We start from the raw sequence: 54,512 nt of genomic DNA on the forward strand, positions 1-54,512 counted from the left end.
ATCCGGGCGACTGGTTGCGGTAATCAGGCTGGTTTCGAATTCCGCAATACGAGCTGATAGGGAATTCGGATCATCCGGAGTCCCCAACGCGTTTTCGTAATTGATCAGAAAGTTTGTCCGATCACTTGCGTTGTTGAACGCGGACTCGGCGAGACCGCGGTCACCCAAAAGGGCCGGATTGACGTTCCGGGTAATGCCATCGATGCTGACACCGCCAATTTGCGCGGATGACAGCGCAACAGAGCGCACGCCATAGCCGGGCGTCATCGCATTCGCGATGTTGGCCGAAATTGTCTGAGAATTGCGTCCAGCAGCACGCAATCCAGTCATCGCATTTGATAGCGCTGAGGAAATCGTCATATCAGGCCCTCTTTTTTCTGTTCACTGCAAACGGGTCAGGATCAACGCTTGATGTTTGTTGTTTCCTGCAACATTTCATCCACGGTCTGGATGACCTTTGCATTGGAGGAGTACGCCCGCTGCGTCTTGATCATATCGGTCAATTCACCCGCCACATCCGTTGTGGATTCTTCGCGGGCGAAGGACACGATGTCACCGGTCGGTCCATCGCCAGCATCCCACAGGAAAAACGACCCACTTTGCCGGGATGGCAGATATGTCTGGCTGTCAAAGGCCTGCAGCCCGTTTGGATTGGCCACATTGATCAGGGGAACCTGGTAAATCGTCCGAATTTCACCCGTATCGAAGCTCGCGCGCACAAACCCATTTGCGTCGACGTCCAGACCAACGAAGTTACCGATGGCGGAGCCGTCCTTCGTTACCGAAACCGGCGCGAAGTTATAGGAAAGCTGCGACAACCCTTCGGTGTCGCCAATTGTACCAATGTCGATGTCGATGGGACCCGCAGCAACCGTCACCGATATCTGACCTGTCGCCGCGTCATAGGCCGGGCTGGGTCCGACAGGAGCCGTCATGGCAATCGGGGTCACGGTCGCAAGCGTCCCGCCACCCGTGCGCGCGTCAGTGAAGGTCAAGGTATATCGCCCGATCTGGTCACCGCCTTGAGCGGAATCCGTCATGGTCATCGTCCACTCATTTGTGGCAGGGTCACCTGCCAGGGCCGGAGCTGTCGGCTCGAAAGATATATTGATGCTTTGCGAAGTGCCGAGATTGTCAAAGTACTCAACAGAAAGCTGTTCCGTCAGCGCTGCAGCGCCAAACTCGGTCTCCGTTGCAGGCAGGTTTACACCCAGGCTCATCGACAGTGTTGGATTGCCCGCCAACTGGCTGGTGTTGATACGCACCGGCTCCAAACCATCTGCCGTATCACGCGGATAGTTTGGGATCGATCCATCCGCCGCTGCGGGCCATCCCATTAGCACAAGGCCGGATTGCGATGTCAGATATCCTTCAGCATCTGTTCGGAAGGAGCCTGTCGTCGTCAAAAACATCGGCGCATCCGCACCCGCAGTCTGCACCTGCGCTGACTGCGCGACCGGCAGCATCCCCGCCCCTCGAACCGCGAGATCGGTTGAATTCGATGTCGAAATAAGCGTCCCACGCTGATCGATCAACCGCTGCGTACTGGCGCGCACACCACCGGCAACATAGGAGCCGCCGCCCGGGGACAACACCATGGATTCAAAATCCGTTTCCACTCGCTTGTAGCCATATGTTGAGGAGTTCGCGATGTTGTCCGAAATGGACGCCAAACGCTGAGCATTTGTTTGTAGTCCTGCAACACCTGCATTCAGCGAAGATGAAATTGACATGGGCACGCCTTTCTGAAGTGATAATCCATTGACCACTCAGATAGACGCCCGGGCTTAACACCGCGCTAACATATAAAATGCGCCCTATTTAGGCCATAATTTAGCGCAGAAACACAATTTCAACTCTGTCGTTTCGTGTGGCCATCGGATTTCTGTGCACCGGCTCCCGGTCCGCATGGCCGGTGACCCTGTGCATCCGCGCGGCACTCAATCCACCGGATTGCAGCATCATTCGGGTCCGTGACGCACGCGCAAATGAATTGTCCCACACTGGATTTTCCGCCAAAACGATGGGTCCCGCACGCACGTGCCCGCCGATTGCCACATCATTCGTGACACTCTGACCAACACTCGCCACAAGATCGACCAGCGATTCCATCAAGGGCGTTGGCTGATCTGTGCCTTCAACAAACAATGGCACCCCATCCAGAGCAAAGAGCTCGATCACCAGGCCTTCGTCGGTAATGCGGGTCACCACATGTTTCAGCGCGTTCTCCATGACGGCACTCTCGCCACCACGGGCGGTGAGCTCCGCAACAACGGCTTCCAGCTCGCCATCGGACCGGTTGCGCTCGCCACCCTCCTCGCTCACACCGGATTCGCCCGACGCCTTATCTTTGCGTGTCGCATGCTGTGTCGATGCGCCCAGCCCGTTTTGTGGCAAGGTTTCTTCCGAAAAAATACTGTCGCCCCCAAACGAGCCGTCACCGCCCCCCGAAATACGGTTGATCGGAATGGTCGGCGAAAAGTAATCGGCCAACCCCTGACGTTGTTGCTCGGTCGTTGCGTTCAACAGCCACATCATCATGAAAAAAGCCATCATCGCAGTCACGAAGTCCGCATAAGCGACCTTCCAGGCGCCACCATGGTGACCCCCCGCGATAATCTTTTTTCTCTTGATGATGATCGGTGCCAGATTGCTCTGCGCGCCCATATCGTCACCACTCTCATATTCACCCGAAGACAGGGATACCTCAGGATGTCTTTCCACACCCTTAACGGATGGATTGTTTCCTTGCGTCGGATCACAAGTTGCGCGCAGATACGGGACAAGGGGGCGTGGATGCCGATCACTGACAGCAGCTATTCCTGGATCAGGCTGGTCCTGACACTGGTGATCGCGATGATCGTCAATGTCGGCATGTGGGCGATCATTGTCATCATGCCCGCGGTAGAGGCCGAGTTCGGCGCAGGCCGTGCCGAGGCTTCGATGCCCTATACATTGACAATGATCGGCTTTGCGGTCGGTAATTTCGTGATCGGCAAGGCGGTGGATCGTTTTGGCGTCACGGTCTCCCTGATCGGGGCCGCATTGGGTGTCGCCCTTGGGTTTGGCCTGGCGACGCTCAGCCAATCCATCGCCGTCCTGTCGCTGGCCCAATTACTGGTGGGCTTTGCGTCAGCGGTCGGGTTTGGCCCGCTGATCGCGGATATTTCTCATTGGTTCGTGCGGCGCCGGGGCATTGCAGTCGCTCTTGTCGCCAGTGGCAACTATCTGTCGGGCGCAATCTGGCCGATGGTCCTGGCCGGCATGCTCGAAGCGGCGGGCTGGCGCGCCGTGTATCTATTCATGGCCGTTGTGACCCTCGCAAGCGTGATCCCCCTGTCATTTGCCCTCCGCAGACGCCTGCCCACAGATGTGCAGGTCGCGGCACAAGCACAATCCATGAAAAACGCGCTGTCATCAGGGCTTTCGCCGCGGGCCTTGCAATATCTGCTGGGCCTTGCCGGAATCGGATGCTGCGTGGCGATGTCGATGCCCCAGGTGCATATCGTGTCCTATTGCGTCGATCTTGGCTACGGGCCCGCCGTCGGGGCAGAGATGCTGGCGCTGATGCTTCTGGGCGGTGTCGGTTCGCGCATCGTATCGGGGCTGGTCGCGGACAAGCTTGGCGGCGTAAAAACCCTGCTGATCGGCTCCGCCCTGCAATGTCTGGCGCTGTTTTTATACCTGCCGTCCGGCGGATTGGTGTCGCTCTACATCGTCAGCCTGATCTTTGGTCTCAGCCAGGGCGGCATTGTGCCCAGCTACGCCTTGATCGTGCGTGAATACATGCCCGCGCGGGAAGCCGGCGCACGGGTGGGTTTCGTGATGATGGCGACAATTCTTGGTATGGCGCTGGGCGGCTGGATGTCTGGCTGGATCTACGACATCAGCGGATCCTACCAACTGGCCTTCATCAACGGCATCCTGTGGAACGGTCTCAACATTGCGATCATGGTTTGGCTATTGATCCGTAGCAGACCGCGCACGCCCTCTGCGGTGCCTGCCTGATCTTAGGAAGCGCTGCGCGCCCGCGCCAGCATGATCTGCTTCTGGCGCTCGCGGAACCGGGCCTTATCCGCGTCCGAGGTTTCATGCACACACTGATGGCAACTGACGCCGGGCTCGTATTCCGGGCGTTTCACGTCTTCGGGCAGAATCGGGCGTCGGCATCCGTGGCAAAGCGCATGCGGCCCTTCGCGCAGCCCGTGTTCGACACTGACCCGATTGTCAAAGACAAAACAGGACCCGTTCCATCTGGTCTCCTCCTCCGGCACCTCTTCGAGGTACTTCAGAATGCCGCCCTTGAGGTGGTAGACCTCATCAACCCCCTGTCCCAACAGGTAATTGGTTGATTTTTCACACCGAATGCCGCCGGTGCAGAACATCGCGATTTTCTTGTTGTGAAAGCGCTCCTTGTTCGCCTCCCACCACGCCGGAAAACCGCCAAAGCTCTCTGTTTTGGGGTCGATGGCACCGTCAAAGGTACCAATCGCCACTTCATAGTCGTTGCGCGTATCGATCACCGCGACATCCGGCGCCGAGATCAGCGCGTTCCAATCCTGCGGATCGACGTAATGCCCGACGCGGGCGCGCGGGTCGACGTCCGGCTGCCCCATGGTCACGATTTCGCGTTTGAGGCGGACCTTCATCTTGCCAAATGGCGCGTGATCGCTGGTTGCCTCTTTCCATTCCAGATCACTGCACCCGGGCAAGGCGCGCAGATGCGCGAGAACCGCATCAATGCCCTGACGCGATCCAGCAATGGTGCCATTCACACCCTCTTTTGCCAGCAACAACGTACCCTGCACGCCGTGGGTATTGCAGAGCGCCAGCAGATCGGGCCGGAGAGCATCCGGATCGTCAAAACGGGTGAAGTGATAGAGGGCAGCGATGGTGTACATGGGCGGTCAGATATGACGCGCCTGCGCCGCTGGCAAGAGCGTATGTGAGCCGCCCATCTCGCGCGCCATATGCAGATGCCATTGACGCACCCCGCGACGCACCTTACCCACAAGAGGACCAATGGAGGGATGCGCATGACGCAGGCTCTGATCGTGATTGATCTGCAAACGGATTTCTGCCCCGGCGGGGCGCTGGCCGTGCCCGAGGGCGATGCCATCGTTGCCCCGATCAACGCCCTGATCGCGGAGGCGGAGGCGGTGATCCTGACGCAGGACTGGCATCCTGCCGGGCATTCCTCTTTCGCGTCCTCGCATGACGGCAAGGCGCCCTACGACATGATAGACATGCCCTATGGCCCGCAGGTGCTCTGGCCCGACCATTGCATTCAGGGCAGCCTTGGCGCACAATTCCATCCAGAGCTGCATGTGGACCGGGCGGATCTGATCATTCGCAAAGGCTACAATCCGCAGATCGACAGCTACTCCGCATTCTTCGAAAACGATCATACTACTCCGACCGGCCTTGAGGGGTATTTGCGCACCCGCGGCATCGATGAATTGCTCATGGTGGGGCTGGCGCTGGACTTCTGCGTGAATTTTTCCGCTGTTGACGCGGCAAAGCTGGGCTTCAAAGTGCGCGTGCGCGAAGACCTGTGCCGCGCCATCGATCTGAACGGATCGCTGGAGGCGGCCCGCACGGGCATGCAGGACGCTGGCGTGACACTGGAGGCCAACCATGGTTGATATCGCCACCCGCGTCTGGAACCACAAATGGAAGATCGATCCGATCGTCCGGTCGCTGATCGATACGGATTTCTACAAGCTGCTGATGTGCCAGTCGGTGTTTCGCAACAAACCGGGCACGCGCGTCACCTTCAGCCTGATCAACCGCTCCAAACATGTGCCGCTGGCCGAATTGATTGACGAGGGCGAGTTGCGCGAGCAGCTGGATCACATCCGGTCCCTCTCCCTGTCGCGCGGGGAAAGCACTTGGCTGCGCGGCAATACGTTTTACGGCAAGCGCCAGATGTTCCGCCCGGATTTCATGGAATGGTTCGAAAACCTGCGCCTGCCGCCCTATCACCTGGAACGCAAAGGCGACCAATACGAGCTGACGTTCGAAGGCACCTGGCCCGAGGTCATGTTGTGGGAAATCCCTGCGCTCGCGGTCTTGATGGAATTGCGGGGCCGCGCCGTTCTGGACCAGATGGGCAAGTTCGAACTGCAGGTGCTTTATGCCCGCGCAATGACCCGCGTCTGGGAAAAGATCGAAGCGATGCGCGACATTCCTGACCTGTCGATTGCCGATTTCGGCACACGCCGGCGGCACAGCTACCTCTGGCAAGATTGGTGCGTGCAGGCGATGCAGGAAGGCCTGGGCTCTGCGTTCACCGGCACCTCAAACTGCAAGATCGCGATGAACCGCGAGCTGGAGGCCATCGGAACCAATGCGCATGAGCTGCCGATGGTCTATGCCGCGCTGGCCAAAACCGACGCGGAACTGGCGCAGGCCCCTTATGACGTGCTGTCCGACTGGCATGATGAGCATGAGGGCAATCTGCGGATCATTCTGCCCGATACCTTCGGCACCAAGGGGTTTCTGGACAATGCGCCGGATTGGCTGGCCGGATGGACCGGCATTCGAGTGGATAGCGGTGATCCCGCGACCGCGGCAGAAACCGCCATCGCTTGGTGGAAAGCGCGGGGCGAAGATCCCGCCACCAAGCGGATCATTTTCAGCGATGGGCTGGACGTGGACAAAATACGGTCTCTGCACACTAAGTTTTCAGGCCGGGTGAATGTCTCCTTTGGCTGGGGGACGTTGCTGACCAATGATTTCAGAAACCTGGTGCCCGAAGACCGGCTCGCCCCGTTTTCGCTGGTCTGCAAGGCCGTTGAAGCCAATGGGGTGCCTACAGTGAAGCTGTCGGACAACCCCAACAAAGCAATGGGTCCTGTCACCGAGATTGAACGCTACAAGCGCGTCTTCCATGTGGGCGAGCAGGCAGCACAAGAGGTGATTGTCTGAACAGCACACATGCGCCCAACCCCCTTAGTCATGGGGTGGCGAAGCCGAGCACGCGGCGCGTCATCTATGTGGACACCGACGCGCTGGCGCACCGGGTCAGATCATCAGCCTTGCGGGTAACTTGTTTGCGCGGATAGACGTTTTCGGCCCCTTTGGGCAGCAACAAATGCATCACATCATTCCGCCGCCGAATACCGACACCTGATTTCTTGGCCACCCTGTAGAGGTTGATCAGAACGGTGGGTTTTGACCAACCGGTCTCGGATTCGATTTGATCTGATGTCGAACCCTGCCCCAAAGCATCGATCAGATAGGCCGCAACCGTGCCCTCTTCGGGCAACATCACATCGGCTCTGTGGCGTGCCGGGCGTACAAGAATGCGATCGGAATTGCGATGCGACAGGGCGGTAATGCGCCCGGATCGTGCGAGTTGTAATGTCATAGAAAACTTCCCCCATCAGAACAGGTGATCAAAAAGAGAATTGGACTGGCACCGAAATGAACTGCCGCCAAAACAACCGAGGGGACGGCCAATATGCCGCACTCTTTCACGCACCGCCTAAAACTGCGGTGCCGCAGTGAATTTTTGAGGTACATTTACCAACTCCCCAAGCATTGCCCCACCCAGATCGTCGAAAACGGTTGGACCTCGCCGCCAGTACCTTGGCGCCAACCTCACCCAATTTACGCCACAGTTTTGCTCGAATTCAATGAATCCCTGCATCCGTCGACCATATGGAAACACTGCACGCAAACCGGTGCGATTGGGTGTTTGACCAACCCCAATTTTCGCGTTCCCGCATCGATTGAAAGTTGAATTAAAGTATTAAAAACAGCCGTTAACGGTGACTTTCCCGCTCCCCGAGAAGAATTCCATCTGCAATTGAAACCGGTCTGAAAAATCCGAATCGCCGGCGAAAACCAGGTTGTTTCGCGGCGTCCTGACAGGTCGATCTGTCGTGAATTGTGACCAGATTGTGGCATTTGCCACCTCCAACCCTTTGGGTGAGCGGCCTGCAAGCCCACAGTATTTCGGATAGAGGGACGGAGCCTACGCGGTGTGCGCATGAACCGCCACTCGAATGCCACAACCCGCGTTCGTTTTCGAAATTACGCGCGTTTTGTGACGATTTTTGTCGGTTTCGCTTGAGAACAGGCGCAAACTAAACCAGTTATTGGGGAACTTTTCAGACCAAAAGATCAGGAGTTCGCGTGTCCCTCTTCCTAATCGTTGCTTTGCCGTTCTTTGGCGCATTGTTACCTGGTCTGATGAACTCCGCGGGCCGTCAGGCCTGCGCGGGGGTCACTTTCACGGTATCGCTGGCGGCTTTCATCGGGCTCCTGACGAACCTGCCCGCCGTCATCGCGGGCGATCTGGTCACGGCGCGCGTGGATTGGATACCCGCGCTGGGTCTTAACTTCACGCTGATGCTGGATGGTCTGGGGTTCTTCTTTGCGCTGCTCATCCTGGGCATCGGATTGCTGATCATCGCCTATGCGCGCTCCTACCTCTCGCGCGACGACAATATGGGCGAGTTTTTCACCTATCTGCTGCTCTTTCAGGGCGCGATGGTCGGGATCGTGCTGAGCGACAACATCCTGCTTTTGCTGGTTTTTTGGGAACTGACCTCGCTCTCCTCTTTCCTGCTGATCGGCTACTGGAAACACCTGCCGGAAGGACGGCAGGGCGCGCGCATGGCGCTGACCGTGACCGGTATGGGCGGTCTGGCGATGATCGGTGGCATGCTGATCCTGGGCCAGATCGTGGGCAGCTATGACCTCAGCGTCATCCTGCAGAACCGCGATCTTATCCAGGCATCGCCGCTCTACCTGCCTGCGCTGCTGCTGATCCTGCTGGGCTGCTTTACCAAATCCGCCCAGTTTCCGTTCCATTTCTGGCTGCCGCACGCGATGGCCGCCCCCACGCCGGTTTCCGCCTACCTGCACTCCGCGACCATGGTGAAAGCCGGTATCTTCCTGATGTCGCGCATGTGGCCGGTGCTGTCGGGCACGCCGGAATGGTTTGTGATCGTGACCACCGCCGGGCTGATCACCATGGTGCTGGGCGCGATCATCGCGCTCTTCAAACATGATCTCAAAGCGCTGCTCGCCTTTTCCACCGTCAGCCATCTCGGTCTCATCACCATGCTCTTGGGCACCGGCACCGCCTTTGGGGCAATGGCCGCGATGTTCCACATCCTCAACCACGCTACTTTCAAGGCCGCGCTCTTCATGTCCGCCGGGATCGTCGATCACGAAACCCACACCCGGGACATTCGCCGTCTGGGCGGGCTGCGCCACCTGATGCCGATTACCTTCACAATCGCCAGTATCGCGGCCCTGTCGATGGCGGGGATCCCCCCGCTCAATGGGTTCCTGTCAAAAGAGATGATGCTGGAAGAAGCCAACCATACTGTTCTCTTCAACTCCCATTGGTTTGTGCCCGGTCTGGCGGTATTCGGGTCGATCTTTTCCGCGGCCTACTGCTTCCGTCTGATCGGACATACCTTCCTGGGCAAGGTGCGGGACGACTACCCGGCCAAGCCGCATGATCCCGGCGCAGGCATGTGGCTGCCGCCGGCAATTCTGGTGGTGCTGGTCATCACCATCGGCGTCGCACCCTTCCTGGCGGAACCCTTCGTGAAACTCGTCACCGCCTCGGTGCTCGGTGATACCGCAGAGGTGCCAAAAGCCTACTTCAAGATCTGGCACGGGCTGGTACCGGCCCTCTACATGTCGATCATTGCCACGGTCGGTGGTCTGATTTTGCTCGCGATCTATCGTCCCGCGCTGCGCCTCTGGGACGGCACACCACGGCCCGAAGCAAAGGTGATCTTCGAGGGCCTCGTCGAAGCCATCGTGCGCGTGGCCAAAGGCTTCATCCACGGGATGCACAACGGTGCCTTTTCCCGCTACGGCGCGATCATGATGATGACGGTGATTATCGCCGGATATTACGCCTGGACAACCGGAACGGTCGGCACTGCGACACGGACAATGCAGCCGGTGACCCCGGTGGTTGTCGCCGGGTGGATCATGCTGGTCGCCGCAACCATCGGCATGGTGTTCCTGCACCGCAACCGCCTGATGTCGCTGATCCTGATCGGGATCGCGGGCCTGATGGTCTCCATCGGATTTGTCTTCTTCAGCGCGCCGGATCTGGCCATGACGCAGATCACCGTCGAAGTGGTCACCATCATCCTGCTGCTGCTGGCGCTGAACTTCCTGCCCAACCAGACGCCGATTGAAAGCACGGTCATGCGCCGGTTTCGCGACAGCGCCGTTGCCCTTGCGGGCGGTCTGGCAACAACCGTCATGGCCTATCATTTCCTGATGCGCGACGCGATCACGGCGCCGATTTCGGAATTCCACCTCGCCAACTCCTACAAGGGCGGCGGCGGCACCAATGTGGTGAACGTGATCCTTGTCGACTTCCGGGGCTTTGACACCTTTGGCGAGATCATCGTGCTGGGCATTGCCGCCCTGCTAATCTACGCGCTGACCGAAACGCTGCTGTCTGGCCCGGTGCGGGCGCGTCTGTTGAACCGCACGCCCGATCAGCCGCGGGCCGGTGACATGCATCCGATGATGATGGTGGTGCTGACCCGGGTGATGATGCCCGTGGTGATGATGGTGGGTTTCTACATCTTCCTGCGCGGCCATAACGAGCCGGGCGGTGGCTTCATCGCCGGGCTGGTCGTCTCCATCGGGGTGGTGATGCAGTACATGGCAAGCGGCTTCAACTGGGCCTCGGCGCGGCTGCGCTATCCCTATCATGGGGTCATCGGCGCTGGCGTGCTGGTTGCCGGGTTCACCGGGATCGGATCGTGGTTCGTGAGCAAGCCCTTCCTGACCTCCGATTTCACCTATGTCCGCATCCCGCCCTTCGAGAAATTCGAGCTGGCAACGGCAGCGCTCTTTGACGTGGGCGTCTTCCTCGCTGTTGTCGGTGCCGTCATGCTGTCGCTGGAGAGCTTCTCCCGCCTCGCACGCCGCGCGCAGGTGCCCGATACAGAGCATCCGATGGACATCGACCCGTCCCGCAGCGATCCCCCTGACCCTGCACTCACAACGGCAAAGGAGGGCGTGTGACATGGAGCTTCTCGTTGCATCCGGCATTGGCATTCTGACCGCAGGCGGTATCTATCTGGTGCTGCGCCTGCGCACCTTTCCGGTCATCCTGGGCATCTCGCTGCTGACCTATGCGGTGAACGTCTTCCTCTTTGCCTCCGGACGGCTCGCCATTGGCGCAGCCCCGGTGCTGATCGACGGCGCAGAACGCTATACCGATCCGCTGCCGCAGGCGCTGGTGCTGACCGCCATCGTGATCTCCTTTGGCATGACGGCCGTTGTGGTCATGATCGCGCTGGGGGCGTTCCTGGGATCGGACGATGACCATGTGGATGATCCCGCGGCGGAGGATGCCACGTGACCCATTGGATTATTGCACCTGTTATCCTGCCCGCGATTCTGGCGCCCTTTATAGTGCTCGCCGCACGGTATCACATTGGGATCCAGCGCGTGTTTTCCGTGGCTGGTGTCATGGCCCTGATCGCCGTGGCGGCGGGCCTGGCCTGGACTGCCTCTGACGGCACGATCATCCTCTATCAATTGGGCGATTGGGCGGCGCCTTTCGGCATCGTGCTGGTCGGCGACAGGCTCTCGACCCTGATGGTGCTGCTGACCGCGGTGCTGGCGCTCTTTGTCCTGCTCTATGCCATTGGATCGGGCTGGGATGACCGCGGGCGGCATTTCCACGCGCTGTTCCAGTTCCAGCTGATGGGGATCATGGGCGCCTTCCTGACCGGTGACCTCTTCAACCTCTTCGTGTTTTTCGAAGTGCTGCTGATCGCCTCCTACGGGCTGATGATCCACGCGGGCGGTAACGCGCGCCTGCGCGCGGGCGTGCAATATGTGCTCTTCAATCTGCTGGGGTCGACGCTTTTCCTCTTCGCCCTTGGGGCGCTTTACGCGGAAACCGGGACGCTCAATATGGCCGATGTGGCCCAGCGCGTCGCCCTGGTCGATCCAAGCGAAACGGTTGGTATCCGGCTGGCGGCAGTCTTGTTGCTGCTGGTCTTCGCGATCAAGGCTGCTGTGGTCCCACTACATTTCTGGCTGCCCTCAAGCTACGCCGAAGCACCCGCCCCGGTCGCGGCCCTCTTTGCGATCATGACCAAGGTCGGCGCCTATGCGATCATCCGCGTCTATACGATGATCTTCCACCCCGAGCTTGAGGTGACCGCCGGGCTGCAAACCGCATGGCTGCTGCCCGCCGCGATGATATCGCTGGCGATTGGCATGATCGGCATTCTGGCCGCGAAACACCTCGACCGTCTGGTCGCCTTCGCCGTGATCGGGTCCATGGGGATGGTCATGGTGGCGATTTCGATGTTCACCCAGACCAGCATCACCGCAGCGCTATACTACACGGTGCACTCCACGCTCGCGGCCGCCGCGCTCTTCCTGATCGTCGATCTGGTGGGCACGGGCCGGGCTGACCTGAAGCTGACCGCACAACCCACTCTGCCCGGGGCCGCGCTGACATCCGCGCTCTTTATGGTGGCGGCCATCGCCATGGCGGGCCTGCCGCCCTTGTCTGGCTTCGTCGGTAAGCTGCTGATTCTCGATGCGGCCTTCCCGACCTCCACCGCAGCGTGGATCTGGGCGGTTGTGCTGATCTCCAGCCTGATTGCCGTGGTCGGGTTCTCACGCGCGGGCAGCGTGCTTTTCTGGAAGGCCAAATCCCTGCCACCACCCGAAGAAGATCCTGAAGCGGAAACAACAGCAGCACCCGCCGTGCTGTCCTATTGCGCGGTCGGCGGCCTGCTGACCATGCTGGTGGCGCATACCGTTTTTGCCGGGCCAGCCACGGCCTACATGGCCTCGATCTCGCAACAACTGTTCAACCCCGAGCCCTACATCTCGACGGTTCTGGAGACACCGGGCAAGCTCAGCAAACCGACGGAGGGACATTGACATGATGAAAGCATATCGCTGGCTCTTGCCGCACCCCCTGGTCACGCTGCTGCTGGCCGTTGTCTGGACCGTCCTGCAAAACGACATCTCTGCGGGCATGATTGTCTTTGGCCTCATCCTCGGCGTGATCATCCCCTGGGGGACCTCGATCTGGTGGCCCGACACGCCACAGGGCTTTCACATGGGTAAGATGATCACCTACACTCTCATGGTGCTCTGGGACATCATGGTCGCGAACGTGCAGGTGGCCTGGATTGTCCTGACCCGACCCAATTCGAAGCTGCGCCCGGCGTGGATCGTTGTCCCGCTGGAATTGCGCCAGCCCGAAGCGATCACAATCCTTGCAGGGACCATTACCCTGACGCCGGGCACAGTCTCTGCGGATCTGTCAGACGAAGGGCACAGCCTGCTGGTCCATGTTCTGGATACCGATGACGCCGACGCCGTGCGCGACGAGATCAAACACCGCTACGAGCGCCGCCTGAAGGAGATTTTTGCATGAGCCTTGCAACCGATCTGATGAATATGGCGCTGATCCTGGCCTTTGTGGTCGTCTCCGTCGCGCAGGCGATGTCGATGGTAAGGCTGATCATTGGGCCAAGCACCGGGGACCGCATTCTCGCACTCGATACGATGGTGGTGAACGCCATCGGGCTGATTGTGCTGCTGGGCATTGCGCAGGGCGTCCGCGTCTATTTCGAGGCGTCGATGATCATTGCCATGCTTGGGTTTGTTTCAACCGTCGCCTATGCGCGCTTCGTTTTGCGGGGGGACATCATCGAATGACCGCTGAAATTATTGGAATATACGCCGTTACCGTGGCGCTTTTGGTTGGGGCTGGCTTCGCACTTGTCGGGGCCATAGGTCTGGTACGGTTCAACGATTCAATGACCCGGATGCATGCGCCGACCAAGGTCGGTACCGTGGGCATCGGCTCCCTGCTGCTGGCCTCGATGATCCATTCCTATACCTTTGGTGACGGGTCGATGCACGAAGTGCTGATCATGGCCTTTCTCTTTGTAACGGCCCCGATTTCCGCGAATTTCATCGCCAAGGTGAACATTCACAAACGCGCCTGCGACACGCCACCCACGCCGCCGCGCGACGATACCTGGTCCACGCTCAGCATACCGGAAGCAGATCGCGAGATCGCGGAGCCGAAACAGGGGTAGGCCGGGCATAACCTGCACGGGCCGGCAAGCCGCCCGCACGTCCTTGAGTATTCGACGCCTACGCCACGCTGGCCTTTTGCGCCGCGACGTTGCGGGCCACAAGATCCTTGTAAAGGCCGCGAATGCGCAGGGTCATCGGCCCCGCGCCGCGGTGATCGCCGATGGGTTTGCCGTCGATCTCCGCCACCGGTGTCTGTGCGCCAAAGGTGCCCGTCAAAAACGCCTCCTCCGCCCCGTAGGCCTCATAGAGGGAGTAGTTTTTCTCCCGCACCGGGATGCCGTTCTCGCGACACAGATCAATCACCTTCTGCCGGGTGACGCCGTTCATGCAATAGTCCCCCGTCGAGGTCCAAACCTCGCCCCGACGCACGATGAAGAAGTTGCAGGCGTTGGTCGTATTCACAAACCCATGCGGGTCCAGCATCAGCGCCTCATCCGCCCCGGCCTGCTCCGCTTGCAAACAAGCGATCACACAGTTCAGCTTCGAATGGCTGTTGTATTTCGCGTCCTGGGACATCGGCAGCCCGCGCACCTGGGGCACGGTCGCCAGTCGGATACCGCGCGTGAGCAGGCTATCCGCTGGTTTGGAGTGCTCCAGAATCGCGGTGATCGTCGGGCCGGACCGGCTGAGCCCCGGATGCTGGAACGGTTTGACCTTTTTGCCCCGCGTAATCATCAAACGGCAATGCGCATCCGTGGTCATGTCATTGGCCGCTGCGGTCGCGTTCAGCGCCGCCAGCACCTCCGCTTTGCTCATGCCAATGTCGATCGACACCGACTTGCAGGCATTGAAAAGCCGATCCATATGCTCGTCAAAAAAGGCCCAGACACCATCGTAAAGGCGCAGCCCTTCCCACATGCCATCGCCCAGCATGAACCCGGAATCGTAGACTGACACCACCGCTTCCTCACGCGGTACAATCTTGCCGTTCAGGTATATCTTGATGTCCTTGTTGCGCAGATCTTCGTCGGCATCATGGGTTGAATGGCTTTGGGGGTGTTCGTTCATGGGCTGGCAGATCCTCGGGTGCTTTCAGACATGGATATCGGGCGGAGACGAGCCCCGCCCCGATCAAGGTGTTATTGGATCAGACCCGCTTCACGGAAATACTTCTCCGCACCGGGATGCATCGGCGCTGATAGCCCATTTACCACCATTTCTTCCTTTTTAAGGTTGGCAAAGGCCGGGTGGAAGCCTTTGAACGTGTCAAAGTTCTCAAATACCGCTTTGACCATTTCGTAGATCACATCGTCGGAAATCTTCGAGGATGTGACGAAAGTCGACGGCAGCCCGAAGGAGGGCACATCGGCGTCCACCCCACGATAAAGCCCACCGGGGATGGTCACATGGCCATAATAGGATTTGCTATGCACCAGGTCATCCACTTCCGGCCCCGCCACCGGGATGATATTGATGTCACAGGTCGTCGCCGCTTCGAGCACGTTGGCCACCGGGTTGCCCGCAACCATCAGGAAGGCATCGATCGAATTGTCGCAAAGTGCGGAGGATTGCTCGGCTGATTTCAATTCGGTCACGAGGCCAAAGTGATCCATATCCCAGCCCATCGCGGACACCAAAACCTCGGCCGTGCCGCGGGTCCCGGAACCAAGATTGCCGAGATTGACGGTTTTACCTGCCAGATCCTCCATCGAGGTGATACCCGTGTCTTTGCGCGCGGCGATGATCACGGTATCGGGGTGCAGAGAGAACAAGGAACGCAGCTCTTCATAGGCGCCGTCTTCCTCGAAAAGGCTGGTGCCGTTCATCGAATGGAATTGCCAGTCGGACTGAACAATTCCCATTTCCAACTCGCCCTGGCGAATTGTCCGCAGGTTGTAGACTGATCCGCCCGTGCTTTCGACCGAACAGCGGATGCCGTGGGTCTTTCTGTCCTTATTGACCAGTCGGCAGATACCACCACCAACCGCATAATAAATGCCAGTTACGCCGCCGGTGCCGATGGTCAGAAATTCTTCGGCCTTCACGGCGGTGCCGGATACCGCCAGGACCGCGATGGTTGCCAAAGCCGATAGGCCTGGCCGGGTGTGACCGATCATGTTGTGAATTGAGAGCATGAATAACCTCCTTGTTTTCTAAGTTTTTTGCACAGAGCCGCCCGCGCGGAACCGACCAAGAGAGTAGTCATGTCCAAAGGTTATCTTTTGCGGCGGGGCCACAAGCCGGGCGAATCCTTATCCGCAACAGTAGAATGCGCGAGTCATATTGTCGACAATTTATAATTATGTCGACAATCACTAAGTAACGAACAAGACTTCAGTGACGGTCGACGGTGGTGCCACTCAACCTTTGCCACTAGATTTTCTAAAGCGCTATCGCCCCACAGGCGCAGCAATGCTATTGGAGCAATGATCCGCCCAATCTGGAACAACAATGAAAAACGACACCGCAGACGCCAAACCGCCCAGCGATACTCTCAAGGACCGAACACTGGACACCTTGCAACAGATGATCGTGATGGGTGATATGGCACCGGGCTCGAAAGTCCTGGAAACTTCGGTTGCCACGTCGCTGGGGATCAGCCGCGCGACCCTGCGAGAGGCCATGAACCGCCTGGTCGAGGTCGGCCTGCTTGTGAACCTGCCGTTTCGCGGGACGTATGTGCGCAAACTCGACCGTGTCGATCTCACCGAAATCTATTCACTGCGGGCGGGGCTTGAAAAAATCGCGTTCCAGATGTGCTGGGACAAGAGAAATCTGGTTAATCTGGCAGAACTGGAGTTCAGAAACGAAGTCCTCTGCGACAAGATTTCGGAAAACGATCCTTACGGTGCCATTTCAAGCGAATTGCACCTACACAGTTGGTGCTATGAGCTTTCGGGGCATGGCCTCCTGTTGCAAAGCTGGGAAAGGCTCAAGCCGAATTTGCAGTTCTATTTTGCCATGCACCAAAAGGCTCATGGGCGTGGCGGCCCCCTGCGGCAATCGCACGACGACTACATCCGTCTTGCGAAGGGCGACGATCTGGAGGCCATGTTGGCCCATCTCGACGATCACATGCGGCAGGGTCTCGCGAAAACGCTGGAAATGACCGACTGGTGATCTGTTCTCACGCGCAGGACGCTTCAGCCTGCAGGACACCCCGACATCAAAACGCAGCGTTCTTGGCAACAAGAATGCGCAGATCGCCAACCGTGTCGAATCCGGCGCTGCGGGCGTGCTCCAAATCCATTCCGGATTCGTAGCCGACGATCGGCAAACCCGGCGCGATGGCGGCGATCGCCGCGGTTGCCTGCGAAAATGCTGCGCTTGGGGCGGCGCGGGCAAAGACATTCGAAAGACCAATGCAATTTTCAGACTGGTTCGCGATGCATCCTGCCCCGATTTCCCCACCTGTTTTCAGACCAAAGAAGAACATGTCGTCCCGGTTCAATAGATCTGCGGTGAACATGCGGCGCTCTGTGGCTGACCCGTTCTTTTTCCAGCCTTCTTCCCACAGCGCCAAATCCGCCTGGGTTTCAATCGGTTGCCAGTGACTGGCCATCGTTTGCACGCCAGCATCCCGCCAGATCCACGATGCGCCAAACAACGTGTCGAACCCATGTGTCGCCAAATCCAACTGGCAAAAACTGTCTTTCAGGCCAACCGCACCCTCGAATTGCGCCGCGATATGGTTGATTTGTTGAATGATTTCAGCCTCGTGGTCCGGCGACAGCACCGTCAAATTCGAGTAAAAGGGCAGCGGACGATCCTTCCCCACAAACGCAAAAGACAGACGCTCATAAGCCAAACCATGCGCGGAGAACATCGCCTCATAAAGATCAGCATTGTTGTGGGCCGCGATAACGGCCCGATGGTCCACACTCATGCACCGATCCTTTTTGTGGTGCCCGGAAACGCCAACCGCGCCAGAGACCATCGTCTCACATGAGTTTAGACATCAAGGAACCGGGAACAACTCATTCCTCACGTGGGTTCTTTGGCTTACCCGGCCCGAAACGGCGCAGGAAAGTCACGTAGGAAAACCCGAGATCCGCCGTATTGCAGAGCTTTTGACCGCTGGTTTCGGTGTGCAGTGACAAGCCACCCCAGGCGATCTTGAGAAAATACCCATGACGCCGCAGACGCTCATCAAGATCAGCCCAGTCAGTTGCATCCGCCATGTCGCGAAACAGCAACCTCTGCAACGCAAAGATCAGGCGTTCGTCGGTGATCTGTGGCGTTCTCTGGTTGCCTTTATGCGCGGCCACATGGGCGACAAGAACGTCTTCCACGATCTTGCCAACGGTCCCTTCCTGTTCGGTGGCCATGTCATGCACGGCGAGCATCAAATCAGATGGCAATTGAATCGTTACGGTCCGGGTGTTCATACCGCCGAGGATTCCTTAATTCTGGTTAAGAAAGGGTTTAAAACCGCTCCGCTCTGAGCACTTCGCAATCCACAATGCTGACCACACCGATGTGGCGTTCTACAACGCTGAAAGCAGCTTCGATCAGCTTGTCGACATTCTCCGCTCGAACGATGCAAATTACCTGCACCATCCCGCTCGCGCGGCCAATCTCGCCCGCCCGGACCCAGGCGCCGGACCGACCTGAACCGCCAAGAACCGGCAGGACTGTAAATCCGGTCACCCCGGCCTTGATCAACGCCTCCGACAACCGCGATTGCATGATCGCTTCGATGGTGATTTCAACCCGTTTGGCTTGATGCGTTTGCATGATGTCAGGCTCCTGTCAGGGCGGTGGCAAACGCGACATATAGCGGGATGCCCAGCGTCAGATTAAACGGAAACGTCACGCCAAGCGAGAGCGTGAGGTAGATGGAGGGGTTGGCTTCGGGCAACGCGACGCGCATGGCCGCCGGCACAGCGATATAGGAGGCCGATGCAGACAGCACCATCATCAACGCAACGCCCCCGGTGGAGAGACCCAGCAGCAGGCCAGCGCCCAGACCGAACATGCTGCCCACGACGGGCATCAGGAGACCAAATGCGAGAACGCCCGGGCTGAGCGCACCACTCCGCCCGCGCAGGCCTCTCCCCGCGACGAGGCCCATGTCCAGCAGGAAAAGGCAGAGCACACCTTTGAAGGGGGCCACGACGAAACTGGATATCTCCGCCAGACCTTCTTCACCGGTTGCCCAGCCGATGAAAAACGCCCCCACGAGCAGAACGATGGATCCGTTGAGCAGAATTTCACGCCACAGATCGCTGTCCATCCGCCGCCCGTCGCCCCCGCGTGAGATCAACCAAAGTGCGGAGAGGATCGCCGGTGCTTCCATCGCCGCAGCCACGGCGACCATGTAGCCTTCGGCGGCGATGCCACTGCTTTCCAGGACGGATGTGGCCGCAACAAAAGTTACAATTGAGATAGAACCGTAGTGCGCCGCGACCGCCGCCGCGTCCAGCCGCGAGAGTTTGGTCATCACGTTGAGTAACCCAAACGCGACCATCGGCAGCGCGGCGGAGAGGATGACACCGGCCAACAGGGTCAGCCCCAGTTTCGCGTCAATACCATGGGCGGAAACGCTGACGCCCCCTTTGAAGCCGATGGCAAACAGCAGGTAGATCGACAGCGCTTTGGCGGCTGCTTCCGGAACGCTGAGGTCAGAGCGGGCCAGCGCGGCTGCAACGCCAAGGGCAAAAGACAGGATGATCGGCGACAGCAGGTTGTTCGCGGCCAGCGTTAAAATCTGTTCCATGGGCGCTCCCAAAACGTTGCGAACGCAAATAGAAACGCTCGTTCAATTGATCAAGGTTAAACCGGTTGGAAAACCTGCTTTTCAGGATTGAAATACTCCAGCCCACCCTCGCCGATATCCGTCCAGAGACCATGCAGGGTTAACAGACCATCACCTACCCGGGATTTCACAAATGGGAACGTCAGCAGGTTCTCCAGACTGGTCAAAACTGCATGTTTTTCAAGCTGTTGCGCCTGGGTGACTGGATCTTTTTCAGCAGCAACAAGATCGAACTTTGGCTTCAGAATGTCCATCCAGCGGCCGACGAAACTGTTTGGCCCTTCAAGCTCCGGCGCATGACCCTTGCACATGTCGATACATCCCTGAATCCCACCGCAACTAGAATGTCCCAGCACGATCAGATGCGCAACATTCAGCATGTTCACCGCATATTCAACCGCAGCGGATGTGCCGTGATGATCGCCATCCGGTTGATAGGGCGGCACGAGGTTTGCGATGTTCCGGTGAATGAAAAATTCACCCTGATCCGCGCCAAAAATCGAGGTCACATGGACGCGGCTGTCGCAGCAAGAGATCACCATCGCGCGCGGATGCTGTCCGTCGCTGGCAAGGCGTCTATACCACGCTTTGTTCTCCGCGTAGCCCGTGGCTTTCCAGCCGTGGTAGCGTTGTACCAGATAGCCTGGAAGCGGTTTTACTTGGTTCATTTCCATCCCGTTCGTCAGTGCGGTAGAGAGCAATTATACGCAATTCATATTGAATTCGAGGGAAAACAGCCCGACGCCTCAACACTTTGGATAGATTTTCCATGCGATACCTCACGCGTGCCGTGGGGGCATAAAAGGGTGAGAGTAATGGATCAGTTCCTGAAGATCAGGCTGAAAGAGACCGTGCATGTCGATCAGGATCGACTTGCAGCGCTTTATGCTGAGCTTGGCGAAGCTGGCGCAGAAGACGTGGTGTGCCGCGCGATGGAGGAATTGGCGTTGCGGCTGTCCCATTGCAGCCGCCTGCACGCGGCGACGAATATGGTTGAACTGCGCAAATGCGCCAGATCGCTGATCGCAATTGCAGATCAGATTGGCATGCACGTGCTGGCCCGCGTAGCCAACGATGTCATCGACGCAATCGACAGCGAAGATGGGCCTGCCATCGCGGCGACCCTTGCGCGTCTGATCCGTATCGGCGAGCAATCTCTGACGGCAATCTGGGACTTGCAGGACATCACAATCTGAAGCCTTGCACAGAGGGCATGACAGTCTAATCTGGGGATAACTTCGCCCGAAAGGCCCCAGCGCATGAACCTGCCCTCCTTTGCCGATCCATCGGATTCGGCCCTGCCCGTCCACATCATTGCGCAATCCGAACTGGACGACTGGCTGTCGCAACAGCCCGAAAACGTCGCGACGTGGGTTGCAACGCATGGGTTCAGGGGCGCGATCGGTCAGGCATTGATTATTCCCGATCACACCGGGGCACCTGCTTTTGCTCTGGCGGGCTACGGCTCACCGGACACACGGGCGCGCGGGCGGTTTCATCTGGCCGCCGTGTTCTCGAAGCTGCCGAAAGGCATCTACGCTATTAGCTCCGGGCTGCCCGCCGAAGAGGCGGAAGTCGAGGCACTCGGGTGCCTTCTTGCTGGCTATCGGTTTGATCGGTACCGCGAACAAACAGCGATGGGTGCGCAGCTTGCGCCACCGGATGGTATCAACGCGACCGAGCTGCAGGCCATTGCTCACGGCGAAGCCCTGACGCGCAATCTGATTAATACACCGGCGTCAGACATGGGGCCGGACGATCTGGAACAGGCTGCCCGCGATCTGGCCGAGCGACATGGTGCGCAAATCAGTGTGATCTCTGGCGATGATCTGTTGGCTCAGAACTTTCCGATGATCCACACCGTTGGACGCGCCGCAGCGCAGGCACCGCGCCTGATCGATATCTCCTGGGGCGAGGCGGGTCCAACGATCACGCTGGTCGGCAAAGGCGTTTGCTTCGATACAGGTGGTCTGAACCTCAAGCCCGGTGCGTCGATGGGCTTGATGAAAAAGGATATGGGCGGGGCCGCCGCCGTGCTCGGCCTTGCGCATATGATCATGTCCACGGGCCTGGCCATCCAACTGCGCGTGCTGGTTCCGGCCGTGGAAAACTCTGTTTCAGGCAATGCATTCCGTCCCGGCGACATCCTGACATCGCGGAAGGGTCTGACCGTGGAGATCAACAACACGGATGCCGAAGGGCGGCTGGTTCTGGCAGACGCGCTTGCTTTTGCGCAGGAAACCGGACCAGATCTGATCGTGTCCATGGCAACATTGACGGGCGCGGCGCGGGTCGCGGTTGGCCCCGATCTTGCGCCCTATTACTGCGATAATGAGCGGTTTTCAGACCTTTTGGACGCAGCGGCGCAAACCCAAGCTGACCCAGTTTGGCGCATGCCGTTTCATACCCCTTATGAGGCGATGATCGAGCCCGGAATTGCCGATCTGGACAATGCGCCGAAGGGCGGATTTGCCGGATCCATTACCGCCGCTCTCTTCTTGCGACGTTTCGTTGACACATCGACCTACGCGCATTTTGACATCTACGGCTGGCAACCCAGTGATGCACCGGCGCGACCAAAAGGCGGCGTTGGTCAGGCCACGCGCGCCCTGCTAAAAACACTGCAAGAAATGGCTGGGCAATGAGCGATCCGCGCACAACACCTGACCCGGACCTGGTCCAATTGTCCAAGCCGATGCAGATCAAATCGAGCATTGCCGATTTGCACCGCGCGCCGACCGGAGCACGCGACCGCCAGCTGATCTATGGGGAACATGTCACGGTTCTTCAGGAGGCGGGCAGCTGGCAGCTCGTGAGAGCCGAAAAAGATGGGTATTGCGGCTACGTCAGATCAGACATGCTCGGACTACGCACAGACGCCACGCATATTGTAACGGCGCGCTCATCGCAGGCCTATGAAGCAGCCGACATAAAATCTGCCGATCAGATCGCCCTGTCGTTGGGCAGCAGAGTGACCGCGCAATCCGAAACGGCCACCTTTGTTGAAACAGAGCTTGGGTTTATCCCGCGTCAACATCTGCATCGTGTCTCGGATGTCGCCATTGATCCTGTCGCTATCGCCTCCCTGTTCCTGGGCACTCCTTATCTTTGGGGGGGCAATAGCGCCTGGGGGATTGATTGTTCGGGATTGGTGCAGGCGGCCTGCCTGATGTGTAACATGCCTTGCCCCGGCGACAGCGATCAGCAGTTCGATCATCTGGGAGATTTTGTGACAGAAGGGACAGATTACATCCGCGGCGATCTGCTGTTCTGGAAAGGACATGTGGCTTTTGTCTCCAGTCCTACAGTGATGCTTCACGCAAACGCGGGTCACATGGCCGTTGCCGAGGAAGATATAAAGACGGGAATTGCACGTATCGCAGCACAGGGTGATGGTCCCGTTACGGCGCATAAACGACTGGATCTGTCCACAGGATAAGACTTAAGTGCTGAGCAAGACGCCTGTAAGTATTACATAAGGCGGGCTTGTGACCGAAAGCGGCTAGTCGACGGCGCGGATCAATTTGCGTTCCAGCACCCGCAATACTGTTTTCAGATCGTGGCCGCGGCGCAGAATTTGGCCATCCATGCCCACAATCGAGTACATTCCTTGTTTGTCCCGCATTTTGGGTCGTTTTTCGATCCTGTACATGGGGTTTTCCGCTGTGCGCCTGAAAACGGAGAACACAGCGACGTCCCGCAAACAGGAAATTCCATAGTCACGCCATTCACCGGCGGCAACAAATCGTCCGTAAATTGAGAGGATCACCGAAAGTTCTGTGCGGTGAAAAGCGACCTGCTCGTTGGGAAGGTGATGCAGATTGCTGGGCGGAGGCACCTGAAAATTCATACCTAAGACTTGCGCTCTTCGTCGTTCAAATCAAGCCCCGAGGTTGCAATATACAGCGCAGCACTTTCATGTTACAGATTTTCTCAGGTAGGGAGAATTCGGAAACACATATGTCAAGTGGACTATTGCCGCAAGCGCGCGCCGAAAAATGTGCGGTGCTGATGATGGAAAAAGACGCTGCAAGCCAAACTTTAGGAATGGAAATCGAAAAGATCGCGCCCGGTCGTGCTACGCTCTCCATGACCGTAACAAAGGATATGCTCAACGGGCATGGGATTTGTCATGGCGGGTTTACTTTTGCGCTGGCGGATTCCGCCTTCGCCTTTGCCTGCAATACCTACAATCAGCTGACGGTCGCGCAGCAAAATCAGATCACCTATTTGAAACCAGGACAGTTGGGAGAACGCCTGACCGCAACTGCCGTCGAAGTTTCGCGCGCGGGGCGATCCGGCATCTATGATGTTGAAGTCACCAGCGACAACGGAAGCTGCATTGCGCAGTTTCGCGGCTTGTCACGCACTGTCAAAGGCCAACACTTTCCCGAAAACGGAGACCTGACATGAAAGATCTCACACCCGCACCGAAAGCGCTTGATCCCATTGAAATCGCCAGCCGGGATGAGATAACCAGCCTTCAGACCGACCGCCTGAAATGGTCCCTCCGACACGCTTATGATAATGTGCCGTTTTACAAACAGAGTTTTGATGATGCAGGCGTGCATCCTGATGATCTGAAAACCCTGTCAGATCTGGCAAGGTTTCCCTTCACCGTAAAGACGGATCTGCGCGCGCATTATCCATTTGGCATGTTTGCAGTGCCGCGCGAACAACTTGCCCGCATTCACGCATCATCCGGCACGACCGGTCAGCCCACCGTGGTCGGATATACTGCGCGCGATCTGGAAAACTGGGGTAATTTAGTGGCAAGGTCCCTGCGCGCGGCCGGATTGAGACCCGGCGACTTATTGCACAATGCCTATGGATACGGCCTCTTTACCGGTGGTCTCGGCATTCATCTGGGCGCCGACGCTCTTGGGCTGACAACCGTGCCCGTTTCCGGCGGCATGACGCCACGCCAAGTGCGTCTCATCGAGGATTTTCGACCCAACGGCATTACGGTCACGCCCTCCTACGCTCTCTCAATTCTCGACGAATATGCAGCTCAGGGCGTTGACCCGCGCGCGTCATCACTGGACGTCGGTATTTTCGGCGCAGAGCCTTGGACGAACGCGATGCGCACCGAAATCGAGCAGGCATTCGATATGCATGCTGTTGATATCTATGGCCTTTCAGAAGTCATGGGCCCCGGCGTATCTATGGAATGTGTCGAAACCAAAGATGGTCTGCACATTTGGGAAGATCACTTCTTTCCCGAAGTGATCAACCCCGAAACGGGCGCGTTGGTGGGGGAAGGCGAACAGGGTGAGTTGGTTTTCACATCACTCACCAAAGAAGCTTTTCCAATCATTCGCTACCGCACTCGCGACCTGACCCGCCTTTTGCCCGGAACTGCACGCTCGATGCGACGGATGGAAAAGGTCACCGGCCGCTCGGATGACATGATTATTCTGCGCGGAGTAAATGTCTTTCCCACCCAGATCGAGGAGGCCTTAATGGCCACGCCGGGCCTTGCGCCACACTTTCAAATCGAACTGACCAAACCAGATCGCATGGACAAGATGCGCATTCTTTGTGAGGCCGCCGACCCTGCGTTAAACACGGAGGATTGCGCGGCAAGTGGCAAGGTGCTGGCCGCAAAAATCAAGCAGACCATTGGAATCAGCGTCGACGTTGAGGTCGGAAGATCCGGCTCCGTCGCCCGCTCCCAAGGCAAAGCTGTCAGGATCTTAGACAATCGCAAAGAAGTGTGACAGATAGCTGCTCAGTCGGTTGCAGCCTGATCGGGAACTTGTGCATACTTGAACTCAAGTCCCGTTTATGGTCCTCAATGCAAGTGTTGTCGGCAAAATCAGGAATTGCGCAGTGGCCCAAAAATCTGATCGAATGTCAAAGCTCAGAAAGTACATCCGTAAGGGTGAGTTGGGCATAGAAGTTGCGCCATATTGCAGGCTGATCGCACCTAAAAACGATGGATATCAAACCATCGCTATGGACGTTTATGACACCGAAACGATCCGCAGGAGAGCATCGCGGGACTCGACTATTGAAGCGGAAAAGATCTCATTAATCGAAGATGTTGATGTGGTCGGTGACGCAAGTGATATCGCAGCATTGACCAAATTAGCTCGCAACGATCAACCCATCAGTTACGTTGTATCTTCACATAATTATGAACATCTGCCCAACCCAGTTAATCCCTCATGTGGTACGCTGAAGTCTTTCAGGAGACAGCGTGCTGGGTAGACCACTCCGAACTAACGCGTTTGCTTCGATCGCTTCCGATATCCCGCACGTTTTTCGGATTGGTCAGACGCTTATCATTCATCATCTGAGTTGCATGTATCAAACAAGTTTCCCTGCGCGCCAATACTCTCCTGGTGACCTTGTCGCTTCAGCGACGTCAGAGGTCAAATTCCACCATTTAGAGTTTCTTATCTAAGGCGACATGAGCCGAATTCGCTAGTGTGCCTTTAGCAGCACGCTGTCTTGCTCGGACACTCCAAGTAAATCGCTCAAAAGTAACTGCGCACCAAACTACCAGCGATCAAACTCCACCCATCGGCGATAACGAAGAAGGCGAGCTTAAACGGAAGCGAAACGATTACAGGCGGCACCATCATCATACCCATCGACATAAGAACTGCCGCAACAACTAGATCGATGATCAAGAACGGCAGGAAGATCAAAAACCCGATCTGAAAAGCACGAGAAATCTCCGATAACAGAAAGCTGGGAACCAGCACCGACAGCGGCGCATCAGGCGTTGGCGTCGCATCAATTGTGTCGGGTCGCAATTCGGCCATTGCGAAAAACGTGTCTGGATCAACGCGGCCAGCCATAAACACCCTGAAAGGCTCCAGTGTACGAACAAAGGCCGTTTCAATATCAATCAGTTCATCGTTCAATGGCATGATACCTTGGGTCCAAGCAGCAGTAAAAACCGGTTCCATGACAAAATACGTCAAGAACAATGCGAGGCTTACAATGAGCATATTCGGTGGGGATTGCTGCAACCCGATCGCTTGCCTCAGAATGGACAAAACAGTCACCAAGAAGGGAAAACAAGTCACCATGATGGCCAAGCCCGGTGCTAGGCTTAGCACGGTGATCAACGCGAACAGCTGAATTGTGCGTGCGCTGATCGAGTCGTTTTCTCCCAGGGAGAACGCAACTTCTTGCGCGCTGACCTCGATCGGAAGAGCTGCAAACCCCAAAGCGAGAATGCAAAGTAATGTGCGAAGCTTCATAGAAGCTCAGAGGCTCGCCTGAAGGTCGATGATCTCCGTGAGCCGAACCACCAACTGGCCATTTTGGTCGTCTTCGTTTTCCTCCAGCATGCCTCGGGCAATCAGACGATCGCCGACATAGAGTTCGACAGGGTCTTCTACTGTTTTATCCAACGGCAACACTGCGTTCTCCCCCAGCGCGATCAGATCTCTAATCAACGGTCGGGCCTTGCCGACACATACACTCAGCTCAATTGGAACGGACGTGAATGGATTTGTCGGATTCACAGCCGGTTTTTTTTCAGCGGACAACTCATCCATTGTTCATCTCCTGTCCAGTTTCATGAAAAAACGCGGAAAGCGCGTCGGATACGCCGGAGATCACGGAATCAAGATCAATACTTCTTTCCGTCGCCCCGACGCGCACAAATGCTTGGCCGGCACCCAGTGAGGCTTCTTCGACCACCTCAAACGTGTCGGTCAGACTTTTCTCACCAAGCTCTTTGATCGTTTCCACGCTCGCGGGCGCGACAACAATTTCAATGGGCTGTCCGGCGCAATCCTTCAACATCTCGCACAACTGTTCGATGACATGTGCGCCCAAAGCCTGCCGGGCCAGTGCGGGTAGAAGTTTATCGACGATTTGCGCCATAACCGGTTCAATCGAAAGCGTTAGTTTCGACAAGGCCTCTTGATAGGTGAACGACATATCCTGGAGGTTTTGGCCAAACTCGGCGCTGATTTTCATTTTCTCGTCGGCCTGCGCTTTTACAGCGTCATCCCACCCGGCCTGATATCCTTCCTCAAAAGATTGCAGCTTTTGGTCTTCTATACCATCGCTGCTCATTTCTTCCTTGGCGCCGGGCTCGGATTTGGACCCTCCGAAATTGCGATATCTGTGTGACAAAGACATCAGACCTTCTCCTCTTTGTCTTCCAGCCAACTGCGAAGAATCTCAACAGTTTCTTCCTGACGCTCGCCAATCATGTTGCGCAAACGATCTACCGGATCGTCCGAAAGACCGCCGGCCATGTTCAGATCCGGCAAACCGCCCGCCTCATCGCCACCAAATCCTGAAATGATTGGCAGCTCGGGGAGGTCAAGTTCGTCGGAAGTGACTTCGCCCGTCAGGCCCGGCTCTTCGCCCTGCGTTTCATCCGCACCAGGTAACGCGGGCACGCTTTCCGAAACTGGCACGCTCGGCTTCATCAGCAATGGGCGCACCACGAAAATACCCAAAATTAAGGTAACCAAGGCAAGAACAGCCATTTGGATCGCCGACATTACATCAATATTGATGCCATCTAAAAGCGATGTGCCTGCAACCGTACCCTGCGGTGCCACGTTTTGCAGAGCCATTGATTTGATCGTGATGATGTCACCACGCTGTTCATCAAACCCAACAGCCGAAGCGACAAGATCTTTCAAAGCATTCAATTCGGCTTCTTCACGCGGCGCAAAAGTCTGCTCGCCTGTTTCCGAAATTGTCTGAGCCTCGTTCACCAAAACGGCAACCGTGAGTCTTTTGACCGCACCTGGGCTTCGAACGATTTCGCGCTCCGTTTCTGACACTTCGTAGTTAATGCGTTCGCGGCTCTCACTGTTCTGGGAAGACGAATTCTCGCCTTCACCACCCTGCTCGTCCGGGAGGTTTGAGGCAACTGTAACGTCTCCCCCGCCAGCCTCGTTGGACGAGTTGGTACGCTCTTCAGTGTCTGTACTGATGGCCACCCGGCTCTCAGGGTCGAAGATGCGTTCCCTGATGGCTTCGCTTTCAGTGACCGTATCGACGCTAACCTCGACAACCGCGTTGCCAAAACCGACTCTGGCTTCCAAAAGGCGTTGAACCTTGTCACGCAGGAGTTGCGCTTTGTCGTCCCCGCCGTTTGTCGGTGCTGCTTCATCGGTTGTACCAACCAAAGACCCATTTGCGTCGATGACGGCAACGTCGTCAGACGCTAGCCCCGCGACGGCGGAAGAGACAAGAAACCTGATCGCTTTCGCTTGCTGGCTGGTAATCGCCGCCCCGTTTGGTGTGACGGCAACCGAGGCTTTGGGAGTTACCCCACGCTGAAATGGATTCGATCCCGTGCTAGCGATGTGGACCCGTGCCATCGCAATATGTGGGCTGGAGACGATTGTCCTAGCGAGTTCACCTTCTTTCGCGCGCCAATAGGCTGCGTCGAACATCTGGGATGTCGTGCCGAAACCCGAGAGTGTGTCGAGCAACTCATAGCCGCGGTTTGAATTTGCCGGAAGCCCTTCGCTTGCGAGCGTCATTCTGAGCTGATCACGATCCTTGGAGGATACGAAGATTGACCCACCGCGCACTTCAAACACAGCACCGCGCTGCTCTAGGGCGCGGACAACATCCCCAGCGGCACCATTTTCAAGGCCAGCATAAAGCAATGTCATTGATGGCGCCGATGCCATTCGCGACATTGTCAGAATCGCGAAAAACATCGCGCCAGTGGCCAAGATAACGATGATCTGTCGGCGCAGTTCTAGCCCGGTCCACGCATTTAATAGTTGCTGCACAATCACCTCCGTCAGACCGAACGTTCTATTCGGCGTGACAACAGCAATGAACGATCTGGCTTAACAATCGGTTAGTGCAATCGCGTCTATAACGATTTTTGTAACCGCAAATGGATATATCATGGCCGACGCAACGACTGTTGATCCCCCAACCGAAACAAAATCGTCAAAAATGCCTTTAATAATTGGGCTTGTCTTGCTGTTGGCAGGCGGTGGCGGAGGATTCTACGCAACGTGGAGTGGTATGATTTTAAACGCCGAATCAGCCGAGCCCGCACCTGAGGAAAAGGTGAGGGATGCTCAGCCGAAAGTGGTTTTTGTACCTTTGGATCCGATCACCGTATCGCTTCCGCAGCAGAGTCAGCAAAAACATTTACGGTTCCGCGCGGAACTGGAGGTGCCAAAGGAACACGCCTCGGAAGTGGAGGCCGTCTTGCCACGTGTCGTAGATGTGCTGAACAGCTATCTACGCGCGATCGAATTGAGGGATATTCAAGATCCCTCCGCATTGACGCGGTTGCGTGCACAAATGTTACGGCGCGTACAGGTCGCGACGGGTCGTGATCACGTCAATGATCTTCTCATCATGGAATTCGTGCTGAACTAGGAGGGTGAAATGGACCTTATTGCAGATATTTTGTTAGCCGCAGGCGCTTTAGGTGCCGGAATCTACTGTCTTGTTCTGGGCCGGAGACTCAACCGTTTTAATGATCTGGAAAAAGGTGTGGGCGGCGCGGTCGCTGTTCTGTCCGCACAGGTTGACGATCTGACAAAAACTCTTTCCTCAGCGCAAAATACCGCTGCTGGATCAGCGCAGACGTTGACGGACTTGACGCAACGCGCTGAAGAAATGTCCCGGAAACTGGAATTCCAGATGGCGTCCTTGCACGACATTCCCGACACGCCTGCAAGAGAAGCAACTGCGACACCCGCGGCTCCTGTTTCGGCGCAGACGACAAGCGAGCCGATGTTTGTTCGGCATAGAGCTGCGGAGGCACATCAATGAGCCTCAAAAAGCTGGTTTCAGGACGAAATGGTCGGGGGTCGGTACTATTGATCGCAGGGCTTCTCATGGGGTCTGCAGCGATCAGGATTGGCGCAGGCGCTGGACAGGCCGTTGCCACAGAGAACCCGCTCGCCACTTCCGCTGAAGCGGAAATGAGTGTTGCCGCCTCCGACACTGGACAGAAGATGCCGGAAGCGGACAAAGCCAAAATGTCCAAGCTATTGAGATCCTTTCAAGAACGCGAAGCGCGCATCGTAGAAAAAGAACAGCAGATCGCCGTGAGAATGAAGGCACTGAGTGTTGCAGACGAACAAATCGAGAAGCGCCTTACAATGCTCGAAGATGCCGAAACTTCGTTGAGAGGCTTGCTCGCATTGGCCGACACAGCCGCTGAAGACGACCTGGCGCGCCTGACTGCGGTTTACGAAAACATGAAACCCAAGGATGCCGCGCTGCTGTTTGAAGAAATGGAACCGGTATTTGCCGCAGGGTTTTTGGGCAGAATGAAACCAACTGCAGCGGCTGGCATTTTAGCCGGGCTATCGCCCCAGGCAGCCTACTCGATCAGCGTGATTCTCGCCGGGCGAAATGCAGACGTGCCAAAAGGCTAGCAAATGCAGAGGCTTTTTTAACCTCCTTTTGCGAATGTGCCGTTATCAATTGAACCGGGGACAGTCATGGTTGGAATAATTGGCATTGTTGTGATTTTTGTCATGGTGTTTGGTGGCTACCTTGCTGCTGGCGGCAAGATGGGCATCATCATTAAAGCGCTTCCGTTCGAGATGATGATGATTGGCGGTGCCGCTGTCGGAGCCTTTCTGATCAGCAACAGTATATCGGAAGTAAAGCACACAGCCCGGGACATGAGCCGCGTGTTCAAAGGCCCGAAATGGGCACATGATGACTACCGTGATCTGCTTTGCCTTCTATTCGAAATCATCCGGCTTGCACGTCAGAACCCCGTCGCAATCGAGGAACACATCGAAAACCCGGAAGAATCGGCAATCTTTTCGAAATACCCAAAAATTCTGAAAGATGGCGAGGCCATTGCACTTATCTGCGACACCATGCGGTCCGCATCGATGAACTACGACGATCCGCATCAGGTGGAAGAGGTTCTGGAAAAGCGTATGGAAGCCAATATGCACCATGCTTTGCATTCAAGCCATGCCCTTCAGACAGTTGCCGATGGTCTACCCGCCTTGGGTATCGTTGCGGCGGTTTTGGGCATCATCAAGACAATGGGCTCAATCGATCAACCACCGGAAGTGCTTGGCAAACTCATCGGTGGTGCTCTGGTCGGCACATTTCTGGGTGTTTTTCTTGCATATGGTTTTGTCGGTCCTTTCGCGGCAAAAGTGAAAACAGTTACCGAGGAAGACGGGCATTTCTATCAGCTCATTCGTGAGGTCTTGGTGGCAAATCTGCATGCCCATGCCACCAACATTTGCATCGAAGTTGGTCGACAAAATACACCGTCGCATTGCCGACCAAGTTTTTCTGAGCTGGAAGAAGCTTTGAAATCGGTGAAGCAAGGTGCTGCATGAGAAAATTTCTCGCACTAGCTATGTTCTCGGCGTCTTTGGCGTCCACCGCGGCCTTAGCTAACCCAATTACCGTGCGTTCGGGGGATCATGACGGCTTCACGCGTTTGGTGATGCAATTGCCGACGGGCGTCGAATGGGACGTGTCCGGGGTTCCAGGCAAACAGACAATTTCGCTAAGCGGCCACAACAGCGGCTTCGATCTCAGTCGCGTATTCGACGTCATCCCAAGGGATCGGTTGACCAATGTCGTTCAATATCCTGCGCGCCTTGAACTGGAACTGTCCTGCGACTGCCGGGTGAACTCCTTTCTGGAGCAAGGCGATTTCTTGGTTGTCGATGTTATTGATGGGCCTCCTTTGACGTTAGAGCCCGCAACGAATGAGCCCTCGTTCGTGGTGCTTGAAACAGAGTCGGGGTTCAATTTTGGTGAATTACTTTGGTCAGAAGCGATCGTTGATCCCAGAGAGACAGTGCCGAATGCAAAGAACCAAAACACGGTTGAAAATCACGCCAACAGCCTTGACCCATCAGCAAGTGCAATCGAACTTGAAATTGTCAAAGACACCCGCGAGCGTCTCTTGAAGGGTCTTGGAGAGGCCACTTCGCGAGGGTTGCTACGCGCGGCGACTCCAGATCTGGAAACATTGGACATAAGACAAGAACCTTCAGAAACAGCCGAGATTCTCGATACTTCGGAACAGCAGGCTCCTGAAATCGAGGTTCAGCCCGGAAACATGAGGGTGACCAGCAGTCGCGATGTTTTGGATGTAGAAGACGGATTTGACTTGACGACCTCTGGTGCGATTTGCGCAAGCCCCAAGAGCGTTGATGTAAGCGGGTGGGGTGACAATCAGCCTTTTCATTTGCAGGTTTCTACGTTGCGACAACAACTTTACTCCGAGGTGGACCGGCTTGACGAAGGAAAGGCCATTGCGCTCGCGCAGCTCTATGTCTTCTTCGGATTTGGCGCAGAAGCAAAACAGGTACTTCGTCTATCTGAGAATTTGGTGATCGCGAACCCCGAACTAATGGATCTGGCGGATATCATTGAATTTGGATTTGCCCGAAACCCTCGTTCTGTTCACCGGTTTTCCGACTGCGATTCCGACTTGGCACTATGGGCGATAATGGCTGCGAAGACACTCCCGGAAACTCAGGTGATCAACGAACAGGCAGCGTTGCGAGCTTTGGCCAAACTACCGGCTCATCTGAGAGGTTTTATAGCTCCGGCGCTCAGCAACCGCCTTACTCAGTTGGGAAAGCTGGAAGCTGCGGCCATAGCGCTCCGCCGGGTTGAACAGGGTGAAGACTCTGATGCACTCGACGCCAATTTAGCAAAGGCCAGGATTAAACAGCACTCCGGTGAAACGGAAACTTCAGATCAAATCTTCTCTGAAGTTGCTGAAACAAACAGCAAGGAATCTCCGGAGGCTTTGATTGCCTTTGTTGAAAATAGACTGATTGACTTTCAGCCTGTGCCAGCGGACATCTCTCTACTGATCGAAGCATATGCTTTCGAATTGCAAGATGCGCCGATTGGTATCGATCTCTTAAGAGCTCACGTGGTTGCATCAGCACTTTCAGGACAATTTACTAAGGCGATCGAGGTGCTTAACAATAATCCAATCAGTAGTAACCCAGGTCTGCAAGCAGAGCTACAATCTCACGTTTTTTCTGCCTTGGCGAAAATAGCAGACGATTTTGAGTTCCTAGAGTTGACCTTTGCTCATTTTCCCGAACCGGCAAACGCACTTCAGTCACAAGCGGTAGTGGGTGTTTCAGCGCGCGTTCACCAATTGGGCTTCCACGAAGAAGCCGCAGACATTTTAGCGAGCGTTCCACTGGATGAAAGCACCAAACCTATGAGGCTTTTGGAGGCCGAAATCCTACTATCCGTTGGAGAACCCAAAAACACTATTGATAAGTTGCAAGATTTGTCAGGAAGTATGGCAGACGAACTGCGAGCTCGCGCATATTCGGCTTTGGGCGAGAATCAACGTGCAACAGGCCTTTTTCAAGCTAACAATATGATCGAAGAAGCCAGTCAGTCTGCCTGGCTTTCCGATGATTGGATTGAGCTGACCGAGGGACAGGAAGACTTTTATAGCGGTGTCCGCGCGCTCACTCAAACCCCGGTTGACAGCATTGAAGCCGAGAACGGAATGATCACCGCCACACAAAGTGCGCTTGAAGAGAGCGGAGCTGCGCGCGGTGTACTCGCTGATTTACTGGGTAATGTTCAAGTTTCTCCCTAGCTTTACACGCTACGGTCGAAGGACTCCTGGTTACGGAAAATAAACCTCAGACAATTATGGTTAAAGAGACTGCAGAACGCAGCTGTTTCGAGGGTGCAGAATGCAAATCTCCAGATACTTAATGGTAAGTCCATCAAAAATTGCACAGATTACTTTTTTTGCCGTTACAGCGTTTCATCCGCCCGCTTTTGCATCAACGCAGAATGTTTGTGATCAGGCCGCGACTATCGCTTCGCAAGAAACAGATGTACCCCTTTCGGTTCTATTGGCGGTAACTCGAACGGAAACAGGCCGATCACAAAGCAGCGGTCTGGAACCATGGCCATGGGCAATCAATGTCAACGGTGAAGGATCCTGGTTACCAACCCGAGTTGCCGCAGAAGAATTTGCGATCCAACAATTTAGACAAGGTCAAAAAAATTTCGATGTTGGTTGTTTCCAATTGAATTTCAGATGGCATGGGCACCAATTTGGATCCATTTCAGAAATGTTCGAACCTGTCGCCAACGCAAGATACGCGGCAAGATTTTTGTCAAGGCTTTTTACGGAAAAAGGCAATTGGATGAATGCTGTAGGCGCCTTTCACTCCAGAACACCCGAACACTCAGAAAAATATAAAAGCAGGTATTCTCGCATCTATTCGGAGATGGCGCAGAAAGATTCTATTTCCAGTCATTCATCAGCGAAAACAAGAAATTGGAACCAGTTTCCTTTCTTGAAGCCTTCTGGCGTGACACCTCTCCGCGGGTCTCTTGTTCCATTGGGAAGTCAAACAAACAGGCGCAGCTTAATTTCGAAACGCGGGGAGACATAGCGTTGCAAAACCTTACAGTAAAAGCGCTCTTTAATCCGACGATCATGTTGGCGGTTGCATTAATGGCTGTGATCGTAATGATGATCCTACCGATGCCTGCTTGGGTCCTTGATGTTGGGCTGGCAGCATCATTCGCGCTGGCAATCCTGATTTTCACGATTACGCTCTTTATCGAGAGGCCGCTCGATTTCTCCGCCTTTCCGACCATCCTATTAGCGTCGCTCATGTTGAGACTATCGCTCAATGTGTCTTCGACCAAACTCATTATCGGCCAAGGACACACTGGCACGGATGCCGCCGGTGATGTGATTGAAGGTTTCGCTCAATTCGTCATGGGTGGCAGTGTCTTTCTTGGCCTTGTCGTGTTCTGCGTCTTACTCATTGTCAATTTTATGGTCATTACAAAGGGTGCCACCAGAATGGCTGAAGTCGGCGCTCGCTTCGCGCTTGATGGTATGCCAGGAAAGCAGCTGGCGATCGACAGCGACATGTCGGCAGGGGCGATCACTCACACAGAAGCCAAGGAAAGGCGCGAACGAGAGCAACAGGAAACGACATTTTTCGGATCATTGGATGGTGCTTCCAAATTCGTTAAGGGCGATGCTATCGCAGGCCTGCTCATCACGCTGCTCAATCTGGTAGCCGGGCTCGTCATGGGCATTGCCGTTCACGGTATGCCAATCGGACAAGCATTTGAAACGTATGCCATGCTTACCGTGGGCGACGGCCTCGTTTCGCAAATCCCAGCAGTTGTTATTTCAATTGCCTCGGCCTTGTTACTTGCCCGCGGCGGCGCACAGGGTGCGACCGATCTGGCGGTGTTTAGCCAACTGGGTAAACATCCATCGGCGCTCGCCACGGTTTCGGGACTGATGATTTTGTTTGCGCTTTTCCCCGGTTTGCCATTTGGGCCGTTTATATTCGGCGGCGCAATCCTTGGCGGGTTGGCATATTGGATACACCGAAAAGCCAAGGAAACGATTGACCACCAAGATCAGGAAACGAAGCTCTCTGATTTACCTCAAGAAAAACCACTCGGTGACATCCTTGAACTCGACGATATTCATGTCGAATTTGCGCCTGATCTTGTGAACATGGTTTTGGACCCTGGAACTGGGCTGGATGCGCGTATCTCAAATATGCGGACGCATGTCGCATCCGTTTTTGGTCTTATCCTTCCAGAAATCCGACTGACAGACAGCGCCATCCTACCCATGGGCACCTATGTCCTGCGTATTCAAGGCGTTGAGCAGGCTCGTGCGCAACTCAACCCAGATCAAATTTTAGCGCTGATCCCCGAGGATGCATCTTCATTGCCGAGCGGTGCCGACACGACTGAACCAGTCTATGGCGCGCCCGCAAGGTGGATTAACAGTCGGGATCAGGAGCAGGCCGCGTTAGACGGGCTTACCCTTGTCACACCCGCAGAGATCTTAGCGACCCACCTTTTGGAGACGGTGAAGCGCAACTTTAGCCGTCTGCTGTCACTAAAGTCCCTGCGCCGACTTTTGTCTGAAATGACCAATGTTTCTGACCCAACCCGCGCCGATGCCAACCGCAAATTGCTGGACGAAATGATTCCAGACAAAGTACCGATCGACGTGTTGCATGCGGTGTTGCGCCTCTTGTTAGATGAACAGGTGTCAATCAGAAATCTGCCGCTCATTCTGGAAGCAACAGCCGAGGCACGTGCTCAAAATGCGCAACCCGAAGCCATCTGTGAGCACGTAAGGCAGCGCCTGGGGTTTCAATTGGTCGCCGAAATGAAACGCGAAGATGGGACACTGCCGCTTGTCCAGCTGGCGCCAGAGTGGGAAGATACTTTCAACACATATCAAGTGGAGGCCGACCGAGGATTGGACATTGCGCTGCCGCCCGACATTTTCAATTTACTTGCTGAAAACATGTCGGAAAAACTGACCGCAGCAAGCCAAAATGGCATAAATGCTGCGATTGTGACGAACACCCGTCGGCGCCGTTTTTTGCGTACCGTGATGCGTGCCAAGGGCATCTCCAATCCTGTGCTATCTTTCGAAGAAATCGGTTTGGATGCCCGTCCATCACTTGTCGGTGTCGTAGCGGCATGACGGCTCTGGCCCAATTACTTCCACTTGCGAATGAAGCATTGTGGCATGGGTTTCTGGTTTTTCTGCGTGTTGCCGCTCTTGCTTCAATGCTGCCAGCTTTTGGTGAACAATCCGTTCCATCGCGCATCAAACTCGTCGTGGCAATCGCGTTTACGGTTGTTGTCACCCCTGCCGTTGCAGTCGTTGATATCCCTCAAGAGTTAGGTGATGTATCGACGCTTCTCTTTACCGAAATTCTTGCCGGTTTGGCCTTGGGGATCGGTATACGGCTATTTGTTCTCGCGCTTCAAACAGCCGGCACCATCGCCGCACACTCCACCTCTCTTTCTCAGGTCTTTGGTGGTGCTGGCGTCGATCCCATGCCCGCAATGGGCTACATCTTGATCATTGGCGGTTTGGCTCTTGCGGTGATGACCGGATTACACATCAAAGCCGCCCAGCTGATAATCCTATCCTATGATTTCATGCCGATGGGTCGTTTTACCCAAGCTTCGGAGCTTTCTGATTGGGGTGTTGCGCAGGTGGCACGCGCTTTCACACTTGCTTTCACTTTGGCCGCGCCATTCGTCATACTCTCGGTGCTTTACAATTTGGCTCTCGGTGCGATCAATAAAGCAATGCCACAGCTTATGGTGGCTTTTGTCGGTGCCCCGGTCATAACCGCTGGCGGCCTATTTCTGCTGCTTGTTTCATCTCCATTGATCCTTTCAGTTTGGGTGCAGGCGATGGACGGGTTTCTGAGTAATCCTTTTGGAACGCCGTAATGAGCGATCAAACAGATCAAAACGATAAGACATATGACGCGACCCCTCAAAAGCTGCTTGAGGCCCGCAAAAAAGGTGAAATCGCACGCTCCACAGAGCTATTGACCGCATGCGCCTATGCGGGGTTACTACTGGCCTTCCTTGTGGCAGGTAGCAGTGGACTGACTCAGCTTGGCACCTCGATGATGGTCCTGATCGATCAATCTGCACAATTGGCACCCTTGTTTTTCGATGGCGCAGCCGGCGCTCCGACACAAGGACTGATACGCAGCGTGGCCTGGTCAATTGCACCGATGTTCCTGGTACCCGGCCTGGCCGTATTGCTTTGTCTTTTTGCGTTGCGCGGTATCGTTTTTGCACCCACAAAAATAACCCCGAAGCTGTCAAAAATTTCAGTAATTTCGAATGCGAAAAATAAGTTCGGGCGGACCGGGCTTTTTCAATTTGCCGTCAGTTTTTCCAAATTGCTGATCTATTCCGCTTGTCTCGCTATTTTCATCAATGCCCGCCTGGAGGAGATGGTTGCTGTTCTGCAGACCAACCCGCGTATCGCAATCGCCCTGCTTGCGGAAATCTGTCTTAGCTTTCTCTTCGTTGTTGTCATTGTCTCTGGTGTGATCGGCGCGATCGACGCGATTTGGCAGCATTTCGAGCATCTGAGAAAAAACAAGATGTCGCGCAAGGAAGTGATGGACGAGACAAAAAACAGTGAAGGCGATCCACATATGAAGCAGGAACGCCGCCGGCGCGCGCAAGCCATTGCAGGTGCACAAATGATGGCAGATGTACCGACCGCTGACGTGATCGTGGTTAACCCAACGCACTATGCTGTTGCGTTGAAGTGGGAAAGAAAACCGGGGCAAGCACCAATATGTGTCGCCAAAGGCGTTGACGAGATCGCCTTGAAAATAAGAGAGGTTGCTGCGGAAAACGATGTCCCGATCCACAGTGATCCACCGACGGCGCGCGCGCTTCACGCAACAACCGAAATCGGTGATCAAATCGCGCCGGATCATTACCGCGCTGTCGCCGCTGCAATTCGCTTTGCAGAGGCGATTCGCCAAAAAGCAAAAAGTCGTTTCTGATGAAGATTGCGGAGTTGCGAAAAATGCACGCCCTCGTTGAGGCGAAATATGAGGTACGACGCCAGGCTTTTGGAGTGCTCCTTAAAAAGGAAAATGAATTGCGTGCAGAGATAAAGCGCTTGGACAAACAAGCTGAAGAGGCGAGAAAACGCAGCGATCCTGACATGCGAACAATAGGTGCTGATGTCATCTGGAAGTCTTGGGTCGGCAATGCCAAAGTTTCGTTAAACAATAAACTGTCATTGGTCTTGGCTGAAAAAGAACAACACGTCAGACAGGTGAAGCAAGCTTATGGGAAAGTCTTGGCGACGGAGGCACTCATCAAAGAGCTGAGCTTACAGGATATAAAGTCCAGTCGCGATGCCATGCTTACTAGCGCGATTGAAACAACGCTCTACAAACTTCGGTAAATTGAAGACGAACCTTTTCAACTGAGGGTCTGCAGCTGTCTCCCGCCTGACTCTTAAACAGCTAATTTCAACCGCAAATTAATACGGCCGATGTCAGTAAAAATTCGATATCTGGCTTTTGGAGGGCAGTAAAATATACAAAAGTCACTGCTTGTCAGAGCTGCTGGCTATGGAGTTAATGATCCATCCCAACAGCGGAGCCCACCCACATCAAAGAGTGGATTGCCTAAAGATGAAACTCCGAGCGGGTAGGGCTAAGACGACGACGCCCGGAATGGCGGATCTTTTGCAAGTGCTTCAGTAGTCCTGGCGCGCGATTTCAAAGATCAAAACATCATTTGCGATGTCCGCACCCATTACTCCAATTGCAACCTCTCGCAGGTTGCCTCGCACCACATCCAGGTTTTCATTGTTGACGAATGCGCCATCGAAACCGCCGATGCTCGCATGATCAAATAGAACCCGCAAAAATTCATCACGCAGCTTCGGTTCCTTATCGAAAACTTCTTCACTGTAACCGCTGGCAACCTCAATACTGAGAGCCATGACGACCATCGCCGAGATGCGGTCTTCTTGCACGAGCGGCACGACAAACTGATTTGGGAGCCGGACATATTCCATCGCTGCCGATGACGCTTCAGCGTCGTGCTTTTCAGAGTGAGACTCTTTATCCTTCGTCGGTTCTTCTGGCTTCTCAGTTTCTTCATAAGCGGCTGCTTCCTCGACCGGGGCCGGGCGCAAGAAGATACCAGCGCCTACACCCGCACCAGAACCGACTAAAAGCATAATTATGGGCAGTAGTTTCTTCACACTATCATCTCCTAGAAGGGCAGAACGCCGTCAAGAACCTGTTGCCCAAGACGCGGTTGCTGCACGTCCGTGATCTGCCCGCGACCGCCATAAGAAACACGCGCCGTCGCAATCTTGTCATATGTGATTTCATTTTGCCGTGAGATGTCTTCTGGCCGGACATACCCGGTCACGAGCAATTCACGCATTTCAAAGTTAACACGCAATTCCTGGCTGCCTGAAATCGACAAAACACCATTTGGCAAGACATCAACAATGGTTGCGGCGATTCTGAGAGTGAGCTTTTCGTTCCGCTTCACCGAGCCATCGCCCGATGAATTGCTGTTCGAGTTGATGCCCACGGCTTCGGACGTCGATGCCCCTTCCGGCAGCCTTTCATCGATACGCTGCGGCAAACCGAAAAGTCCCGAGATGCTTAGGCTTTCCGAACCTGACCGGGAACGATCTGTCGCATTTGAGATCTCAGCTTCTTCATCAATCTCTATGACCACGGTAAGGATGTCGCCCTGCTGAATCGCACGCCGATCCCCCAACAGTGATTGCCGAGCACCAGACCAGAGCGACGCCTGATCGGTTGGGCCTTTCGCATCAGCTCGCAACGGCAGTCCGGGTGACAGCATTGCATTGTGTTCCGCAGTGCCCGTAGGCGAACTGAAGGAGGGTGCCTTTCCAAGATGATCGGAGCGACCGCAAGCCGCTACAAAGACAAGGCACAAAAGAGCGCAGTATTTCTGGTTTTTCATTTGAGACCTCTAATTCTTTACATGTACCGAGCCGTCAGCATGGATTTGCCCAAATAGCGTCGCCCGGGAGCTTAGGTTCATTATTCTGACCCGATCGCCAATACCGCCACGCTCTAATGATCGACCTTCGGTCGTTATCACGAGGCCTCCGGTTTCGAAGCGGAGCATGACGATCTGATTGCGTGTCACAAGCGCTGGCGGACCAACGTCATCGAACAAAATCGGCCGACCCGCATAGAGTGTAGTTTTGGCCTCTTGACCAATCACATCCAAGGCGCGGTCAAACCCGTTAGCAATCCGCCCGGACTTTGTAACCACATCGATTTCAGTGATGATTGCATTTGCTCGGATGGTGCGCGTCGGCACCACCGACTCTGCAAGGGCATCAGCACCAAGGCATATCGCCAGCAAAAAGATCCAAAAACGCATCATCTGATTTGCGTCGTTGCGCCCATCATCTGATCGGCTGCCGAGATGACTTTGGCATTCATTTCGTAGCCACGCTGAGCTTCGATCAATTCGGTGATTTCGCGTACAGCATCAACGGAGCTATCTTCCAGATAGCCCTGCCGCACCGTGCCAAGCCCATCTTCGCCTGGCGTAGAAACAAGCGAAGGACCAGAGGCCTCGGTTTCAGCGAAAAGGTTGCTTCCCAACGCTTCCAGCCCCTTCGCATTGGTAAAACCGGCCATGTTGAATTGACCTAATAGCTGCGCGTCCGGCGTTTCCGCAAAATACGCGTATACTTCGCCAGATGCATTGATTGAAACGCTGCGCGCGTCATCCGGGATCACAATCTGGGGTTCGACCGGAAAACCATCGGAGGTCACAATCAAGCCTTCGCCTGTGCGCTTGAGGGCACCATCGCGCGTGTAGGCTGTCTGCCCAGATGGCAGGGTCACCTCAAGATACCCCTGACCTTCGATCGCCAGGTCAAGATCACCGCCAGTTGCGCTCAGCGATCCTTGCTGAAGTTGAACCGACACCGCGGCCGGTCTCACGCCCAACCCCAGTTGAACACCAGTTGGCATGACAGTGCCATCTGTTGCACTGATCGTGCCGGGTCTTGTCAATTGTTGGTAGTGCAAGTCTGCAAACTCAGCACGCCGCGCGTTGTAACCCGTGGTGCTCATGTTCGAAAGGTTGTTAGAAATCGTTTCAACCCGCATCTGCTGGGCACTCATTCCGGTCGCTGCAATCTTAAGGGCGCGCATTGGGCACCTCCTCTAACAAGAAATCTACTGTGAAAGCGCGCGCAGAGCCGAGCGCACGCGTTGATCTTCCGCGTCCAAGAAACTGGCGCCCAACTCATAGGCGCGCTGGACCTCGATCATGCGGGTAAGTTGCGTAACCGCATCTACATTCGAATTTTCAACGAACCGCTGGAGGACACGTGCCTGCTCCGCGGGTTCATATCCATCGTCCGCACGAAACATCACGCCGTCTTCGCGGACCATTTCGCGTGCATTCAGAGGCTGAACGACCCCGATTTGACCGATTGGGTTGCCCTCGCTTGAAATTGTGCCATCTGCCGAAACGGCAACATCTGCGGCACCCGGCGGGATGAAAACAGGCGTACCGCCGGCATCTAGTACGCGGTACCCGTCGAAGGTCACCAAATCGCCCTCCGCGTTCGGAGAGAAAGCGCCCGACCGTGTCAGCCTTTCGCCCGCTGGTGTCTCGACCAGAAAGAAACCTTCGCCTTCGATCGCGAAATCAAACGTCCCGCCAGTCTGCGTCAAAGCACCCTGTTGAAAGGAGGTGTGACGCACGTTGCCCTGCCCCATAGAAAGGCTTGACCCGCCCTCAACGGACTTCACGTATTCTGAAAACACCAAACCTTCTTGACGATACCCGGTCGTTGCAGAGTTCGCGATATTGTTCGCGACAATACGCATTTCCCGCATCAGACCCGCTTGTCGTGTGAGCGTTGTATACCCAGAGTTCTCCATCTCAACCTCCAATAATCAGTGGTACGATGCGGTCGTGAAAAAACGAGACCAGCGTTTGCGTCATGAATCCCATGGACATCCAAAAAACGATGACGATTGCTGCGAGTTTCGGAACAAAAGTAAGCGTCATTTCCTGAATGGACGTGAGCGCCTGAACCAGTCCGATGGACACCCCCGTGATCAAGGCCGCTGTCAAAATTGGCAGCGAGATGATCACCGAAATCCACAGACCCTGCCGCAGCGTGTCGAAGAAGAGAACTTCGTCGAGCATGTTAAACGGGCATCCGCAGGATTTCCTGGTAGGCTTCTACAACTTTGTTGCGCACGGTAACCGCCGCTTCAACGGCCAGTTCAGTTTGTGCAAGCGCCTGGACCAAAGCATGCGGATCAGCGTCGCCAATCATCGATTGTTTGGCTGTTTCCTCGGTTTGCGCCAGTGTTTGGGCAAAATCCATCGCGGCTTTTCCAGCCACCTGGGCAACGCTGGGTTCTTCAGGCGTCGGCTCGGTGGCCGGGCGCGCCTGAACATAGTTGCTAATCGCCGATGTAGATCGTGCGTCAGTGAACTTCTGTATTGCTGAAACAGCTTTCATATCCATTCTGGATCTCCTTGAAGTCTTGCAGCAGTTTTAGCCGCGTCTTGTTCAATTATTTGCGCAGCAGGTCCATGAGGCTGCTGGACATTTTCCGTGTCTGTTCAAACACTTTCAGGTTTGCTTCATAGCTGCGTTGTGCTTCGCGCGCGTCACCCAGCTCGATCATCAGGTTGACATTGGATCCATCGAAATAGCCGGAGTCGTCGGACATCGGGTGGGAAGGATCATAAACCCGTTCCAATTCCGTCCTGTCCAATCTGACCCGGCTGGTCTCGACCTCCGATACACCGCTCCCAGCGTTAAAGGATGTCTCAAATGACACCAGCTTGCGACGATAGCCGGGCGTATCGGCGTTAGAGATGTTCTCTGCCAAATGGCGCAAGCGTGTTGCCTGGGCCTTAAGGCCGCTAGACGTCACTGTTAAAGCTTTAGCAAAATCGTTCATGATACGTTCCCCAATTAACTTCTTCTAAGCGTCGCGCGCAGGATATTGAGCGAGGACTTGTAGATCGCCATTGCACGATCATGCTGACGTTTCGCACCGAGCGATTTCAGCATTTCAGTCTCCAGGGAAACATTGTTGCCGTTTGGGGATGCAACGGATGTCTTATCGACAATCGGCTGTGCGACAGAACTATTCATGGTGCCGTGCAGATGCAGCGCGCGGGTAGAGCGCTGACCGGTGACATCCCGATTCGACATGTTGTTATTGTAGGTCTCGGCGAAGGGCGCGAGATCGCGCGCCTTATATTCAGGTGTATCGGAATTTGCGACATTCTGCGCAGCAACTGCTTGTTTCTGCCCGGCATGGACCGCCATTGCATGCGATATCCTGAAGACTTCCAAATTTTCAAACATCGGGGCTTCTCCCTCGTGTGATTTCATCAAGACTTAACTCTGATTCCTTTAGAAAGGGTTTGCGCACTTCAAAGGATTGCCATGAACACGCCTCTTCCCTTCGACGGATTGACCGCTCAGATTACGGACCTTAACCCCGTGCGGGCCATTGGCCGCGTCACGCGTGTAGAAGGTGGCGTGATCCAGGTTTCCGGATTGGCCGGTAAAGCGCGCATTGGCGATCTGATTATTGTTTACCGCCAGGGGGAGCCCCTGTCTGGCGAGGTCTTGCAGCTGGACGGCGATATCCTTGTTTTATTGCCCGACCAGGCCCCTGACGGTGTTGCCTTACAAGATCGTGCGGCGTTGCTTGAAGCTCGCGGAATCGCGCCATCGGATGCTTGGGTCGGGCGCATTATCGATCCGTTTGGCAATCCAATCGACGGCAAACCGCTTCTCCGAGGCGCACAAGCAAGAGCGCTCAGACGCGCGCCTCCAGATCCCGCGATGAGGCGTGCAATGGGCGCGCGCCTCAACACCGGCATGGCTGCATTGAATACAATGCTTCCCTTGGTCGAAGGTCAGCGAATCGGTTTGTTCGCCGGGTCTGGCGTCGGCAAGTCCAGCCTGCTTGGACACCTTGCGCAGAACATGACCGCAGATATCGTTGTCATCGCTTTGATTGGCGAACGCGGTCGCGAGCTGCGCCACTTTATTGAAAATGTGCTCGGTCCCGAAGGATTGAAACGCGCAGTTGTTGTATGCGCAACTTCGGATCAATCACCGCTGATTCGTCGACGTTGCGCCTGGGCGGCAATGTCTGTTGCCGAGCACTTTCGTGATCAAGGTCACTCTGTGCTTTTATTGGCAGATTCGATTACACGTTTTGCCGAAGCACACCGCGAAGTAGCTGTTGCTTCAGGTGAAGCGCCCGTACTTCGCGGTTACCCGCCGTCGACTGCACACTTGATTATGTCTCTATGCGAACGCGCAGGCCCCGGGCAGGAGAACCAAGGTGATATTACCGGCGTTTTCAGTGTTCTAGTCGCTGGCTCAGACATGGAAGAACCAATTGCAGATATTCTGCGTGGTGTGTTGGACGGACATGTCGTTCTTGATCGGGCAATTGCGGAACGTGGGCGATATCCCGCGATAGACGTGTTGCGTTCGATATCGCGTAGCTTGCCTGCCGCTGCCACTGAAACGCAAAACGCACTGCTGGTTAAGGCTCGCAATTTGCTCTCCGTCTACGACAACAATGCAATGATGATTAGGGCGGGTCTCTACTCGGCAGGAAGTGATCCGGAAATTGATGCAGCTGTTCAAATTTGGCCTGAGCTCGACGCGTTCCTTGCGAAAGTCGAAACACAGAGTGTCGACAACAGCTTCACTCAGCTCGAGCTGATCCTGCGCCGCGCGCGCGGCGCAAATCTGCCGGGACAAAAAATTCGTCCCTCACCGGCAGCTTGATCAGTTTTCAGGATTGCAACAGCGTCAAGGCGATTGAGGCAGAAGAAGCGCCACTATTGAAATTTGCCAACTGTGATCGCACAATATACTTCGTGATCAGATCGTCGAGTATTTCAGGATCTGAGAATTGATTGACCTGGTCACTCCCAAAAACCGATTGCGTGCGCTCTTTAAAAACAGCGAGTTGTTGGTCGATATCAATTTGCCCGAATTCGGATGGAAGATTCAGTGCTTTTTCGAACAGTGTGCGCAATGGCGGCTCGCCCATAATGGTAAACCACTTTGCATCATTTGAAATATCACTATCCGAAAATGTCTCCAGTGCGAACTGGCCATCGATGATCTCGATCGGTAAGTTATACGTAACGCCTGCGGGGAATTCGTAGTTTTCCGCAATGTATCGATCAGTGATGCGCGTGGAAAAGCCCTGCTCCGCAACCTGGATGTCCTCAGCAATGCCAAATCCAAATGCTCGGGAAAGCTCGGCATATGCAGGGTTGTCCAACTGGTTCGCAAAGGCGACATTCGAAATGCTGCCCTCTTCCAAAACGCGTTGAATTTTTTCCAATTCCGGACTTACGAGCGTTGTTGCATCTGGTACGAAAGACGCGATTGCTTCGAAGTCATCTTCTAACCCAAACGCCCCCAACGCGATCTCAAGCAGTCGGAGATCTCCGACCAACTCCTCGGGCGAAGTAATCGATCCAATGTTGTTGGCGAAATAGTCTGTATCGTCCTGAGCTTCGGATGCAAATTGCGCAACTGAAGCCGAAATTTGCTCCGCAGCCAATCTTTCAGCTGACTTTTGAGGTGGTGTCGCCAAATCACCCAATACACGTTGAGCATAAAGAGCCACCCGCATGGAATCATCTTGTTGTCCTGCGGAAACTTCAAAACTGTTAGCTCTAAAACGCGCCAGAATATTGTCTGTAAAGCTGTTGCTACCAATTTGTGAAGTCTCGCCAGGACCTAACCCAAACGCCTCGGAGAATTCCTTGTATCGGTTGTCAGAAAAGCGATTGGCCAGAGAATCTTGTGCGGTCGTTCCTTCTTCGAGAATCTTCTGAATAAAAAACCGGTTGTCGATATCGTCCTGAATACCAAAAGCGCCAAGAGCAACCTCAAGAAGTCTTCTATCCGATGTCAAATCTTGCGCAGTTTTTACTTTACCAATGTTCTCTGAGAAGTAATCAGCGCTTCGCATGAGCTGGGAATTGTTAGACAAGGATTCGAGTTGCGTGTCGTAGGTTCGCTGAAGAAACCGCCAACCCGTTAACCCGCTGGATGGAATGACGGGTACAAACATCAGGACGGCCGCGCAGCCATTAATCTATCTTCACGGGGCAGCAGGGCTCGGAGGGCTTTCAACGCACGGTAGTGCTGTTTTTCTACTAGGCCCCGTGTTGCTTCGGCCAGTACATTCCTGCTGTCGGAGTCTGTAAAAACCTGACTTAGTTCTTCTATTTGCCGCAGCAGAGGAAGATGTGCATCCTCAGGGTTTTTGTCTCCGGACAACACTAACTGCATGGCGAAACACGCCCTGCGCACCGGCGTCTTCGCGTCTTCAGGATGAATTGCATCTCTCAAGCGCAGGATATTTGCGCCTGGTGTCATTATTGCCAAACGGCTTCTACGGTCACCGTTTTCAATGACAACGCCATTGATGAGAACCCGTTCTTTAGGGCTTAACTTAAGCACCAATCCACTCATTTACTTGAACCTTCTTGTTTTAGCCCACGGAGTATCGCCGCGTTGATTTCCAAAAGCGGGATAGCGCTCTCTTTCCTGCGCAGAACTTTCTGAGTGTGAAGGCGCGTAAATTCGGAAAGATAGATGATCCGGGCTCGCAGTTCGTCAGGCAGTAGATTATTGTCATCTACTACGTCCACAGCCAAAGCGATCCAGAGCTTGTTATTCTCGTACAAGGCCTCCGCCAGTGCTGGGAAATCATCTTCTTTAATCGCTAGTTTCAGACGATGCGAAATCCTCGCTATGACCTCGTATTCTGCGCTGCGCGCGGTTCTGGTCGGAGCTGCGGGCGCATATGCGCTTTGGGCCTGTGCGTAAGCGTTCACGATGCAACCTTTGTCTTTGTATGTTTATCTGTCATCGGGTCAGAGGCCCGCCAAGACGGGCCTCTTGGGTATCGCTTAACGGAAGAGCGACAGGATGGTCTGAGGTGCCTGATTGGCAATCGACAGAGCCTGAACACCCAGCTGCTGCTGTGTCTGCAGGGCCTGGAGCTTGGCCGAAGCCGCTTCCATGTCGGCATCGACAAGCGAGCCGATACCCGATGTCAGACGATCGGTGAGTTTGCTCACGAAGTCTGCTTGTGTTTCGATGCGACCAGCGGACGAACCGAGCACAGCAGCGGAGTCGATCGAGTTCTGGATAAGGGACTCAACGGCGACCAGTGCAGCCTTTGCGCCACCCTCTGTGCTAACATCAATATCTGTCAGTAGATCAAGTCCACCACCTGCGGTACCGCCGGAAGTAACCACCATATCCGTTCCGGCAAAGGCGGCAGCACCTGCTGCACCGGAGTTATTGGTGATCGTGAATTCTGCAGTACCATCAGCGTTAGCAATGAAACCGGCCGAGAAGTCATTCTCATATCCCGCCTCGGCGAGTGCCATATTTACCCGTGTCGCAAGACCTGAAGCGATGTCGGCGGTTGTATCACCCGCCTTGGCCACATATGCGATGTCATCGGTGATATCAGTACCTATTGCGGCGGAGAGTTTGCCAAAGAAGGAGGCCTGTATCTCGTATGTATCACCCGCGATAACCCGGTTTGCTTGTCGGTCTGCGGCTGTGATATCACCGTTGATGCCAAAATTTTCAGTGGCGCCATCTGCGATCGTAGCGGTGTTCGCCGTTAAGGCTTCTGTTGCGTCAATTGTTGTAGCGGAGGCTGCAACTGTACCAACCGTTTGGGCACCCGTGTCGAGCGACTGTTTATCGAGACCGATTGATGTTGAAGTCACTCCGGAAGACGAGCGATCGAGCGAAGACAAGATATTTACCTCACCCGCTTCTGCATTTTCAAGCTGCTCGGCAATAGTATTGGTTGCACCGGTGTTAACAGATTCCGTTTTGATCAGATTTAGACCGTTGAACTGAGCTGCGCCTGCGATCGAAGCAATCTGATCACGCAGAGCGACGACATCATCCTGAATTTTCCCACGGTCGACGTTCTCTTCTTGGGAGGCGACAATCTTGCCTTTGATCTCTTGCAGCAGGTCGGTGATGCTTTCGGATGCGTTCAGCGCCACGCCCACTGTCGACTGGCCAAGTGCGAGCGAGTCGGAGATGGCCTCGAAGCCCTTCACGTCGGAGGACATCACCTTGGAGATAGCCCAAACGGATGCATTGTCCTTCGCGCTTTCCACAGTCTTACCTGTGGAGATCTCGCTTTGGACTTTGCCGAGGTTCATGTTGATGGATTTCAGGGTCTGCAGCGCAACCATTGCGCTGTTGTTGGTAAGAATGCTGGACATAGCATGTTCCTTTGATCATTCACGCTTTGCGTGGATTATGCCCCGACCGCCTTTGCGGAGGAGCGAAACTGTCTTTCTGACCAATGCGACCGCCTGGAATTGGCCGACGCGCCACCCGACCTCGGATGCAGCGCCAACATGCTCACTCAAAGGCTAATGAGTGCTTAAACCGAATGCGCCCAGTCGTTCGGTTTTTATTCAAATCCCACCTCAGGCGCGTTTCTCTACATTGCTTTCCGGTGTCACGTCGATTGTATGCCGTGCGCCTTTTTCATCATATGTCTCAAGTGAACTGCGCACGCGGCGCAGGGCTGCCAAGCGTCGGGCCACGGATCTGATGCCTTCCAAAGCGTGATCCAGCAGCGCCTGATTGCGCTCAACCTTCGAATTTAGGGCTTCCAAAGGCTCCCGCGAGGCAAGCTCCAATTGCGACAATTGATCAATCAGAGATTCTTTGCGTTCCAACAGTCGCCCAACTTCGTCCAGATTTCCGATCAACAAGGCTTCACGCTCCGCCTCGAGAACATCGTCCAGCGCGTCGATTACATCTTCAAAGTCTTCATGCGTCATTTTGTTTCTCCTTCAGTGCCTGAAACAGTGATTCGCTTAATCCGATCCCGCCGGCCTTGACCATTTGCATTGCTTGCTCCTGCACCAGGAAAGACCCGAACTGCTCTTCTCCAGCGCCTCCGCCAAAATAATCGCTTGTCTTGCCTAAACCTGCGGATTTCAACATTTCCGCCAGAAAGCTGGCCTCTAATTTCTCGGCGACATCGCGCAATGCTTTGTCCTGGCTTACAGCAGTATTGGATCCGGTGATCGGTGGAATTGCGGACATTTCAAGTATCTCCAATTGCAACTATTTTTCGCTAGCATGCGCGCAATCGGTAAAGATGCAGTAACCAAGGAATGTCATAAGGTCGGCGAAACGCGGAAGAACTCCCGGAGATGCCTGTGCTTGACATACCTATGCTGCAACCATCGACAAAAGTGACCTCTAGTGGCGATACGTCCACCAAAGAGTCTTCTAGAAGTAGGGAAAGCGATTCCTCCGAAGCCGATTTTGATGCGACCTATACGTCTGAGGCAGAAGATGAAGCTACCCGCGCGGATAAAGAGAAAAGCGATCTCGCCGCCGATGATTCGGAAGAGAAAAGTATAGTAAAATCAGACGCATCAGCCGATGAAACCGCGAACCCTGACGCACTTCCAGAAGAGGAGCAGCAGGATGGTAAGCTGGCCGCAGTTACAGCAGATGAACATCTGTCGAAAAAAGATACCGTTCAGAAATCGAATGTTGGAGCGACCGAGTTGGCCTTCGCCCAACGCGTTGCTCTGACGCAAGAAGAGAGAACGGCAAAGTCGACCGAGGTCGAAAATGAAACCAAATCGATCCCGAGCACTCAACAAGTGGGTGATGGGGATGTGGTAAAGATCGCGTCCGCGACTGCACAGGAAAAAAGACCAGCAGAGAATTTACCGCTCGGTGACAAACGAGCAGATAAAGCAAGTCTTCAGGCAGACCGAAAAGCAGACCTGAATGCGCCAAAAGCTGCTCAGGTGGCGGCTTCGGCGCAAACGCAGACTGGATCTCAAGTGCAAATTGATATGTCCCCGAATGCCGGGAGAAAGTCGGACGACGTCGCAAAAAGAGATGCTGAGGCGCAGGTCAAACCTGCTGTTGAAGTCAGTGCGCGCACAGATCAGAAGTCAAAGCTGGCGTCACCCACCGCAGTTTCTTCAATGGCGTCAGCGACGCCCCCGTCACTGACACAAGTCGCAGCGGCTCAGGATGCTGGTAATCCCGACATCCCGCTCGTGATCAATGGCGATGTTGAGGCGGCAACCAACTGGGATTCCCGCGCGACGACCCCGGCCAGCCTCGCGCAGACGCTCGCGCGACCGGAGACGCCTGGCATGATCGGACGCCAAATGGCCGAGGTGTTGCAGCGGTTACCAGATCGCCCGGTTGAGCTGGCTTTGAATCCAGAAGAATTGGGCAGAGTACGTCTCAGTATTTCCGCTGCGGAATCAGGTATCACGGTGAGCGTTCTTGCGGAGAGACCTGAAACGCTCGACCTTATGCGGCGGCACATCGATCAGCTCGCCCGGGAATTTCAGGCGTTGGGTTACACAAATATCAACTTTGCCTTCAACGAAGGACAATCTGAGCACGGCGAAAACCATGGTGAAGCTGGAAACCCCCGAGGCGACACCCACCCCATAACATCCGACGCCGCGCCTGAAACGGAATCACCGATCAAGCTCGGCGCCACGACAGGCGTGGATCTGCGCCTTTAAGGAGAAAAGACATGGACGTAACAGCTTCGCAAACGGGTCAGACCACGAGCCAGACGGCAGCAGCATCCGCGCAATCAGCCGCCGTGCTATCCTCTGATTTCGAAACATTCTTGCAGATGTTGACCGCACAGGCCCGGTACCAGGATCCGCTGGAACCGATTGATTCATCAGAATACGCGGCACAGCTTGCTCAATTCTCGATGGTCGAACAGCAGGTGCTGTCAAACGATCTGCTTCAAGCGCTCTCAGGACAGATGGGGGCTGGAAGCATCGGAGAAATAGCCGGGTGGATCGGCATGGAAGCGCGCACGATGTCGCCAGTGAATTTTGACGGATCGCCCGTTACCATTGTGCCGAACTCCGAGCCTGGCGCTGATCAGGCGGTTCTGATTGCCTACAACGCCAATGGTGACGAAGTGCAACGTCAACAAATTCCTACAGGGGCCGAACCGGTCGAATGGGCGGGTCTGGCCGATGATGGCACGCCGTTTGAAGCTGGGCTATATAGCTTCAAGGTCGAAAGTCGGTTGCTTGGACAGGCCATTGGCACAAATCCTGCTGAGACATATTCCCGTATCACCGAAGCCCGCAGGCAAGGCGAAGAAACCGTGCTGGTATTGGATGGCGGGGTCAGCGTGACGACAACGGATGTGACAGCGTTGCGCGAGCCCGCATAGAAATCCGGCCTATCTATCGGCCAGCGTAAGGCCCGCATAAAGCGGCGGCATCACGATCCGCCGGGCGCGGCCAAACGGGAATTTTTGCAAGGGCTGGCGCGGGGCCTCGGGGTACAAATCCGGCGTAATACCTTGCACCAATTCGGCCAGCAGCTTTCCACCAAAACTGCCCATGGCAATGCCGTTGCCATGGTAACACATACCAGCCCACCAGCCAGGGCACCCGGGTACAGCGCCGATGAACGGCAACCCTTGACGTGCCAGACACACCATACCTGACCAGACATTTGGTGTTTCGACATGTGACCATGCGGGAAACATCTCTTTGAAATCGCTACGAACACGATCTCTGGCACGGATGTCTGCGTAAAGTCTGCCGGATAACCCGCCACGCATCCCGAACAAAAATCTACGGTCCGGCATAAGACGAAAGTAATGCAGCAAGTTGCGGGTATCGTAACTCATCTGCGCGGTGGACCAGCCCTGCCTTGCAATTTCTTCATCCGAGAGGGGGCGGGTGACCAGGACATTCGACTGTCCCGGCATGTAGCGTCCCGCCAGCCAACTCGGTAGGTCTTCGGAGGAATAGCCGTTCGTCGCAACGATCACGTGTTTGGCAGTCACTGACCCAAGTTCACACGTAAGCAACTGTCCATCAGATGCAGCCTCACTGTTCTGTACTTGACTGTTGTGGAATACAGAGGCGCCTGCCTCTTCGGCAGCCCGCGCCAGCCCAGTCAGGTATTTCATCGGATTGAGCCCAAAACCAATCGGCGTGGTCAAAGCGCCGAAAAATGGACCGTCCATTCCATGAGCCGCGAGGTCAGATTTCTCAATGATACGGGCGGTGACCTCGTAGTCGTCTTGCATTTCTGCTGCCCGGGCGCGCAAGCCGACCATATCCTTCGGGCGATGCGCCAGTTCGGTCTCGCCATCAGAATGACGATCAACATCCAGACCCAAGCGGTCAATGAGCTGCGCCACCAAGCCAACACCCGTGCGCTCTGCTTGCCTGAATGCCCGCCGACCTTCGCGACCAAAACGTGCTTCCAGAGATCGGTTGTCGACCATACCCCCGCCCAGGCAGCAAAAACCGCCATTGCGACCGGAGGCCCCCCACCCTGGAAAATGTGTCTCTAACAAAACGGTTTTGACACCAGCCTGTGCCAAGTGCAGCGCCGCCGACATTCCCGTAAACCCACCGCCAATAATGGCGACATCCGCACGATGCGCGCCCCGAAGCGCCGGCCTCTTAGGAACATCACAAGTTTCTGGCCACCAACAGGTTTGGCGGGGGCCAGCGCCATAGGCATAGTCGGAAAAAATCCGTCTCATGCGGTGCGAGCAGCGGCCTGTTCGTCTCTTTGCTGCCGCAGGCTGTTACGCTTCGAAATCAAGGATGCACTGATCACGCCAACGGTCACGATCCCGATCATGATCGTCGACAGCGCATTGATTTCCGGTGATACGCCAAGCCGCACGGCGGAAAAGATTTTGATCGGCAGGGTCGTGGCAGAAGGACCTGCGGTGAATGACGCGATGACAAGGTCATCGAGGCTCAAGGTGAAGGCCAGCAACCATCCGGAAATGACCGCGGGCGCGATGATTGGCAAGGTCACCAACCTGAAGGCCATGAAACTGGAGCATCCCAGATCAAGCGCCGCTTCTTCCAAGGACCGGTCAAATGTCATCAACCGGGACGACACCACCACCGAGACATAGCACATCGAAAAAGTCGTATGGGCGAGCACAATCGTCAACACGCCGCGATCTAGGCCAATCCCGATAAAAAGCAGCAGCAGGGACAGCCCGGTGATCACTTCCGGCATGACCAGCGGCGCATAGATCATCCCCGAAAAAACCGTGCGGCCCAGAAACCGCCCCCCGCGGACCAAGACATAAGCCGCCATCGTGCCAAGGACGGTGGCCAGTGTTGATGATAGAACCGCCACTTTCACGGTGACCCAGGCGGCATCCAGGAAGGCTTCGTTCTGAAGCAATTCGCCGTACCATTTGGTCGAGAACCCGGCCCAGACAGTCACCAGTTTGCTTTCGTTGAACGAATAGATGACCAGTATCACCATGGGCAGGTAGAGAAATGCGAACCCCAGCGTGAGGGAGGTGACGTTGAACCAGCTGAGCCT

At 55.3% G+C, this 54,512-nt stretch carries 63 protein-coding genes (2 of these 63 running past the window's edge); 29 read left to right on the plus strand and 34 right to left on the minus strand.

What is annotated here, in order from left to right; translation table 11 throughout:
- From flgK to Q1A63_RS01235, 3 genes are all read right to left on the minus strand, one after another.
- Positions 1 to 360, minus strand: the 5' portion of a protein-coding gene (gene flgK, locus Q1A63_RS01225; protein ID WP_298968581.1) for a flagellar hook-associated protein FlgK. It extends 1,086 nt beyond the left edge of the window; only the first 360 of its 1,446 coding nucleotides appear in the window; the start codon lies at positions 358 to 360; the stop codon falls past the left edge of the window.
- A gap of 41 nt (positions 361 to 401) precedes the next feature.
- Complete coding sequence (locus Q1A63_RS01230) at positions 402 to 1,733, minus strand: flagellar hook-basal body complex protein (RefSeq protein WP_298968583.1); 1,332 nt, start codon at positions 1,731 to 1,733, stop codon at positions 402 to 404.
- 100 nt (positions 1,734 to 1,833) lie between these two features.
- A complete protein-coding gene (locus Q1A63_RS01235) occupies positions 1,834 to 2,667 on the minus strand; it encodes a flagellar motor protein MotB (RefSeq protein WP_298969564.1) in 834 nt (277 codons plus the stop codon).
- 129 nt (positions 2,668 to 2,796) lie between these two features.
- Here Q1A63_RS01235 and Q1A63_RS01240 point away from each other — a divergent pair, with 129 nt between their 5' ends.
- Complete coding sequence (locus tag Q1A63_RS01240) at positions 2,797 to 4,008, plus strand: MFS transporter (RefSeq protein WP_298968584.1); 1,212 nt, start codon at positions 2,797 to 2,799, stop codon at positions 4,006 to 4,008.
- 2 nt (positions 4,009 to 4,010) lie between these two features.
- Here the strand turns inward: Q1A63_RS01240 and Q1A63_RS01245 are convergent, their stop codons facing one another.
- A complete protein-coding gene (locus tag Q1A63_RS01245; protein ID WP_298968585.1) occupies positions 4,011 to 4,901 on the minus strand; it encodes a rhodanese-related sulfurtransferase in 891 nt (296 codons plus the stop codon).
- A 135-nt stretch (positions 4,902 to 5,036) separates the two neighbouring features.
- On the opposite strand from Q1A63_RS01245, the gene pncA reads away from it, so the two are divergent.
- Positions 5,037 to 5,645: a bifunctional nicotinamidase/pyrazinamidase gene (pncA, locus tag Q1A63_RS01250; RefSeq protein WP_298968587.1), complete on the plus strand. Its 609-nt coding sequence runs from the start codon at positions 5,037 to 5,039 to the stop codon at positions 5,643 to 5,645.
- Positions 5,638 to 6,930 carry a nicotinate phosphoribosyltransferase gene (gene pncB, locus Q1A63_RS01255; RefSeq protein ID WP_298968588.1) on the plus strand — a complete coding sequence of 431 codons (1,293 nt, stop codon included), beginning with the start codon at positions 5,638 to 5,640 and terminating at the stop codon, positions 6,928 to 6,930. The genes pncA and pncB overlap by 8 nt, the downstream gene beginning before the upstream one ends.
- Positions 6,931 to 6,994: 64 nt before the next feature.
- Here pncB and Q1A63_RS01260 read toward each other — a convergent pair whose 3' ends face one another.
- On the minus strand, positions 6,995 to 7,372 hold the full coding sequence (locus Q1A63_RS01260; RefSeq protein WP_298968590.1) for a hypothetical protein: 378 nt from the start codon (positions 7,370 to 7,372) through the stop codon (positions 6,995 to 6,997).
- A gap of 770 nt (positions 7,373 to 8,142) precedes the next feature.
- Between Q1A63_RS01260 and Q1A63_RS01265 the strand changes: the two genes are divergently transcribed.
- Genes Q1A63_RS01265 through mnhG form a run of 6 tightly spaced genes read left to right on the plus strand, consistent with a single transcriptional unit; the run spans position 8,143 to position 14,081 of the window.
- Positions 8,143 to 11,022, plus strand: coding sequence for a monovalent cation/H+ antiporter subunit A (locus Q1A63_RS01265; protein WP_298968592.1), 2,880 nt, complete (start codon positions 8,143 to 8,145; stop codon positions 11,020 to 11,022).
- A 1-nt stretch (position 11,023) separates the two neighbouring features.
- Positions 11,024 to 11,362, plus strand: coding sequence for a Na+/H+ antiporter subunit C (locus Q1A63_RS01270; protein ID WP_298968594.1), 339 nt, complete (start codon positions 11,024 to 11,026; stop codon positions 11,360 to 11,362).
- Positions 11,359 to 12,909 carry a monovalent cation/H+ antiporter subunit D gene (locus tag Q1A63_RS01275; RefSeq protein WP_299630408.1) on the plus strand — a complete coding sequence of 517 codons (1,551 nt, stop codon included), beginning with the start codon at positions 11,359 to 11,361 and terminating at the stop codon, positions 12,907 to 12,909. The genes Q1A63_RS01270 and Q1A63_RS01275 overlap by 4 nt, the downstream gene beginning before the upstream one ends.
- Position 12,910: 1 nt before the next feature.
- Positions 12,911 to 13,411, plus strand: a complete 501-nt coding sequence (locus tag Q1A63_RS01280) for a Na+/H+ antiporter subunit E (protein WP_298968598.1) — start codon at positions 12,911 to 12,913, stop codon at positions 13,409 to 13,411.
- Complete coding sequence (locus tag Q1A63_RS01285) at positions 13,408 to 13,695, plus strand: K+/H+ antiporter subunit F (protein ID WP_298968599.1); 288 nt, start codon at positions 13,408 to 13,410, stop codon at positions 13,693 to 13,695. The genes Q1A63_RS01280 and Q1A63_RS01285 overlap by 4 nt, the downstream gene beginning before the upstream one ends.
- Positions 13,692 to 14,081 (plus strand): monovalent cation/H(+) antiporter subunit G, encoded by a 390-nt coding sequence (mnhG, locus tag Q1A63_RS01290; RefSeq protein WP_298968603.1) that lies wholly within the window; start codon positions 13,692 to 13,694, stop codon positions 14,079 to 14,081. The genes Q1A63_RS01285 and mnhG overlap by 4 nt, the downstream gene beginning before the upstream one ends.
- Before the next feature lie 58 nt (positions 14,082 to 14,139).
- Here mnhG and Q1A63_RS01295 read toward each other — a convergent pair whose 3' ends face one another.
- Positions 14,140 to 15,090 (minus strand): aminotransferase class IV, encoded by a 951-nt coding sequence (locus tag Q1A63_RS01295; RefSeq protein WP_298968605.1) that lies wholly within the window; start codon positions 15,088 to 15,090, stop codon positions 14,140 to 14,142.
- 71 nt (positions 15,091 to 15,161) lie between these two features.
- Entirely contained in the window at positions 15,162 to 16,157 is a 996-nt protein-coding gene (locus Q1A63_RS01300; RefSeq protein WP_298968607.1) for a TAXI family TRAP transporter solute-binding subunit, read from the minus strand.
- 316 nt (positions 16,158 to 16,473) lie between these two features.
- Here Q1A63_RS01300 and Q1A63_RS01305 point away from each other — a divergent pair, with 316 nt between their 5' ends.
- Positions 16,474 to 17,142 (plus strand): GntR family transcriptional regulator, encoded by a 669-nt coding sequence (locus Q1A63_RS01305; protein ID WP_298968609.1) that lies wholly within the window; start codon positions 16,474 to 16,476, stop codon positions 17,140 to 17,142.
- 46 nt (positions 17,143 to 17,188) lie between these two features.
- On the opposite strand, the gene Q1A63_RS01310 is transcribed toward Q1A63_RS01305, so the two are convergent.
- The 5 genes from Q1A63_RS01310 to Q1A63_RS01330 form a co-directional block, all read right to left on the minus strand.
- Positions 17,189 to 17,908, minus strand: a complete 720-nt coding sequence (locus tag Q1A63_RS01310; RefSeq protein WP_298968610.1) for a hypothetical protein — start codon at positions 17,906 to 17,908, stop codon at positions 17,189 to 17,191.
- 91 nt (positions 17,909 to 17,999) lie between these two features.
- Positions 18,000 to 18,410, minus strand: coding sequence for a hypothetical protein (locus tag Q1A63_RS01315; RefSeq protein ID WP_298968612.1), 411 nt, complete (start codon positions 18,408 to 18,410; stop codon positions 18,000 to 18,002).
- Positions 18,411 to 18,447: 37 nt separating this feature from the next.
- On the minus strand, positions 18,448 to 18,759 hold the full coding sequence (locus Q1A63_RS01320; RefSeq protein ID WP_298968614.1) for a P-II family nitrogen regulator: 312 nt from the start codon (positions 18,757 to 18,759) through the stop codon (positions 18,448 to 18,450).
- Positions 18,760 to 18,763: 4 nt separating this feature from the next.
- Positions 18,764 to 19,741 carry a sodium-dependent bicarbonate transport family permease gene (locus Q1A63_RS01325; protein ID WP_298968616.1) on the minus strand — a complete coding sequence of 326 codons (978 nt, stop codon included), beginning with the start codon at positions 19,739 to 19,741 and terminating at the stop codon, positions 18,764 to 18,766.
- 56 nt (positions 19,742 to 19,797) lie between these two features.
- On the minus strand, positions 19,798 to 20,448 hold the full coding sequence (locus tag Q1A63_RS01330) for a carbonic anhydrase (RefSeq protein ID WP_298968619.1): 651 nt from the start codon (positions 20,446 to 20,448) through the stop codon (positions 19,798 to 19,800).
- A gap of 147 nt (positions 20,449 to 20,595) precedes the next feature.
- On the opposite strand from Q1A63_RS01330, the gene Q1A63_RS01335 reads away from it, so the two are divergent.
- The 3 genes from Q1A63_RS01335 (at position 20,596) to Q1A63_RS01345 (ending at position 23,219) form a co-directional block, all read left to right on the plus strand.
- Positions 20,596 to 20,976: a hypothetical protein gene (locus Q1A63_RS01335; RefSeq protein WP_298968621.1), complete on the plus strand. Its 381-nt coding sequence runs from the start codon at positions 20,596 to 20,598 to the stop codon at positions 20,974 to 20,976.
- A gap of 63 nt (positions 20,977 to 21,039) precedes the next feature.
- Positions 21,040 to 22,425, plus strand: a complete 1,386-nt coding sequence (locus tag Q1A63_RS01340) for a M17 family metallopeptidase (RefSeq protein ID WP_298968622.1) — start codon at positions 21,040 to 21,042, stop codon at positions 22,423 to 22,425.
- Positions 22,422 to 23,219 carry an NlpC/P60 family protein gene (locus Q1A63_RS01345; protein ID WP_298968623.1) on the plus strand — a complete coding sequence of 266 codons (798 nt, stop codon included), beginning with the start codon at positions 22,422 to 22,424 and terminating at the stop codon, positions 23,217 to 23,219. The genes Q1A63_RS01340 and Q1A63_RS01345 overlap by 4 nt, the downstream gene beginning before the upstream one ends.
- 63 nt (positions 23,220 to 23,282) lie before the next feature.
- Here Q1A63_RS01345 and Q1A63_RS01350 read toward each other — a convergent pair whose 3' ends face one another.
- On the minus strand, positions 23,283 to 23,630 hold the full coding sequence (locus tag Q1A63_RS01350; RefSeq protein ID WP_298968624.1) for a DUF2794 domain-containing protein: 348 nt from the start codon (positions 23,628 to 23,630) through the stop codon (positions 23,283 to 23,285).
- Between the two features lie 68 nt (positions 23,631 to 23,698).
- Here Q1A63_RS01350 and paaI point away from each other — a divergent pair, with 68 nt between their 5' ends.
- The 3 genes from paaI (at position 23,699) to Q1A63_RS01365 (ending at position 25,993) form a co-directional block, all read left to right on the plus strand.
- The gene (gene paaI, locus Q1A63_RS01355; RefSeq protein ID WP_298968625.1) at positions 23,699 to 24,193 is read left to right on the plus strand and encodes a hydroxyphenylacetyl-CoA thioesterase PaaI; all 495 of its coding nucleotides are present in this window, start codon (positions 23,699 to 23,701) and stop codon (positions 24,191 to 24,193) included.
- The gene (paaK, locus tag Q1A63_RS01360; RefSeq protein ID WP_298968626.1) at positions 24,190 to 25,500 is read left to right on the plus strand and encodes a phenylacetate--CoA ligase PaaK; all 1,311 of its coding nucleotides are present in this window, start codon (positions 24,190 to 24,192) and stop codon (positions 25,498 to 25,500) included. Before paaI ends, paaK begins: the two co-directional genes overlap by 4 nt.
- Positions 25,501 to 25,567: 67 nt before the next feature.
- Entirely contained in the window at positions 25,568 to 25,993 is a 426-nt protein-coding gene (locus Q1A63_RS01365) for a hypothetical protein (RefSeq protein WP_298968627.1), read from the plus strand.
- 269 nt (positions 25,994 to 26,262) lie between these two features.
- Here Q1A63_RS01365 and fliP read toward each other — a convergent pair whose 3' ends face one another.
- The 4 genes from fliP to fliF all read right to left on the minus strand — a co-directional run bounded on the left by fliP (position 26,263) and on the right by fliF (position 29,514).
- The gene (gene fliP / locus Q1A63_RS01370) at positions 26,263 to 26,997 is read right to left on the minus strand and encodes a flagellar type III secretion system pore protein FliP (RefSeq protein ID WP_298968628.1); all 735 of its coding nucleotides are present in this window, start codon (positions 26,995 to 26,997) and stop codon (positions 26,263 to 26,265) included.
- Positions 26,998 to 27,003: 6 nt separating this feature from the next.
- Positions 27,004 to 27,297 (minus strand): FliM/FliN family flagellar motor C-terminal domain-containing protein, encoded by a 294-nt coding sequence (locus Q1A63_RS01375; protein ID WP_298968629.1) that lies wholly within the window; start codon positions 27,295 to 27,297, stop codon positions 27,004 to 27,006.
- The gene (locus Q1A63_RS01380; protein ID WP_298968630.1) at positions 27,290 to 27,823 is read right to left on the minus strand and encodes an ABC transporter ATP-binding protein; all 534 of its coding nucleotides are present in this window, start codon (positions 27,821 to 27,823) and stop codon (positions 27,290 to 27,292) included. The genes Q1A63_RS01375 and Q1A63_RS01380 overlap by 8 nt, the downstream gene beginning before the upstream one ends.
- A 65-nt stretch (positions 27,824 to 27,888) precedes the next feature.
- Positions 27,889 to 29,514, minus strand: a complete 1,626-nt coding sequence (gene fliF / locus Q1A63_RS01385) for a flagellar basal-body MS-ring/collar protein FliF (RefSeq protein ID WP_298968631.1) — start codon at positions 29,512 to 29,514, stop codon at positions 27,889 to 27,891.
- Positions 29,515 to 29,635: 121 nt separating this feature from the next.
- Here fliF and Q1A63_RS01390 point away from each other — a divergent pair, with 121 nt between their 5' ends.
- The 10 genes from Q1A63_RS01390 (at position 29,636) to Q1A63_RS01435 (ending at position 39,482) form a co-directional block, all read left to right on the plus strand.
- Positions 29,636 to 30,121: a flagellar basal body-associated FliL family protein gene (locus Q1A63_RS01390; RefSeq protein ID WP_298968632.1), complete on the plus strand. Its 486-nt coding sequence runs from the start codon at positions 29,636 to 29,638 to the stop codon at positions 30,119 to 30,121.
- 9 nt (positions 30,122 to 30,130) lie between these two features.
- On the plus strand, positions 30,131 to 30,520 hold the full coding sequence (locus tag Q1A63_RS01395; RefSeq protein ID WP_299501228.1) for a hypothetical protein: 390 nt from the start codon (positions 30,131 to 30,133) through the stop codon (positions 30,518 to 30,520).
- On the plus strand, positions 30,517 to 31,131 hold the full coding sequence (locus tag Q1A63_RS01400) for a hypothetical protein (protein WP_299630419.1): 615 nt from the start codon (positions 30,517 to 30,519) through the stop codon (positions 31,129 to 31,131). Before Q1A63_RS01395 ends, Q1A63_RS01400 begins: the two co-directional genes overlap by 4 nt.
- Positions 31,132 to 31,197: 66 nt before the next feature.
- Positions 31,198 to 32,067, plus strand: coding sequence for a flagellar motor stator protein MotA (gene motA / locus Q1A63_RS01405; protein ID WP_298969565.1), 870 nt, complete (start codon positions 31,198 to 31,200; stop codon positions 32,065 to 32,067).
- Positions 32,064 to 34,322, plus strand: a complete 2,259-nt coding sequence (locus Q1A63_RS01410; protein WP_298968638.1) for a hypothetical protein — start codon at positions 32,064 to 32,066, stop codon at positions 34,320 to 34,322. Before motA ends, Q1A63_RS01410 begins: the two co-directional genes overlap by 4 nt.
- 100 nt (positions 34,323 to 34,422) lie before the next feature.
- Positions 34,423 to 35,136 carry a transglycosylase SLT domain-containing protein gene (locus Q1A63_RS01415; protein WP_298968640.1) on the plus strand — a complete coding sequence of 238 codons (714 nt, stop codon included), beginning with the start codon at positions 34,423 to 34,425 and terminating at the stop codon, positions 35,134 to 35,136.
- A gap of 2 nt (positions 35,137 to 35,138) precedes the next feature.
- Entirely contained in the window at positions 35,139 to 37,223 is a 2,085-nt protein-coding gene (gene flhA / locus Q1A63_RS01420; RefSeq protein ID WP_298968642.1) for a flagellar biosynthesis protein FlhA, read from the plus strand.
- The gene (locus Q1A63_RS01425; protein WP_298968643.1) at positions 37,220 to 37,987 is read left to right on the plus strand and encodes a flagellar biosynthetic protein FliR; all 768 of its coding nucleotides are present in this window, start codon (positions 37,220 to 37,222) and stop codon (positions 37,985 to 37,987) included. Before flhA ends, Q1A63_RS01425 begins: the two co-directional genes overlap by 4 nt.
- Positions 37,987 to 39,072 (plus strand): flagellar type III secretion system protein FlhB, encoded by a 1,086-nt coding sequence (locus Q1A63_RS01430; RefSeq protein WP_298968645.1) that lies wholly within the window; start codon positions 37,987 to 37,989, stop codon positions 39,070 to 39,072. Before Q1A63_RS01425 ends, Q1A63_RS01430 begins: the two co-directional genes overlap by 1 nt.
- Positions 39,072 to 39,482, plus strand: a complete 411-nt coding sequence (locus Q1A63_RS01435) for a hypothetical protein (protein ID WP_298968647.1) — start codon at positions 39,072 to 39,074, stop codon at positions 39,480 to 39,482. Before Q1A63_RS01430 ends, Q1A63_RS01435 begins: the two co-directional genes overlap by 1 nt.
- A gap of 297 nt (positions 39,483 to 39,779) precedes the next feature.
- Here the strand turns inward: Q1A63_RS01435 and Q1A63_RS01440 are convergent, their stop codons facing one another.
- The 9 genes from Q1A63_RS01440 to Q1A63_RS01480 are packed head-to-tail and all read right to left on the minus strand — an operon-like array spanning position 39,780 to position 44,468.
- The gene (locus tag Q1A63_RS01440) at positions 39,780 to 40,292 is read right to left on the minus strand and encodes a flagellar basal body-associated protein FliL (protein WP_298968649.1); all 513 of its coding nucleotides are present in this window, start codon (positions 40,290 to 40,292) and stop codon (positions 39,780 to 39,782) included.
- An 11-nt stretch (positions 40,293 to 40,303) separates the two neighbouring features.
- Positions 40,304 to 41,035 (minus strand): flagellar basal body L-ring protein FlgH, encoded by a 732-nt coding sequence (gene flgH, locus Q1A63_RS01445; RefSeq protein ID WP_298968651.1) that lies wholly within the window; start codon positions 41,033 to 41,035, stop codon positions 40,304 to 40,306.
- 9 nt (positions 41,036 to 41,044) lie between these two features.
- The gene (gene flgA / locus Q1A63_RS01450) at positions 41,045 to 41,464 is read right to left on the minus strand and encodes a flagellar basal body P-ring formation chaperone FlgA (RefSeq protein ID WP_298969566.1); all 420 of its coding nucleotides are present in this window, start codon (positions 41,462 to 41,464) and stop codon (positions 41,045 to 41,047) included.
- Complete coding sequence (flgG, locus tag Q1A63_RS01455) at positions 41,464 to 42,249, minus strand: flagellar basal-body rod protein FlgG (RefSeq protein ID WP_298968653.1); 786 nt, start codon at positions 42,247 to 42,249, stop codon at positions 41,464 to 41,466. The genes flgA and flgG overlap by 1 nt, the downstream gene beginning before the upstream one ends.
- A gap of 24 nt (positions 42,250 to 42,273) precedes the next feature.
- Positions 42,274 to 42,987 (minus strand): flagellar hook-basal body complex protein, encoded by a 714-nt coding sequence (locus tag Q1A63_RS01460; protein ID WP_298968655.1) that lies wholly within the window; start codon positions 42,985 to 42,987, stop codon positions 42,274 to 42,276.
- A 1-nt stretch (position 42,988) separates the two neighbouring features.
- Positions 42,989 to 43,258, minus strand: a complete 270-nt coding sequence (locus Q1A63_RS01465) for a flagellar biosynthetic protein FliQ (protein WP_298968656.1) — start codon at positions 43,256 to 43,258, stop codon at positions 42,989 to 42,991.
- 1 nt (position 43,259) lies between these two features.
- Positions 43,260 to 43,586, minus strand: a complete 327-nt coding sequence (gene fliE, locus Q1A63_RS01470) for a flagellar hook-basal body complex protein FliE (protein WP_298968658.1) — start codon at positions 43,584 to 43,586, stop codon at positions 43,260 to 43,262.
- 49 nt (positions 43,587 to 43,635) lie between these two features.
- The gene (gene flgC / locus Q1A63_RS01475; protein ID WP_298968660.1) at positions 43,636 to 44,028 is read right to left on the minus strand and encodes a flagellar basal body rod protein FlgC; all 393 of its coding nucleotides are present in this window, start codon (positions 44,026 to 44,028) and stop codon (positions 43,636 to 43,638) included.
- A gap of 14 nt (positions 44,029 to 44,042) precedes the next feature.
- Complete coding sequence (locus Q1A63_RS01480; protein ID WP_298968662.1) at positions 44,043 to 44,468, minus strand: FlgB family protein; 426 nt, start codon at positions 44,466 to 44,468, stop codon at positions 44,043 to 44,045.
- Positions 44,469 to 44,522: 54 nt separating this feature from the next.
- On the opposite strand from Q1A63_RS01480, the gene Q1A63_RS01485 reads away from it, so the two are divergent.
- Positions 44,523 to 45,890: a FliI/YscN family ATPase gene (locus tag Q1A63_RS01485; protein WP_298968664.1), complete on the plus strand. Its 1,368-nt coding sequence runs from the start codon at positions 44,523 to 44,525 to the stop codon at positions 45,888 to 45,890.
- Between the two features lie 7 nt (positions 45,891 to 45,897).
- Here Q1A63_RS01485 and Q1A63_RS01490 read toward each other — a convergent pair whose 3' ends face one another.
- From Q1A63_RS01490 to Q1A63_RS01515, 6 genes are all read right to left on the minus strand, one after another.
- Complete coding sequence (locus Q1A63_RS01490; RefSeq protein ID WP_298968666.1) at positions 45,898 to 47,196, minus strand: DUF1217 domain-containing protein; 1,299 nt, start codon at positions 47,194 to 47,196, stop codon at positions 45,898 to 45,900.
- Positions 47,196 to 47,600 carry a flagellar biosynthesis repressor FlbT gene (gene flbT, locus Q1A63_RS01495; protein ID WP_298968668.1) on the minus strand — a complete coding sequence of 135 codons (405 nt, stop codon included), beginning with the start codon at positions 47,598 to 47,600 and terminating at the stop codon, positions 47,196 to 47,198. The genes Q1A63_RS01490 and flbT overlap by 1 nt, the downstream gene beginning before the upstream one ends.
- Positions 47,597 to 47,965 (minus strand): flagellar biosynthesis regulator FlaF, encoded by a 369-nt coding sequence (gene flaF / locus Q1A63_RS01500; protein WP_298968670.1) that lies wholly within the window; start codon positions 47,963 to 47,965, stop codon positions 47,597 to 47,599. The genes flbT and flaF overlap by 4 nt, the downstream gene beginning before the upstream one ends.
- 75 nt (positions 47,966 to 48,040) lie before the next feature.
- Positions 48,041 to 49,390, minus strand: coding sequence for a flagellin (locus Q1A63_RS01505; protein ID WP_298968672.1), 1,350 nt, complete (start codon positions 49,388 to 49,390; stop codon positions 48,041 to 48,043).
- Positions 49,391 to 49,600: 210 nt separating this feature from the next.
- A complete protein-coding gene (locus tag Q1A63_RS01510; RefSeq protein WP_298968673.1) occupies positions 49,601 to 49,960 on the minus strand; it encodes a flagellar biosynthesis protein FlgN in 360 nt (119 codons plus the stop codon).
- On the minus strand, positions 49,950 to 50,228 hold the full coding sequence (locus Q1A63_RS01515; protein WP_298968675.1) for a rod-binding protein: 279 nt from the start codon (positions 50,226 to 50,228) through the stop codon (positions 49,950 to 49,952). The genes Q1A63_RS01510 and Q1A63_RS01515 overlap by 11 nt, the downstream gene beginning before the upstream one ends.
- Before the next feature lie 131 nt (positions 50,229 to 50,359).
- Here Q1A63_RS01515 and Q1A63_RS01520 point away from each other — a divergent pair, with 131 nt between their 5' ends.
- Positions 50,360 to 51,691 (plus strand): flagellar hook-length control protein FliK, encoded by a 1,332-nt coding sequence (locus tag Q1A63_RS01520; protein WP_298968677.1) that lies wholly within the window; start codon positions 50,360 to 50,362, stop codon positions 51,689 to 51,691.
- Between the two features lie 11 nt (positions 51,692 to 51,702).
- On the plus strand, positions 51,703 to 52,368 hold the full coding sequence (locus Q1A63_RS01525; RefSeq protein ID WP_298968679.1) for a flagellar hook capping FlgD N-terminal domain-containing protein: 666 nt from the start codon (positions 51,703 to 51,705) through the stop codon (positions 52,366 to 52,368).
- A 9-nt stretch (positions 52,369 to 52,377) separates the two neighbouring features.
- On the opposite strand, the gene Q1A63_RS01530 is transcribed toward Q1A63_RS01525, so the two are convergent.
- Complete coding sequence (locus tag Q1A63_RS01530; protein ID WP_298968680.1) at positions 52,378 to 53,703, minus strand: FAD-binding oxidoreductase; 1,326 nt, start codon at positions 53,701 to 53,703, stop codon at positions 52,378 to 52,380.
- A protein-coding gene (locus Q1A63_RS01535; RefSeq protein ID WP_298968682.1) for an ABC transporter permease subunit crosses the window boundary here: on the minus strand, positions 53,700 to 54,512 show its 3' portion. Its footprint extends 6 nt past the window's final position; 813 of the gene's 819 nt are visible here — the last part of the coding sequence; its start codon lies off the right edge, out of view; the stop codon is at positions 53,700 to 53,702. Before Q1A63_RS01535 ends, Q1A63_RS01530 begins: the two co-directional genes overlap by 4 nt.

Origin of the sequence: uncultured Roseobacter sp., from assembly GCF_947499265.1 — a bacterium.
Lineage (GTDB): Bacteria > Pseudomonadota > Alphaproteobacteria > Rhodobacterales > Rhodobacteraceae > Roseobacter.

Coding starts and splice junctions, on each gene's coding strand:
- flgC (WP_298968660.1), bottom strand. CDS start 44,028: ATGAACGATTTTGCTAAAGCTTTAACAGTGACGTCTAGCGGCCTTAAG.
- Q1A63_RS01400 (WP_299630419.1), top strand. CDS start 30,517: ATGAGCCTCAAAAAGCTGGTTTCAGGACGAAATGGTCGGGGGTCGGTA.
- flgA (WP_298969566.1), bottom strand. CDS start 41,464: ATGCGTTTTTGGATCTTTTTGCTGGCGATATGCCTTGGTGCTGATGCC.
- Q1A63_RS01520 (WP_298968677.1), top strand. CDS start 50,360: ATGCTGCAACCATCGACAAAAGTGACCTCTAGTGGCGATACGTCCACC.
- Q1A63_RS01245 (WP_298968585.1), bottom strand. CDS start 4,901: ATGTACACCATCGCTGCCCTCTATCACTTCACCCGTTTTGACGATCCG.
- mnhG (WP_298968603.1), top strand. CDS start 13,692: ATGACCGCTGAAATTATTGGAATATACGCCGTTACCGTGGCGCTTTTG.
- Q1A63_RS01460 (WP_298968655.1), bottom strand. CDS start 42,987: ATGGAGAACTCTGGGTATACAACGCTCACACGACAAGCGGGTCTGATG.
- Q1A63_RS01430 (WP_298968645.1), top strand. CDS start 37,987: ATGAGCGATCAAACAGATCAAAACGATAAGACATATGACGCGACCCCT.
- Q1A63_RS01340 (WP_298968622.1), top strand. CDS start 21,040: ATGAACCTGCCCTCCTTTGCCGATCCATCGGATTCGGCCCTGCCCGTC.
- Q1A63_RS01320 (WP_298968614.1), bottom strand. CDS start 18,759: ATGCAAACGCATCAAGCCAAACGGGTTGAAATCACCATCGAAGCGATC.
- Q1A63_RS01235 (WP_298969564.1), bottom strand. CDS start 2,667: ATGGGCGCGCAGAGCAATCTGGCACCGATCATCATCAAGAGAAAAAAG.
- Q1A63_RS01295 (WP_298968605.1), bottom strand. CDS start 15,090: ATGAACGAACACCCCCAAAGCCATTCAACCCATGATGCCGACGAAGAT.
- pncA (WP_298968587.1), top strand. CDS start 5,037: ATGACGCAGGCTCTGATCGTGATTGATCTGCAAACGGATTTCTGCCCC.
- flbT (WP_298968668.1), bottom strand. CDS start 47,600: ATGAGTGGATTGGTGCTTAAGTTAAGCCCTAAAGAACGGGTTCTCATC.
- Q1A63_RS01485 (WP_298968664.1), top strand. CDS start 44,523: ATGAACACGCCTCTTCCCTTCGACGGATTGACCGCTCAGATTACGGAC.
- Q1A63_RS01300 (WP_298968607.1), bottom strand. CDS start 16,157: ATGCTCTCAATTCACAACATGATCGGTCACACCCGGCCAGGCCTATCG.
- Q1A63_RS01325 (WP_298968616.1), bottom strand. CDS start 19,741: ATGGAACAGATTTTAACGCTGGCCGCGAACAACCTGCTGTCGCCGATC.
- Q1A63_RS01415 (WP_298968640.1), top strand. CDS start 34,423: ATGCAAATCTCCAGATACTTAATGGTAAGTCCATCAAAAATTGCACAG.
- fliE (WP_298968658.1), bottom strand. CDS start 43,586: ATGGATATGAAAGCTGTTTCAGCAATACAGAAGTTCACTGACGCACGA.
- Q1A63_RS01305 (WP_298968609.1), top strand. CDS start 16,474: ATGAAAAACGACACCGCAGACGCCAAACCGCCCAGCGATACTCTCAAG.
- Q1A63_RS01425 (WP_298968643.1), top strand. CDS start 37,220: ATGACGGCTCTGGCCCAATTACTTCCACTTGCGAATGAAGCATTGTGG.
- Q1A63_RS01465 (WP_298968656.1), bottom strand. CDS start 43,258: ATGCTCGACGAAGTTCTCTTCTTCGACACGCTGCGGCAGGGTCTGTGG.
- motA (WP_298969565.1), top strand. CDS start 31,198: ATGGTTGGAATAATTGGCATTGTTGTGATTTTTGTCATGGTGTTTGGT.
- Q1A63_RS01230 (WP_298968583.1), bottom strand. CDS start 1,733: ATGTCAATTTCATCTTCGCTGAATGCAGGTGTTGCAGGACTACAAACA.
- paaI (WP_298968625.1), top strand. CDS start 23,699: ATGTTACAGATTTTCTCAGGTAGGGAGAATTCGGAAACACATATGTCA.
- pncB (WP_298968588.1), top strand. CDS start 5,638: ATGGTTGATATCGCCACCCGCGTCTGGAACCACAAATGGAAGATCGAT.
- Q1A63_RS01285 (WP_298968599.1), top strand. CDS start 13,408: ATGAGCCTTGCAACCGATCTGATGAATATGGCGCTGATCCTGGCCTTT.
- Q1A63_RS01260 (WP_298968590.1), bottom strand. CDS start 7,372: ATGACATTACAACTCGCACGATCCGGGCGCATTACCGCCCTGTCGCAT.
- Q1A63_RS01365 (WP_298968627.1), top strand. CDS start 25,568: ATGGTCCTCAATGCAAGTGTTGTCGGCAAAATCAGGAATTGCGCAGTG.
- Q1A63_RS01345 (WP_298968623.1), top strand. CDS start 22,422: ATGAGCGATCCGCGCACAACACCTGACCCGGACCTGGTCCAATTGTCC.
- Q1A63_RS01410 (WP_298968638.1), top strand. CDS start 32,064: ATGAGAAAATTTCTCGCACTAGCTATGTTCTCGGCGTCTTTGGCGTCC.
- Q1A63_RS01395 (WP_299501228.1), top strand. CDS start 30,131: ATGGACCTTATTGCAGATATTTTGTTAGCCGCAGGCGCTTTAGGTGCC.
- flgH (WP_298968651.1), bottom strand. CDS start 41,035: ATGAAAAACCAGAAATACTGCGCTCTTTTGTGCCTTGTCTTTGTAGCG.
- flgG (WP_298968653.1), bottom strand. CDS start 42,249: ATGCGCGCCCTTAAGATTGCAGCGACCGGAATGAGTGCCCAGCAGATG.
- Q1A63_RS01390 (WP_298968632.1), top strand. CDS start 29,636: ATGGCCGACGCAACGACTGTTGATCCCCCAACCGAAACAAAATCGTCA.
- Q1A63_RS01510 (WP_298968673.1), bottom strand. CDS start 49,960: ATGACGCATGAAGACTTTGAAGATGTAATCGACGCGCTGGACGATGTT.
- Q1A63_RS01335 (WP_298968621.1), top strand. CDS start 20,596: ATGGATCAGTTCCTGAAGATCAGGCTGAAAGAGACCGTGCATGTCGAT.
- Q1A63_RS01310 (WP_298968610.1), bottom strand. CDS start 17,908: ATGAGTGTGGACCATCGGGCCGTTATCGCGGCCCACAACAATGCTGAT.
- Q1A63_RS01435 (WP_298968647.1), top strand. CDS start 39,072: ATGAAGATTGCGGAGTTGCGAAAAATGCACGCCCTCGTTGAGGCGAAA.
- Q1A63_RS01350 (WP_298968624.1), bottom strand. CDS start 23,630: ATGAATTTTCAGGTGCCTCCGCCCAGCAATCTGCATCACCTTCCCAAC.
- Q1A63_RS01315 (WP_298968612.1), bottom strand. CDS start 18,410: ATGAACACCCGGACCGTAACGATTCAATTGCCATCTGATTTGATGCTC.
- Q1A63_RS01270 (WP_298968594.1), top strand. CDS start 11,024: ATGGAGCTTCTCGTTGCATCCGGCATTGGCATTCTGACCGCAGGCGGT.
- paaK (WP_298968626.1), top strand. CDS start 24,190: ATGAAAGATCTCACACCCGCACCGAAAGCGCTTGATCCCATTGAAATC.
- Q1A63_RS01505 (WP_298968672.1), bottom strand. CDS start 49,390: ATGTCCAGCATTCTTACCAACAACAGCGCAATGGTTGCGCTGCAGACC.
- fliP (WP_298968628.1), bottom strand. CDS start 26,997: ATGAAGCTTCGCACATTACTTTGCATTCTCGCTTTGGGGTTTGCAGCT.
- Q1A63_RS01515 (WP_298968675.1), bottom strand. CDS start 50,228: ATGTCCGCAATTCCACCGATCACCGGATCCAATACTGCTGTAAGCCAG.
- Q1A63_RS01490 (WP_298968666.1), bottom strand. CDS start 47,196: ATGTTTGTACCCGTCATTCCATCCAGCGGGTTAACGGGTTGGCGGTTT.
- Q1A63_RS01280 (WP_298968598.1), top strand. CDS start 12,911: ATGATGAAAGCATATCGCTGGCTCTTGCCGCACCCCCTGGTCACGCTG.
- Q1A63_RS01330 (WP_298968619.1), bottom strand. CDS start 20,448: ATGAACCAAGTAAAACCGCTTCCAGGCTATCTGGTACAACGCTACCAC.
- Q1A63_RS01380 (WP_298968630.1), bottom strand. CDS start 27,823: ATGAGCAGCGATGGTATAGAAGACCAAAAGCTGCAATCTTTTGAGGAA.
- Q1A63_RS01240 (WP_298968584.1), top strand. CDS start 2,797: ATGCCGATCACTGACAGCAGCTATTCCTGGATCAGGCTGGTCCTGACA.
- Q1A63_RS01480 (WP_298968662.1), bottom strand. CDS start 44,468: ATGAAATCACACGAGGGAGAAGCCCCGATGTTTGAAAATTTGGAAGTC.
- Q1A63_RS01530 (WP_298968680.1), bottom strand. CDS start 53,703: ATGAGACGGATTTTTTCCGACTATGCCTATGGCGCTGGCCCCCGCCAA.
- Q1A63_RS01375 (WP_298968629.1), bottom strand. CDS start 27,297: ATGGATGAGTTGTCCGCTGAAAAAAAACCGGCTGTGAATCCGACAAAT.
- Q1A63_RS01525 (WP_298968679.1), top strand. CDS start 51,703: ATGGACGTAACAGCTTCGCAAACGGGTCAGACCACGAGCCAGACGGCA.